This window comes from Streptomyces sp. NPDC013187 (assembly GCF_042899705.1).
GTDB classification, from domain to species: Bacteria; Actinomycetota; Actinomycetes; order Streptomycetales; family Streptomycetaceae; genus Streptomyces; species Streptomyces hawaiiensis_A.
On sequence record NZ_JBIBAF010000023.1, the window covers coordinates 1 to 56,315 of the forward strand.

Annotated in this window: 53 protein-coding genes and 1 pseudogene (1 of these 54 running past the window's edge); 20 read left to right on the plus strand and 34 right to left on the minus strand. The window is 69.2% G+C overall.

Annotated elements, in window-relative coordinates; all coding sequences use genetic code 11:
- The first annotated feature begins 73 nt into the window (after nt 1–73).
- Nucleotides 74–754 (plus strand): hypothetical protein, encoded by a 681-nt coding sequence (locus ACFY5B_RS35750; protein ID WP_389978144.1) that lies wholly within the window; start codon nt 74–76, stop codon nt 752–754.
- A 342-nt stretch (nt 755–1,096) separates the two neighbouring features.
- On the opposite strand, the gene ACFY5B_RS35755 is transcribed toward ACFY5B_RS35750, so the two are convergent.
- Nucleotides 1,097–2,125 carry a hypothetical protein gene (locus ACFY5B_RS35755; RefSeq protein ID WP_389978147.1) on the minus strand — a complete coding sequence of 343 codons (1,029 nt, stop codon included), beginning with the start codon at nt 2,123–2,125 and terminating at the stop codon, nt 1,097–1,099.
- A gap of 41 nt (nt 2,126–2,166) precedes the next feature.
- Nucleotides 2,167–2,829 (minus strand): hypothetical protein, encoded by a 663-nt coding sequence (locus ACFY5B_RS35760; protein ID WP_389978150.1) that lies wholly within the window; start codon nt 2,827–2,829, stop codon nt 2,167–2,169.
- Nucleotides 2,830–3,433: 604 nt separating this feature from the next.
- Here ACFY5B_RS35760 and ACFY5B_RS35765 point away from each other — a divergent pair.
- The 4 genes from ACFY5B_RS35765 to ACFY5B_RS35780 are packed head-to-tail and all read left to right on the plus strand — an operon-like array spanning nt 3,434 to nt 6,579.
- On the plus strand, nt 3,434–3,739 hold the full coding sequence (locus tag ACFY5B_RS35765) for a hypothetical protein (protein ID WP_389978153.1): 306 nt from the start codon (nt 3,434–3,436) through the stop codon (nt 3,737–3,739).
- Nucleotides 3,736–4,998 carry a putative T7SS-secreted protein gene (locus ACFY5B_RS35770; RefSeq protein WP_389978156.1) on the plus strand — a complete coding sequence of 421 codons (1,263 nt, stop codon included), beginning with the start codon at nt 3,736–3,738 and terminating at the stop codon, nt 4,996–4,998. The genes ACFY5B_RS35765 and ACFY5B_RS35770 overlap by 4 nt, the downstream gene beginning before the upstream one ends.
- Nucleotides 4,999–5,014: 16 nt before the next feature.
- The gene (locus tag ACFY5B_RS35775) at nt 5,015–5,893 is read left to right on the plus strand and encodes a hypothetical protein (RefSeq protein WP_389978159.1); all 879 of its coding nucleotides are present in this window, start codon (nt 5,015–5,017) and stop codon (nt 5,891–5,893) included.
- 2 nt (nt 5,894–5,895) lie between these two features.
- Entirely contained in the window at nt 5,896–6,579 is a 684-nt protein-coding gene (locus ACFY5B_RS35780) for a hypothetical protein (RefSeq protein ID WP_389978162.1), read from the plus strand.
- Nucleotides 6,580–7,898: 1,319 nt separating this feature from the next.
- Here ACFY5B_RS35780 and ACFY5B_RS35785 read toward each other — a convergent pair.
- From ACFY5B_RS35785 to ACFY5B_RS35805, 5 genes are all read right to left on the minus strand, one after another.
- Entirely contained in the window at nt 7,899–8,510 is a 612-nt protein-coding gene (locus tag ACFY5B_RS35785; protein WP_389978165.1) for a hypothetical protein, read from the minus strand.
- Nucleotides 8,511–8,521: 11 nt separating this feature from the next.
- Nucleotides 8,522–9,172, minus strand: coding sequence for a hypothetical protein (locus tag ACFY5B_RS35790; RefSeq protein ID WP_386635376.1), 651 nt, complete (start codon nt 9,170–9,172; stop codon nt 8,522–8,524).
- Between the two features lie 12 nt (nt 9,173–9,184).
- Entirely contained in the window at nt 9,185–10,480 is a 1,296-nt protein-coding gene (locus ACFY5B_RS35795) for a hypothetical protein (protein ID WP_389978167.1), read from the minus strand.
- A 113-nt stretch (nt 10,481–10,593) separates the two neighbouring features.
- Nucleotides 10,594–10,869 (minus strand): hypothetical protein, encoded by a 276-nt coding sequence (locus ACFY5B_RS35800; protein WP_389978170.1) that lies wholly within the window; start codon nt 10,867–10,869, stop codon nt 10,594–10,596.
- Nucleotides 10,870–11,020: 151 nt separating this feature from the next.
- On the minus strand, nt 11,021–11,320 hold the full coding sequence (locus ACFY5B_RS35805) for a WXG100 family type VII secretion target (protein WP_389978172.1): 300 nt from the start codon (nt 11,318–11,320) through the stop codon (nt 11,021–11,023).
- Nucleotides 11,321–11,717: 397 nt separating this feature from the next.
- Here ACFY5B_RS35805 and ACFY5B_RS35810 point away from each other — a divergent pair, with 397 nt between their 5' ends.
- On the plus strand, nt 11,718–16,379 hold the full coding sequence (locus tag ACFY5B_RS35810; protein ID WP_389978175.1) for an FtsK/SpoIIIE domain-containing protein: 4,662 nt from the start codon (nt 11,718–11,720) through the stop codon (nt 16,377–16,379).
- Nucleotides 16,380–17,306: 927 nt separating this feature from the next.
- On the opposite strand, the gene ACFY5B_RS35815 is transcribed toward ACFY5B_RS35810, so the two are convergent.
- Both ACFY5B_RS35815 and ACFY5B_RS35820 read right to left on the minus strand, forming a co-directional pair.
- On the minus strand, nt 17,307–17,495 hold the full coding sequence (locus tag ACFY5B_RS35815) for a hypothetical protein (protein WP_389978178.1): 189 nt from the start codon (nt 17,493–17,495) through the stop codon (nt 17,307–17,309).
- A gap of 192 nt (nt 17,496–17,687) precedes the next feature.
- Nucleotides 17,688–18,536: a menaquinone biosynthetic enzyme MqnA/MqnD family protein gene (locus ACFY5B_RS35820; protein WP_389978181.1), complete on the minus strand. Its 849-nt coding sequence runs from the start codon at nt 18,534–18,536 to the stop codon at nt 17,688–17,690.
- Nucleotides 18,537–18,858: 322 nt separating this feature from the next.
- Between ACFY5B_RS35820 and ACFY5B_RS35825 the strand changes: the two genes are divergently transcribed.
- The 3 genes from ACFY5B_RS35825 to ACFY5B_RS35835 all read left to right on the plus strand — a co-directional run bounded on the left by ACFY5B_RS35825 (nt 18,859) and on the right by ACFY5B_RS35835 (nt 20,077).
- The gene (locus ACFY5B_RS35825; protein ID WP_003992177.1) at nt 18,859–19,062 is read left to right on the plus strand and encodes a cold-shock protein; all 204 of its coding nucleotides are present in this window, start codon (nt 18,859–18,861) and stop codon (nt 19,060–19,062) included.
- A 167-nt stretch (nt 19,063–19,229) separates the two neighbouring features.
- Nucleotides 19,230–19,394 (plus strand): hypothetical protein, encoded by a 165-nt coding sequence (locus tag ACFY5B_RS35830; protein WP_389978184.1) that lies wholly within the window; start codon nt 19,230–19,232, stop codon nt 19,392–19,394.
- 29 nt (nt 19,395–19,423) lie between these two features.
- Nucleotides 19,424–20,077 carry a class I SAM-dependent methyltransferase gene (locus ACFY5B_RS35835; RefSeq protein ID WP_389978187.1) on the plus strand — a complete coding sequence of 218 codons (654 nt, stop codon included), beginning with the start codon at nt 19,424–19,426 and terminating at the stop codon, nt 20,075–20,077.
- 201 nt (nt 20,078–20,278) lie between these two features.
- On the opposite strand, the gene kstD is transcribed toward ACFY5B_RS35835, so the two are convergent.
- The 4 genes from kstD to ACFY5B_RS35855 all read right to left on the minus strand — a co-directional run bounded on the left by kstD (nt 20,279) and on the right by ACFY5B_RS35855 (nt 27,280).
- Complete coding sequence (gene kstD / locus ACFY5B_RS35840) at nt 20,279–22,060, minus strand: 3-oxosteroid 1-dehydrogenase (protein ID WP_389978191.1); 1,782 nt, start codon at nt 22,058–22,060, stop codon at nt 20,279–20,281.
- A 544-nt stretch (nt 22,061–22,604) separates the two neighbouring features.
- Entirely contained in the window at nt 22,605–23,723 is a 1,119-nt protein-coding gene (locus tag ACFY5B_RS35845) for a substrate-binding domain-containing protein (protein WP_389978194.1), read from the minus strand.
- Between the two features lie 107 nt (nt 23,724–23,830).
- Nucleotides 23,831–25,750 (minus strand): AMP-dependent synthetase/ligase, encoded by a 1,920-nt coding sequence (locus ACFY5B_RS35850; RefSeq protein ID WP_389978197.1) that lies wholly within the window; start codon nt 25,748–25,750, stop codon nt 23,831–23,833.
- Nucleotides 25,751–25,990: 240 nt separating this feature from the next.
- The gene (locus ACFY5B_RS35855; RefSeq protein ID WP_389978200.1) at nt 25,991–27,280 is read right to left on the minus strand and encodes an acetyl-CoA C-acetyltransferase; all 1,290 of its coding nucleotides are present in this window, start codon (nt 27,278–27,280) and stop codon (nt 25,991–25,993) included.
- Between the two features lie 235 nt (nt 27,281–27,515).
- Here ACFY5B_RS35855 and ACFY5B_RS35860 point away from each other — a divergent pair, with 235 nt between their 5' ends.
- A complete protein-coding gene (locus ACFY5B_RS35860) occupies nt 27,516–28,820 on the plus strand; it encodes a 3-oxoacyl-ACP reductase (protein WP_389978393.1) in 1,305 nt (434 codons plus the stop codon).
- Nucleotides 28,820–29,671 (plus strand): MaoC family dehydratase, encoded by an 852-nt coding sequence (locus tag ACFY5B_RS35865; protein ID WP_389978203.1) that lies wholly within the window; start codon nt 28,820–28,822, stop codon nt 29,669–29,671. Before ACFY5B_RS35860 ends, ACFY5B_RS35865 begins: the two co-directional genes overlap by 1 nt.
- Here ACFY5B_RS35865 and ACFY5B_RS35870 read toward each other — a convergent pair.
- From ACFY5B_RS35870 to ACFY5B_RS35910, 9 genes and pseudogenes are all read right to left on the minus strand, one after another.
- A complete protein-coding gene (locus tag ACFY5B_RS35870) occupies nt 29,659–30,324 on the minus strand; it encodes a TetR/AcrR family transcriptional regulator (RefSeq protein ID WP_389978206.1) in 666 nt (221 codons plus the stop codon). The two genes, ACFY5B_RS35865 and ACFY5B_RS35870, sit on opposite strands and share 13 nt — an antisense overlap.
- A 96-nt stretch (nt 30,325–30,420) precedes the next feature.
- Nucleotides 30,421–31,743 (minus strand): dicarboxylate/amino acid:cation symporter, encoded by a 1,323-nt coding sequence (locus ACFY5B_RS35875; protein WP_389978209.1) that lies wholly within the window; start codon nt 31,741–31,743, stop codon nt 30,421–30,423.
- A 68-nt stretch (nt 31,744–31,811) separates the two neighbouring features.
- Nucleotides 31,812–31,871 (minus strand): annotated as a pseudogene (locus tag ACFY5B_RS35880) (putative leader peptide); the annotation flags it as partial.
- A 183-nt stretch (nt 31,872–32,054) separates the two neighbouring features.
- A complete protein-coding gene (locus ACFY5B_RS35885) occupies nt 32,055–32,354 on the minus strand; it encodes a DUF4229 domain-containing protein (protein ID WP_389978212.1) in 300 nt (99 codons plus the stop codon).
- Nucleotides 32,355–32,445: 91 nt separating this feature from the next.
- Nucleotides 32,446–32,970: a GNAT family N-acetyltransferase gene (locus ACFY5B_RS35890; RefSeq protein ID WP_389978215.1), complete on the minus strand. Its 525-nt coding sequence runs from the start codon at nt 32,968–32,970 to the stop codon at nt 32,446–32,448.
- Nucleotides 32,971–32,986: 16 nt separating this feature from the next.
- Complete coding sequence (locus ACFY5B_RS35895) at nt 32,987–33,637, minus strand: UdgX family uracil-DNA binding protein (RefSeq protein WP_389978218.1); 651 nt, start codon at nt 33,635–33,637, stop codon at nt 32,987–32,989.
- Nucleotides 33,638–33,705: 68 nt separating this feature from the next.
- On the minus strand, nt 33,706–34,869 hold the full coding sequence (gene mqnE / locus ACFY5B_RS35900; protein ID WP_389978221.1) for an aminofutalosine synthase MqnE: 1,164 nt from the start codon (nt 34,867–34,869) through the stop codon (nt 33,706–33,708).
- Nucleotides 34,870–34,914: 45 nt separating this feature from the next.
- Nucleotides 34,915–35,370: an Lrp/AsnC family transcriptional regulator gene (locus tag ACFY5B_RS35905; protein ID WP_033314055.1), complete on the minus strand. Its 456-nt coding sequence runs from the start codon at nt 35,368–35,370 to the stop codon at nt 34,915–34,917.
- A gap of 56 nt (nt 35,371–35,426) precedes the next feature.
- The gene (locus ACFY5B_RS35910; RefSeq protein ID WP_389978396.1) at nt 35,427–36,089 is read right to left on the minus strand and encodes a UbiX family flavin prenyltransferase; all 663 of its coding nucleotides are present in this window, start codon (nt 36,087–36,089) and stop codon (nt 35,427–35,429) included.
- 115 nt (nt 36,090–36,204) lie between these two features.
- Here ACFY5B_RS35910 and ACFY5B_RS35915 point away from each other — a divergent pair, with 115 nt between their 5' ends.
- Complete coding sequence (locus ACFY5B_RS35915; protein ID WP_389978226.1) at nt 36,205–36,810, plus strand: rhomboid family intramembrane serine protease; 606 nt, start codon at nt 36,205–36,207, stop codon at nt 36,808–36,810.
- Here ACFY5B_RS35915 and mqnP read toward each other — a convergent pair.
- Together mqnP and ACFY5B_RS35925 are read right to left on the minus strand one after the other, a co-directional pair.
- Nucleotides 36,800–37,702, minus strand: coding sequence for a menaquinone biosynthesis prenyltransferase MqnP (gene mqnP / locus ACFY5B_RS35920; RefSeq protein ID WP_389978229.1), 903 nt, complete (start codon nt 37,700–37,702; stop codon nt 36,800–36,802). The two genes, ACFY5B_RS35915 and mqnP, sit on opposite strands and share 11 nt — an antisense overlap.
- Complete coding sequence (locus ACFY5B_RS35925) at nt 37,699–39,150, minus strand: menaquinone biosynthesis decarboxylase (protein WP_266455983.1); 1,452 nt, start codon at nt 39,148–39,150, stop codon at nt 37,699–37,701. Before ACFY5B_RS35925 ends, mqnP begins: the two co-directional genes overlap by 4 nt.
- A 66-nt stretch (nt 39,151–39,216) precedes the next feature.
- On the opposite strand from ACFY5B_RS35925, the gene ACFY5B_RS35930 reads away from it, so the two are divergent.
- From ACFY5B_RS35930 to ACFY5B_RS35940, 3 genes are all read left to right on the plus strand, one after another.
- A complete protein-coding gene (locus ACFY5B_RS35930) occupies nt 39,217–39,510 on the plus strand; it encodes a PLD nuclease N-terminal domain-containing protein (protein ID WP_389978233.1) in 294 nt (97 codons plus the stop codon).
- Nucleotides 39,511–39,578: 68 nt separating this feature from the next.
- The gene (locus tag ACFY5B_RS35935) at nt 39,579–40,184 is read left to right on the plus strand and encodes a DUF6232 family protein (protein ID WP_389978236.1); all 606 of its coding nucleotides are present in this window, start codon (nt 39,579–39,581) and stop codon (nt 40,182–40,184) included.
- Nucleotides 40,181–40,525: a hypothetical protein gene (locus ACFY5B_RS35940; protein ID WP_389978239.1), complete on the plus strand. Its 345-nt coding sequence runs from the start codon at nt 40,181–40,183 to the stop codon at nt 40,523–40,525. Before ACFY5B_RS35935 ends, ACFY5B_RS35940 begins: the two co-directional genes overlap by 4 nt.
- 1 nt (nt 40,526) lies before the next feature.
- Here ACFY5B_RS35940 and ACFY5B_RS35945 read toward each other — a convergent pair whose 3' ends face one another.
- Both ACFY5B_RS35945 and ACFY5B_RS35950 read right to left on the minus strand, forming a co-directional pair.
- Nucleotides 40,527–40,640, minus strand: coding sequence for a DUF397 domain-containing protein (locus ACFY5B_RS35945; protein WP_257028075.1), 114 nt, complete (start codon nt 40,638–40,640; stop codon nt 40,527–40,529).
- The gene (locus tag ACFY5B_RS35950; protein ID WP_389978242.1) at nt 40,588–41,502 is read right to left on the minus strand and encodes a Scr1 family TA system antitoxin-like transcriptional regulator; all 915 of its coding nucleotides are present in this window, start codon (nt 41,500–41,502) and stop codon (nt 40,588–40,590) included. Before ACFY5B_RS35950 ends, ACFY5B_RS35945 begins: the two co-directional genes overlap by 53 nt.
- A gap of 152 nt (nt 41,503–41,654) precedes the next feature.
- On the opposite strand from ACFY5B_RS35950, the gene ACFY5B_RS35955 reads away from it, so the two are divergent.
- Nucleotides 41,655–42,260 (plus strand): hypothetical protein, encoded by a 606-nt coding sequence (locus ACFY5B_RS35955; protein WP_389978245.1) that lies wholly within the window; start codon nt 41,655–41,657, stop codon nt 42,258–42,260.
- 373 nt (nt 42,261–42,633) lie between these two features.
- Here the strand turns inward: ACFY5B_RS35955 and uvrA are convergent, their stop codons facing one another.
- Nucleotides 42,634–45,120: an excinuclease ABC subunit UvrA gene (gene uvrA / locus ACFY5B_RS35960; protein ID WP_389978248.1), complete on the minus strand. Its 2,487-nt coding sequence runs from the start codon at nt 45,118–45,120 to the stop codon at nt 42,634–42,636.
- A gap of 81 nt (nt 45,121–45,201) precedes the next feature.
- Between uvrA and ACFY5B_RS35965 the strand changes: the two genes are divergently transcribed.
- From ACFY5B_RS35965 to ACFY5B_RS35975, 3 genes are all read left to right on the plus strand, one after another.
- Nucleotides 45,202–45,954, plus strand: a complete 753-nt coding sequence (locus ACFY5B_RS35965; RefSeq protein ID WP_389978251.1) for a MerR family transcriptional regulator — start codon at nt 45,202–45,204, stop codon at nt 45,952–45,954.
- A 4-nt stretch (nt 45,955–45,958) separates the two neighbouring features.
- Nucleotides 45,959–46,411 (plus strand): nucleoside deaminase, encoded by a 453-nt coding sequence (locus ACFY5B_RS35970; RefSeq protein WP_389978253.1) that lies wholly within the window; start codon nt 45,959–45,961, stop codon nt 46,409–46,411.
- 135 nt (nt 46,412–46,546) lie between these two features.
- Nucleotides 46,547–47,959, plus strand: a complete 1,413-nt coding sequence (locus ACFY5B_RS35975) for a condensation domain-containing protein (RefSeq protein ID WP_389978256.1) — start codon at nt 46,547–46,549, stop codon at nt 47,957–47,959.
- 40 nt (nt 47,960–47,999) lie between these two features.
- Here ACFY5B_RS35975 and ccsB read toward each other — a convergent pair whose 3' ends face one another.
- The 7 genes from ccsB to hemL all read right to left on the minus strand — a co-directional run bounded on the left by ccsB (nt 48,000) and on the right by hemL (nt 55,809).
- The gene (gene ccsB / locus ACFY5B_RS35980) at nt 48,000–49,082 is read right to left on the minus strand and encodes a c-type cytochrome biogenesis protein CcsB (RefSeq protein WP_389978259.1); all 1,083 of its coding nucleotides are present in this window, start codon (nt 49,080–49,082) and stop codon (nt 48,000–48,002) included.
- Nucleotides 49,079–50,824: a cytochrome c biogenesis protein ResB gene (locus ACFY5B_RS35985; protein ID WP_389978262.1), complete on the minus strand. Its 1,746-nt coding sequence runs from the start codon at nt 50,822–50,824 to the stop codon at nt 49,079–49,081. Before ACFY5B_RS35985 ends, ccsB begins: the two co-directional genes overlap by 4 nt.
- 3 nt (nt 50,825–50,827) lie before the next feature.
- Nucleotides 50,828–51,601, minus strand: a complete 774-nt coding sequence (locus ACFY5B_RS35990) for a cytochrome c biogenesis CcdA family protein (protein WP_104787268.1) — start codon at nt 51,599–51,601, stop codon at nt 50,828–50,830.
- Nucleotides 51,602–51,614: 13 nt separating this feature from the next.
- Nucleotides 51,615–52,262 (minus strand): TlpA family protein disulfide reductase, encoded by a 648-nt coding sequence (locus tag ACFY5B_RS35995; RefSeq protein ID WP_389978266.1) that lies wholly within the window; start codon nt 52,260–52,262, stop codon nt 51,615–51,617.
- A gap of 66 nt (nt 52,263–52,328) precedes the next feature.
- Nucleotides 52,329–53,624 carry a polysaccharide deacetylase family protein gene (locus tag ACFY5B_RS36000; protein ID WP_389978269.1) on the minus strand — a complete coding sequence of 432 codons (1,296 nt, stop codon included), beginning with the start codon at nt 53,622–53,624 and terminating at the stop codon, nt 52,329–52,331.
- A gap of 173 nt (nt 53,625–53,797) precedes the next feature.
- Nucleotides 53,798–54,496, minus strand: coding sequence for a histidine phosphatase family protein (locus ACFY5B_RS36005; protein WP_389978272.1), 699 nt, complete (start codon nt 54,494–54,496; stop codon nt 53,798–53,800).
- Nucleotides 54,493–55,809: a glutamate-1-semialdehyde 2,1-aminomutase gene (gene hemL, locus ACFY5B_RS36010; RefSeq protein WP_389978274.1), complete on the minus strand. Its 1,317-nt coding sequence runs from the start codon at nt 55,807–55,809 to the stop codon at nt 54,493–54,495. Before hemL ends, ACFY5B_RS36005 begins: the two co-directional genes overlap by 4 nt.
- 198 nt (nt 55,810–56,007) lie before the next feature.
- Here hemL and ACFY5B_RS36015 point away from each other — a divergent pair, with 198 nt between their 5' ends.
- A protein-coding gene (locus tag ACFY5B_RS36015) for a hypothetical protein (RefSeq protein WP_389978277.1) crosses the window boundary here: on the plus strand, nt 56,008–56,315 show its 5' portion. Its footprint extends 37 nt past the window's final position; only the first 308 of its 345 coding nucleotides appear in the window; its start codon is at nt 56,008–56,010; the stop codon falls past the right edge of the window.

Genomic DNA, 56,315 nt, shown 5'->3' on the forward strand with positions numbered 1-56,315 from the left:
TGACCGACGCTTTCAACTGACTGCCTCCCCGGCAAGTGCTTGCGCCAGAGGCGCCGGAGCTGTCACCTGATAGGTGGTCACGCTGAAAATGCTCACTGTGAAGCGCCGCTCATTGCCCGTTGCTGCCGCGTTGGCGGCGACGGCAGCACTGCTGTTGACGGCCTGCGTTAGCGGGGACGGCAGTTCGAAGAGCAACGACAAGATCGCAGGGGCCGATGCAGGTGACACAGCGACCTCGGCTTCACCAAGCGCCAGCGAAGCCGGCCCTGCCGACCGGCCCGAGATCACGTTTCCCGAAGGCGTGGAGAACAAGTTCGAGGGTTGGAAGACGGGTGATCCGGTCGAAGACGCAGTGCTGTCCGACGTAACGCAGACGGTGAACGCGGTGGACGATGCGATCCTCCGCGGCGACACGAACTCGGCAACACTCGCGTACTACCGCCAGGGCAAAGCACTCGTGAGCGCGCAGAAATGGGTCCGGGCCTGGCTGGACGAGGACCTGACGTGGACAGGCGTCACGCGCTACTTCGACCCCAAGGTCAAGGTCGCGGACGACGACACGGCTGCGGTGGTCTACTGCGCCGACGAGAGCAAGGCCTTCAACAAGAACCGCAAGACCGGAACGGTGGACAAGTCACCGTCAGACGAGAGCCCGTACGTCACGTACAGCACGCAGCTCAAGAAGAACAGCAAGGGGGTCTGGCAAACCACACAGGTGCTGTCGAAGAGAGGGGACAAGACGTGCGTTCCCTGACTCGCGGCATCACCGCAGTGAGTGCTTGCCTCGTGGCATTCGGAATGACCGCCGGCACAGCAACAGCGAAGGGCTACTGGCGCGTCCGAGGCCGAGGTCGACACGAGCGGCAAGAGGTCCGGAAGCGACCTCGTCTCCATGATCAGGTACACCAGCACCACGGCGGGGGGGGTGGCCCCAAGCAGGGCCACCCCGCCCACCGGACTCGGCAACGGCACGACGGGCCCGAGCCAAGCGAGCCCGAACGAACCGCCGGCACACGCGACGCTCAACACCCCCCACCGCACCAAGTCGAAGCGCCATCAGGCCCCTTGACCGCCCGGCGCTCCCCTCACCGCGGTCTCAGACATGGTCTCCGCCGGTCGAACGGATCACTGCCTGAGCTTCCTTGACCGTCACATCCTGCTCGAACGTGGACAGCCCGTCCGGCAGTCCCGGCTGCCGAGCAGGACCGTCCGGGTCGGCCGAGTCTGTCCAGGTCACCTTCCAGGTGATCGACGCCTTGAAGGGGTAGGTGCCGTTGCCGGACGCCCGGAGATACGTGACGTTGCAGCCAGCACCCTCACTGTCGGCCTTGTAGCCGCCCTTGCCCTTGACCAGGTCATACGTACAGCTCTGCGGGTCGGCGTCGGCCGTACCCGCTTCGACCTTGAGCGCCACGGGTGTGGCCACGGTGGTGGCGGCGAGCTGGACGCCCTTGTAGTCGAGGCTGGCTGTCGTCCACACGCGGTCGAGGTCGCCCTTGAACGCGACCCGCGTACCGAGGTTCACGAGCAGCCGGTCCGCGCGGGGCTGCAACTCCACGGGCGGGCTGGGCAACTTGGTCGAGTTGAAGGCGAGCTCGGAGAGGATCTCGGGCGTCACCTTGTTCGGATCCGGCTGCGGATCGGCGGGCGGGACCCAGATCTCCCAGTTGTCCGTGGTGACGGGACAGGCTTTGCTGAAGTTGTCATCGCGGAACTGGACCTGCCACCACAAACCCTTGTCGCCCTTGTGGTACTTCTCCTTGTCCCGCTTCCGCGCGTAACTCGCGGCGGGTTCCCCCGCGCCTCCGTAGGCGTCCTCGATGAACTTCTCGTACTCCTCCGGCGTGTACATGGGCTCGTACCAGCACACGGGCGGTTCCCAGTCGGCGTCCGAGGAGGTGGCGGACGCGGTGGAGCCGCTGGAGGCCGGGGTGCTCTGGTGGATGCGGATGTGGGCACCGATGGAGCCCTTGCCGGACTCGGCGCCGGCATCGGTGCCGGAGCCCGAGTCGGCACCCGGCTGGTCGGTCTCAGTGGTGCCGCCGTCTCCATCGACCTGGCCGTCACCCGCGTACGCCGGGGAACCGAGGCCCAGCGTCACAATGAGCCCCGCGGCCGCGGCCACGCGGAGAACCGGACGACGGGTCTGCCGAACCGCCTGTGCCTCTACCCCTGGACACACGACGCGTCCCCCTTCTTCCAGCTCTGCTTCTGCACCTGCCAGTCGCCCCGCGAGCCCTTCGCGGCCTGAAGCGTGTACAGGATGAAGTCCTTGTCGCTCGGCTGGGTACGCAGCACTTTCTTCGTGCTGATTTCCTTGCTGTACCCCTTGCTCTGGTCCTCGCAGTAACGGACCGCCGCGGTCTTGCCGTTCGTCACGTCCGTGACCTCGAAGCCGAAGTATCGGTAGTCACCACTGACGGTGAGCCCGTTCTCCTTGACCGTCGCGATCCGATTGGTCCAGTAAGTGAGGGCCGAGGCCGCAAAGTAGCGGTTCATGTTCGCCGTCTGACCCTTGCCCTTACCGAAGGCCTCCAGACGCGCCTGAGCCGAGTACGCCACGTCTCGCAGGATCGCGTCCTTCGTAGCGTCTCCGGTCTGCTCGTTCTCGACGGCAGCCTTAACATCCGACGGGAAGTCGAATGTCGGCGCGCCTTTCTCCGGCGCGGCGGATGCGGACGGTGACGGCGATTCCTCCCCTCCCCCACCGGCTCCTGCGATCTCGTCGCTGTTCGTTCCGTCGCCCGAATCGCTGCTGCAACCAGCCACAGAGAAGGTGACAGCAGCAAGGAGGCAGGCCGCAGCCACCCTCCGGCGCGTGGTCAGCATGGCGCTCGTCCTCAGAGGTAGATGGTCGGCGTGACAACGGATGATGGCATGAGGGACAGCCGCCGACCGAAACGCCTATCAGGACCGATGCGGTCGTGTGATCTTTGTGGAGACCTCTTCACATTGGAGATCACCCGCGTCGACGAACCTTCACCAGCTTCACCACTTGGAAATGACGCGTCACTTATGCACACCCCCAACTCCACCCGCAAGCGCAGGAATCACCCCACTTCGCCGACAGGCTCTGCCCGACGGACTGCAGAACCCAGCAGATACCGTCGGCGTACCTGGCACACCGTTCTCGTTCCTCGGGGGAGTCTGACATGAGTGCTGGATGGCCCGGGTCGGGACAGACCCTCATCACCCCTGCCCCTCTGGCTCTCGCCACGGGTGCGGCCACGCAAGTCAGGGGAATGCGGCTTCGCGGCGAAGAGCGCTACAGCATCCCGGACGAGCTCGACGGCCGGCCCACAGCACTGCCACGCCGTGCTAGCCGGTCGGCCGCGGCCGACCGGCTAGTGACGCGTCGGCCGGGAAGGCCAAGCCGTCAATCGCTGAGAGCACGGCTCCAGCCCAGAACCACCAGCCCGGCCGGAGAGTAAGCGTGGCGAACGACTCAGATCTCAGGGTGAACGTCGACCTTCTTGTCGAGTCGGAGTCCCGGCTCCGAAAAATCAAGAAAGAGTTCAAGAACCTAGGCAATCATCGCGACGACATGCGCGAGTACTGGGGCAGCGGTGACGTCACAGGAGCCATGGACGAGTTCGTGGATAACTGGGATGACTACCGTGAAAGCCTGCTCACGCATATCGACACCGTCGGCAAGCTGATCAAGGCCACCATCGACGGGTTCACCGGCTTGGATGCCGACTTGGCCAAGGAACTCCGCAAGAAGGAAAAGAAGAAGTGACAACGGCTCCGAAAGCCCGGCCCCGCGACTGGCACCCTCTGGCGGAATCGGACCCGGTCCCAGGAGACCCGGACGAGATACGCTCCGAAGTAAAGCGTATGAAAAGCGTAGCGAGTTCTCTTCGTGAGCAAGCTCGCCTGCTTCGAGGCATCGGGGACGACAACGAGCTCAAGGGCAAGTACGCGGGCGCTCTGCGGGAGGAGTCCGAGGGCCTGGAGAAGAAGCTTCGCGAAGTCGCGGACCGCTACGGAAACGTACACGGCTACCTGACCAGTTGGGCCGGCGAACTGGAGGACTTCCAGATCCAGGCCGACAAGGTTCTCGCGAACGCGAAGAAGGCCCAGGAAGAGGCAGACGCCGATAAGAAGAAGGCTTCCACCAACAAGCCGGGCCCAGGCGAGCCGAGTCCGTCCCCGAGCGGTACGGACCACGACCCTCTCTCGGAGTATCGGCTCCAGCTCATCCGCATCACCTCCGAGCGGGACGAGCGCGCCTCACACTACGCGGACAAGATCCGCGACGAACTCGATGATGCCATCGAGGACAGCTTCTGGGACGATGCGAAGGGATGGCTCCATGACAACGCCGATCTCTTCAAGACCATCGGCGACCTGGTCGGAGACCTGAGCGGCATCCTGGGCATGCTGGCCATCATCACGATGCCCTTCCCGCCCCTGGGAGCAATCTTCGCCACGGCTGCGGTCGTGACCAGCGGTATCGCACTGCTCAGCCATCTTGCGGCGAAGGCAGGCGGCGCCGACGTCAGTTGGTTCAGTATGGGCCTTGAGGCGCTCGGGGCGATTCCGGGCATCGGCGCATTCGCGAAGGGCGTCAAGGTCGCTGATGGCGCCGTCGCGGCTACGCGTGCGACGCAACTCGGCAGAGGGTTTCGTGGCGTCACAACGATCGAGCGGAACATCGTCGGGGTCGGCGATAATGTCGCGGGAGCTGTGAGCCGCACGATCAAGGGCAAGACCATCGGCCTGTGGGGCCTGAAGCACGGCGGTCTCATCAAGGCCGAGGGCCTCATGGGCAGGATGACGCTGGTGGCCGAGCAGACTGTTCACAACGGCCAATGGCTCGGAACCCGTGGACTCAAATTGGCCAGCGGCAACCGCTGGGCCATCGACCCGATGAGCAACCTGGGTCGCGGAATCGACGCCGGCATCAAGATCGCTCCCAAGCTGGTGTCGATCCCTACACATGTCGGCGATCTCATCAACCCTGGCGACCGCTTCCAGGAATCGGTCGCATCCTGACGAGGACGGAACCCCTGTGAACTGGCACCCGGACCCCGGTGAGAAGGAACTGGCACGCTATCCGGTCTCATTCGCGACCGGAACGGCCGCGTCCGTAGAGGGACGACGCTCCTTCCGTGACCGCCTGCGAAACGACATCGAGGCAGAGTTGCCCGGCTGGCCGGAGGGGAGCACCTTCGCGGTTCGCCGCCTACCCGGCCGAATCGGCGTGTATGTGCGAACTGCGGTAACAGGCGTCTTCGCTGTGGCTGGCGGTATCCTCTCCGACCTCCTAGGCGGAAGCACGACCAATCCCGAGCCGGGACGCGGAAAACTGGAAGAGCGGGAAAACGAGATCGACGATTTCCCTGTCATGTGGGCCGACGCCGGCGATACCGCCCGTGGACTGCCATGGCAGCTTGATCCTTCCAGGCGCCCGCACGGATATGTCACCGAGATCGTGCTGACCACTCGGCGTCTGCTTGTGGTCGGGGACAGCAAGGCGCTGTGGGAGGCTCCGCGGGAGGACATCGCTGAAGCGGCTCCCAAGGCATTCAGCATCAGCCGTAAGGACTTTCGGATCACCTTTCAGGATGGTTCATGGTCACGGCTGACGACGAACGTCTCGGCTCACACCACCGAGCTGGTCGGACTGCTGACAGGAAGCCACCGTCGACTGTCCGAGAGTGACCTCTCAGCAGAGCAACGCGAACGACTCTCCGACTTCGCCGCCTCCCTGTCCTCCGATGACCCGAACACTGTCATCACGCGGTTGCCGAGCGGACTGGTACGGGTGCAATCCACAGGTCCGGGCCAAGGACGGAACGGCGTCTCCGAGTCACGGGGCTTCGTTATGGACGAAGCCGGCCAGGACGCGACACCCGCCCCCGGAGACATCGAACCCAGCAAGGCGTGAACGTGAGCACCAACAACCCGAAGTCCTCCGGGATCCCGACCGTCATCGACGACCCGGCCATTCCTCCCCTGCAGTTCGTCGCCCCGGAGGGCTTCCACGCCCTGCCCGTCGACGCGGACTCGGACACCCGGATATCGGCCGCCACCGAGTTCACTCGTGAACTCTTCCCCGACGGCGATGCCCATCTCTGGGAGTCGGCGGCGCCCTTCTACGCCGGACTCACTGAAGTCTTCGCAGACTCCGGGTTGGCCTACTCGGCCATGGGCGTCTTCGGCGACGGCAACGGCGGCGTCGTGCACTTCTCCTTCACCGTGGGCGCGATCGTGTCGCCGTACGCGACGAGAGACGAGGCCACTGAGGCGATCGGGCGGTCCCTCGGCCGAGACCCGGGGAACGACAGCCGCCGCATCACCCTGCCTTGTGGACCGGCCGTATCGAACATCAGCGTTCGCGAGATCACAGTTGGTGCGGAGCTCACCGCGACGGGCGACGAAGCAAAGCTTCTCACGGGCCAGATCCAGGTGTTCGTGCCCTTCCCGGATGCCCCCTTCATCGCAGTTTTCACGCTGGACACCGCCGCCATGGAGTACTGGGGAGAAATCTGCGACATGACGGCTGCGGTTCTGGAAACCGTGTCCTTCGGGTCATCGCCCGGGAACACGGCTGCAGATATCATGGTGAGTTGAGATTCAGTGCATTCTGCGCGCCGCCCAAGAATGTAGGTCTGGAAGAACGAGGGACAAGTCTGCTCGTCGCGAGCGAACCACAGACCGCCCTGGCCAACCTTGCCCCGCTCCTAGACCGTCCTCCTAGTCAGCGCCCTGCTTAGCAGGTGGCGATCGCGTGGGATGCCCGCCGCGCACCTTGAGGCGCCGGTGCCTCGACCGTCGGCGAGAGCCAACTAACTCGTCGAGGACGTATATGAATTCGGCGGCGGCACGGGCTATGGCATCAAGCAGATCGTCAAGCTCTACGGAAATAGGGCGGCCTCTAGCCAAAAACGTCAGCACCGCATCCCAAACCGTAGCGCTGCTTCCAACGGCCCGCTCTCGGCCAAACCATCCCAAATGCCGCAACGGCTGACCGCGCGCCGTGACATCGATCTGCCTCCTACCGCTGCGCTTCCCACCGCGCAACCTCATCCTCGGGACAGCCCAGCCGTGTGCAGGAGGACCACGGCCAACGAGGGCCGAGGGACAGCCGTGGATAGCCTGTCAGCTTGTCGGCTATCGGCCTGGGGCCAGCACCCTCAGACCTCAGCCGATGTCGTCGGCTGAGCGACCGTACGGAGCGAGGTCGCTGATTCGATCTAAAAAGGGAAATCAAAAGGGAAGGCTTCACGCCATGGGACAATCCGCCAAACCACGACGCCGCCGGGCCTCCGCATCGGCACTGAACTATGACCGGAAGGCGGGAAGAAGGGGCCCGCGCAGGAACAAGTCGAACAGCAGTGAAGTTTCCGCTTCCGGCTGCGCGATCGGCTTGGGGATTGCCGGTCTCATCGTCCTCCTAGCCACCCTTGACATGCTCTGGGGCGACGACACGTGGCAGTGGGCCGCCGAGGGATGGCCGGGCGGTGCCTACGGTTTCGCTGCGCTCGTCGGCACAGGCGGACCATGCCTCGTAGTGCTGTCGGCCCTGTGCCTGAGGCACATGAAATGGAAGTCCTGGAGGGCGCATCCAGTGCGTACCCTGACCAACACTATGGTGGGCGCCTCGGCCATGGCGGCACTCGTGCCGTGGGCGAGCCTGGTCTACAACGCCCAGGACACTGGGAAGTGGGGCCGTGGGGCAGCCTCTTCTCCCAGCTGGGTGTTCAGCAACTACCCATGGCTATGGGCCGTCGGCCTTCTTACCTCTTTGGCCACCACCTGTGTGATCGTCTGGCTGTGCGTTACCTACTATCGCCGCCACAAGCCAGCAGCTGAACCTGAGGCCCGTCGTAGCCTTGACCAGGGGCACACGTCGACATGAACATCAGCACATAGGGCGCCGCCAACCGCTGCTACATCCAGTGCAGAGTGCCGGCCACCGTGTCGAAGAGGTGAACCATCTGATCCGCCAGGGGATCCATGGGGGTCGAAAAGTTCAGCATCAGCCAGCGCCTGGCGGTCGGGATCGGCACGTAGTAAGTAAGTGTCGTGACCGGAAGCGTATTACCCATCTGACTATCAGGATTCGGCGCATCACGGCGGCGCACTCGTACTGCGTCGCCCGCTGCTTCAAGCCTTTTTACGCCTAGTTCGGCATTTTCCCCGGGCCACCGGTCGGCTAGGTGTGCAGCCAACTCATCCGCGTTTGAGCACGCGGACCATTCGGCCGTGGCAGGGACACTGATGAGCAAGGAGGAAGCCAACGGCACAGGCCCAGCAGTGAGCAATGAGAGGTAGAGCTGTGTGCCACCGATTCCGTATGCCCTCTTGGCCCTCTTCTGCAGATCGGTCATCAGCTCTCGCTTGAGGTGCGGCGCATTGTCCACGCCTCGAAACTGCAGGTCGACCAAGGCGAGGATGCTTTGATCACGCTCCTCTGGATCGAGGGAGATCTCAAACCATCCGTCAGGAACGAGCAGATTGTAGTCCGTCGGAGGCGAAGAAAAGTCGTCGGCAGTCTTCACATGCGTCCCAATCAGTCGGTTGAGCCCATCTCGGCCCCCTCGGGGCCCCGTGGCACTTGCCTCATCGTGGAAACCAACTCATCGGTCAGCCGGACGATTTCCTCGGACTCATTCATGCTCCGCCAGGTAACGGTGACCACAACTACGTATCCCACATCCGGGGGAAACACCGCATATTTGATGAACTCGGTCAGCTGAGACCCAAACCCCAAGATGCGTTTGGACTTCAGCATGGCTTGGACCCGAACGGCAGGGCCAGCGTCCAGGTCCAGGTATCGGACATTCGGATCGCCGACCACCTTGGCGTTCGACCAGTCCAGAAGAAGTGGCGTGATCTCTGCCGCAGTCGGCCTGGGAGCATCCTCATCTGCGTACGAGTCAACTCGTAGATCGGCGATTCCGACTCCACCACGAGTGTAGTAGGCAGCCGCCAAATCAGGCTGATCCGTATTGAGAGAAAGTGCTCTATCCACCAGATCCTTCAGCAAGTCACGGTCATTCACTGTCCGCTCAAGGGGATTGAAACGTTCGAGGGCCGCACCGGCCACTCCAAGCGCCTCAGCATGGATCCGATTCTCCAGAAACAGGTCGACCCATCCTGGCTGGAAATCAAACCGGGTTTCGTAGTCGTCGACCGACGAGCCTACTTCGTGAGCGTCCACCACCGCTTCCTCTCAATCCAAGAATGGGTTCAGGTTGCTATCCAATGCCATCCCTACGGACGTGACTCCTGCACCTACCAAGGAGAGTCCGGTGGCATTGCGTGAGATTTTATTGACGGCACCAAGACTGTCCAAGCCTTGGGATGCAAATTTAATATCCTTCAGATCAGAGGCAACGCCCGGATCCGCCATAGAGAGGGACCGTCCGATACCTAGCAGAGCATTGCCGTCACCGCGGATTACCGTCTTGCTCCATGCCGCCTGATAGTTGCCGCCGAAGGGATTCAGCGCTCTAAGATTTTCGCCCCAAGCCTTCGAGAAGGGCTCAGTGAAGGGCTCGATCATAGACTTACGCCACTCTCCAGGCTCCAGTTTGAAGGTGCCCATCTTATTCTCGAACTTTTCCCTGAGGGTCGTCGCCGTAGATCCCGCAACCTTATTTATCGCCTTTACTGCCCGACGTCGCTGGCTCGGGGTATTCGCGGCGCTCGCCTTGTCCATCGACTTAATGGCTCGCTGGACGTATTTCCCGGCAATCTTTGCGAAGGCCTTCCCGACGCCCATCATGGCAAGACCGAGGACAGTGAACGCAAGATCCTTCAACCCCTTGTCGCCGCGAACGACCTGGATTATAGTGGCAACGGTGCTCACCAAGGTCAGGATGGTGGCTACTGCTCCGAGAACGCCGGCCAGCGCTTGCCCGATGACGGGAATCCAACCGACTGCAAGGGCTGCGACACCGAAGTAGGTGGCATATTCTTCCGCCCATGATCCGATGTCGTCGACCCACTTGTCGAACTTATCCCAGAAGCCGTCCTTCAGTGAATCATCACTGATGACAGCCTCGATTGCATCGGATGCCCGCTTGGCCGCTTTATCGCGGATCTCCTTGGCTTGAGAAAGCTTCTCCTGTGCGGCAGCGATCTCGTCTCCGGCAGCACCCCGCTGCTCCTCAAATTTCTTTTTTTCGTCTTTACCTTTATCCGAGGAGCTGTCCAGACTACGCTGGGCCGCATCCTTGCGATCCTCCGCTTCCTTGGCATCTCTGAGAGCAGCGTCCGCGATCCGCTGAGCCCGATTCAGGTCCGTCGCATAATTCGACGGCTTTGCATGAAGCTGATCCTGATATCCGCCGCTAACCTCCGCCACTCGGGTGCCGAGCGCATCCGCCGCAGTTTCGTATCGTTTCAATGCCGCTTCGAGCTTACCGACATTACCTTTTGCCTTCTGCCGGAACTCCTTACCTGCTTCGCTGTCCCAGGAGTCGACTCGAGAGACAGCTTTGAGGCTACGGATCTGCCGCTCCAACTCATCGGCTGTTTTCCGGAGTTGTCGTCCCAGCGCTGCTACCCGATCAGGATCACCGGGGACCGGGTCGCCGTCTGCGATGGGATGCCAATCGCGAGGTCTCCCTGCCATACCTACCTCCCCCTCGGCGACTTCTTGGATCCCTTGGAACCGCGGATAGCCTCTGCCAACTGGTGATCGATGTCCTCGTAGGCTTTGGCCGCCCCTTTGGCGATCTTGGCCAATGCCTTGACTTCCTCAGTCAATTTCTCGCGACTGATTTCCCAGTTTTCGGCGAATTCCTCAAATTTATCGGCTAGACCGCCATGCCCGAAGTCCTCCCCGTATGTTCCACTGAGGTTCTCCAGGCCTTCAAAAGCCTTCCTCACATTGCTGAGTCCGGTTCCCATCTCTCTGATCACATCGAGATCAGCACGAGTGTGCCCACCCTGACCAGACACGGCTCCCCCACTATGCAGCATTCTCCGGAGCATCAAATTTGGACGGTTGCGGTGGGGCGCGGAGCCTCACTGCAACCGTCCAAGGACCTCTAGCGGAAGGTCACTTCCGAGCCTGCTTGGCCAGCTCCTCGTCGATCTGCTCGAACTTGTCCGCAGCCATGGTCAGGTAGTCACCCATGCCGTCCAGACCGTCCAGCGTGTCCTTCATGCCGCGCACGAACTCGTCGAAGTTCTCGTCGAACGCCTTCGACGAGCTCTTCGTGACGTAGCCGCCCTGCACAAGGTTGTTGATGTACTTCTTCAGGCCCTCGAGCTTCTCCTGAAGCTTTTCCTTCTCCTTCACGACATGCTTGGCTGCATCCCGCATGTCCTGATATGTGACATCAAGGTCCTTGGCCATGAAGCCGCTCCCTCTCGCAACGCCGCAGGGCCAACCCCCGTGGCTTCCCTGTTTGCGGACTCGTCGGCCCTGAAGCCGAGTTGCCGGTCGCGCGTGGCACCCGGTGTGATCGTCCGCTCTTGCGTCAGCAGCTTACGGGGGAGGCCTGTGGTGCCCCATACCCGCCTTGTGAACGAGCCGTCATGAAAGCGTGTACGGCGTTGCCATCGGGAACATCACGGCCTCCCCATTGCCCCGCCGTCACACCGAACGGATATCGTCCCTGTACCACTGGGACCCGCGTGACTGAAGCGAGCGAGCAGGACGGCGAGCAGCACAGCAAGCGATCAGCACCGCGGCGACCAGCGACAGACACCACAGCGGCCACAACGGCCCAGTGGCACGGGGAGGACAAGTCGTGCGCCTGACTCTGACCGTCGTCGACCCGTACGGCGGTGGCACCGCCGACGTCGTGCTCGATGCCGATCCTGAGTCCACCGTGGGGGACATCGCGCAGGAGCTGGCCAAGCAGGTGGGGCACAGCGGGGCGCAGGTCATCCCGCTCGGGCAGCACCGGCACGCGCCGGCCAACAACGCGCCCCTCGTGTACGTGGACGGGTACGCCGTCGATCCCGGCGCCACTGTCGTGGGGTCGCCGCTGCGCGAAGGCGCCGTCGTCAGTTTGCAGGATCCGTCCGGGTGTCTGCCGGGTGAGCCCACCGGGCTCGTCGAGTTGCGGGTCGTCGGCGGGCCCGCCGCCGGGTTCGTGCACCGGCTCGGGGTCGGGCGGTACGACATCGGCAGCGGGGCGGCGTCGTACGTCCGTATCGACGATCCCGAGGTCGACGCCCGGGCCCTCACCCTCTCCGTCGCCACCGACGGCACCTGCCAGGTCGCCGTGCACATGGACAAGGAGCACGTCACCCTCGACGGCGCCTCCCTCGCGGAGGACAAGGACAAGGACAAGGACAAGGACAAGGGCGAGCCCGGCGGCAAGAAGCGCGGCAGGAAGAAGAGCCCGGAGAAGAAGGAAGAGAAGAAGGACGGCCCCGTCGAGTGGCCCCTCGGCGCTCAGATCGGCGTCGGCAACACCCTTCTCGAACTGACCCGTTACACACCCCCGAACGCCGCCCTCAAGTGGTCCGACGACGGCGTGGGCCTCGACTACAACCGGCCCCCGCGGCTGCGTCCGCCCGAGCGGCAGACCAACTTCCGGCTTCCCTCGTCGCCACGCGAGTACGAGGCCAGACCGCTGCCCTGGCTGATGGCGCTGACGCCGCTCGTCGGTGCCGTCGTGTCGGTGATGATCTTCCAGCGCTGGTACTACCTGATCATGGCGGCCCTCAGCCCGGTCCTGCTCTTCGCCAACTACTACAACGACAAGAAGCACGGGCGTAAGTCGCACGCCAAGCAGGTCCAGGAGTACGAGGAGCAGAAGGAGCGGATCGAGAAGGACGCCCAGGACGCGCTCGTCGCCGAGCGGAACGACCGGCGGCAGGCCATCCCCGACCCGGCGACCGTGCTCGCCCTCGGGACCGGGCCCCGTACCCGCCTGTGGGAGCGGCGGCGGACCGACCGCGATCACCTCCTGATCCGTTTCGGGACCGGGCAGTTGCCCTCCGAGGTGGTGCTCGACGACCCCGAGCAGGACGACCACCGCCGCCAGGTGACCTGGAAGATCGAGGACGCCCCGGTCGCGCTGCACCTGCGCACCCTCGGTGTCGTCGGTATGGCCGGGCCCGGGGACTCCGCCCGGGCCCTCGGGCGCTGGGCCGTCGCGCAGACCGCGGCGCTGCACAGCCCGATGGACGTGCAGTTCTACGTGCTGAGCGACAACGCCGCGCGGGAGTCCTGGGACTGGGTGCGCTGGCTGCCGCACGCCCGGCCGTCCGGCGGGCAGGACGTCAACGCGCTCATCGGGACCGACGCCGAGACCGTCGGCGCCCGCATCGGCGAACTGACGCAGATCCTCGACGCGCGCAAGAAGGCCGCCGAGGAGAACAAGTCGCAGGGCAATTCGAGCTTCAGCGATCCCGACATCGTGGTGGTGTGGGACGGGTCGCGGCGGCTGCGGTCCCTTCCCGGCGTCGTACGGCTGCTGCGCGAGGGGCCGTCCGTGTCCATGTTCGCGATCTGCCTGGACGCCGAGGAGCGGTTCCTGCCCGGTGAGTGCCAGGCGTACGTCGTGGCCGAGCCGAAGGCCGAGGAGTACCAGCCGGCCGCCCAGCAGGTGCAGCAGCAGTCCCAGCAGGCCGCCGGCGCCTTCCCCTCTTTCCAGGCCTGGCACACCGCCGCGCAGCAGCCCGAACAGGCCGAGCGCAGCGAGAAGTTGAGGCTGCGCGTGGAGGAGGCCGGGGCGGAGCGCCTGAAGGACGTGCGGCCCGACTTCGTCTCCGCCGCCTGGTGTCTGCGGCTGGCCCGGTCGCTGTCGCCGCTGCGGGACATCAGCGGCGAGACCGAGGACTCGGCGCTGCCCGGGTCGAGCCGGCTGCTGGACGTGCTCCAGCTGGAGCCGCCGACCAGTGACGCGATCGTGGCCCGGTGGCGGATGGGCGGGCAGTCGACGCTGGCCGTCATCGGTGAGTCGTACGACGGGCCGTTCGGCATCGACATCCGCAAGGACGGGCCGCACGGTCTGATCGCCGGTACGACCGGTTCGGGCAAGTCGGAGCTGCTGCAGACCATCGTGGCGGCGCTGGCGGTGGCGAACACGCCCGAGAACATGACGTTCGTGCTGGTCGACTACAAGGGCGGCGCCGCGTTCAAGGACTGTGTGCATCTGCCGCACACGGTCGGCATGGTGACCGACCTCGACGCCCATCTGGTGGAGCGCGCGCTGGAGTCGCTGGGCGCGGAGCTGCACCGGCGCGAACACATCCTGGCCGCCGCCGACGCCAAGGACATCGAGGACTACCAGGACCTGGTGCGCCGCGACCCGTCGTCGCACCGGCCGGTGCCCCGGCTGCTCATCGTGATCGACGAGTTCGCCTCGATGGTGCGTGACCTGCCGGACTTCGTCACCGGTCTCGTGAACATCGCCCAGCGTGGTCGTTCCCTCGGCATCCACCTGCTGCTGGCGACGCAGCGGCCGTCCGGTGTCGTGTCGCCCGAGATCCGCGCCAACACCAACCTCCGTATCGCGCTGCGGGTGACGGACGGCGGCGAGTCGTCGGACGTCATCGACTCGCCCGAGGCCGGGCACATCTCCAAGAACACCCCGGGTCGCGCGTACGCCCGGCTCGGGCACGCCTCCCTGGTGCCGTTCCAGTCCGGCCGCGTCGGCGGCCGTCGGCCGGGCGCCGCCGACCCTGCCGTGCTGATGCCCTGGGTGGGCCCGCTGACCTGGGAGGACCTGGGCCGGGCGGCCCTGGTCAAGCCCAAGGCGGAGTCCCGTGAGGACGAGGAGATCACCGACCTGAAGGTCCTCGTCGACACCATCCGCGACGCCAACAGTTCCCTCGGCATCCCGCCGCAGCACAGCCCGTGGCTGCCCGCCCTGGACGAGACGCTGCTGCTGGACGAGATCGAGCTGCCGGTGTTCGCCGGGGGCCCGGGCAAGCTGCCGCCGGCGCCGTACGGCATCGAGGACCTGCCCGCGAGCCAGTCGCGCCGCCCGGTCGCCGTGGACTTCTCCTCCTTCGGCCACCTGATGATCGGCGGCGCCCCGCGCAGCGGCCGCTCCCAGGTGCTGCGCACCCTCGCGGGCTCCATCGCCCGTACGCACTCGGTCGCCGACGTGCACCTCTACGGCATCGACTGCGGCAACGGCGCGCTCAACGCGCTGACGCGGCTGCCGCACTGCGGCGCGGTCGTGAGCCGTAACCAGACCGAGCGGGTCGTGCGGCTGGTCAACCGGCTCAAGAACGAGATGAGCCGCCGCCAGGACGTGCTCGCGGACAAGGGCTTCGCGGACATCGGCGAGCAGCGGGCCTCGGTCGCCGAGGACGAGCGGCTGCCGCACATCGTGGTGCTGCTGGACCGCTGGGAGGGCTGGGTGCCCACCCTCGGCGAGGTCGACCACGGGTCGCTGACCGACGAGTTGCAGACGATGATGCGCGAGGGCGCGAGCGTCGGCATCCACCTGGTCCTGACGGGTGACCGCACCCTGCTGGTGGGCCGGATCGCGACGCTCACCGAGGACAAGTACGGTCTGCGGCTCGCCGACCGCAGCGACTTCTCGGTGCTGGGCATCCCGGCGCGGAAGGTGCCGGAGGAGATTCCGCCGGGGCGTGCGTTCCGCAACGAGTTCGGTACGGAGACGCAGTTCGCGCTGCTCGCGCCTGACACGACCGGTCAGGGGCAGGCCGCGGCGCTGGCGGCGATCGGTGAGGCGGCCACGGCCCGGGACGCCTCCGTCCCGCGCTCACGCCGTCCCTTCCGGGTGGACAGCCTGCCCAGCCGCATCTCCTTCCCGGAGGCGTGGGAGATGCGCGACCCGGACGCGTCCCGCTCGCGGCTGTTCGGTCTTGCGGGTATCGGCGGCGACGAGATCGTCGGCTTCGGCCCCGATCTGGCAGAGGGCGTACCGGCGTTCGTCATCGCGGGTCCGGCCAAGTCGGGCCGCTCGACGGTCCTGCTGAACTTCGCCCACTCGTTCCTGTCCCAGGGCACGCGCCTGGTCATCGCGGCCCCGCGCCAGTCCCCGCTCCGCGGGCTCGACGGCACGGACGGCGTGCTGAAGGTCTTCACCGGTGACGACATCGACGAGGACGAGTTCGAGGAGCTGATCGACCAGGCGTCCCTGGAGGAGCCGATCGCGGTCCTGGTCGACGACGGCGAGATCCTGGAGGACTGCGACGCCGAGAGCCAGATGAAGAAGCTGGTCTCGCGCGGCGCCGAACGCGGGCTCGCGCTCGTCATCGCCGGTGACGAGGAGGACGTGTGCAGCGGCTTCTCGGGCTGGCAGGTCGACGCGAAGAAGGCCCGCCGCGGCATCCTGCTCTCCCCCCAGGAGTCCTCCAGCGGCGACCTCATCGGCGTCCGCCTCAACCGCGGCATGGTCGGCGGCCAGGTCGCCCCCGGCAAGGGCATGCTCCACCTCGGCGACGGGGAGCTGCGCACGGTCGTCATCCCGGGGTGAGACGGCGAGCAGGGGCAGCCGTCCGAGGAGGGGCGGCTGCCCGGGCTGCCCCACCCTCGACATCCGAGCCTGCGGCCGCCCCGACTCCACGCTCTCCGACCGGTACTGAAGGTCATCTCCCACCGGCTTGAGCTGCACGGTCGTCTTCGCGGGGTTGCAGCCGCTGTGGTTGGTCTTCGCGCCGACCGACGTCGCGACGAGCTCCTTCTTCGTCACCTGCTTCAGGGTGAGTACGTCGACGCAGACCCCGCCGCTCTGCTCCGTCTGGCGGAGCTTGCCCGACTCCCGTCCGACGGCGGCCTCTTCGACGGTGACCCGGAACGTGCCGAGGGGGAGTCTGCCGTCGAGGGCGACGCCCTGGCCCTCCCAGGTACCGAGGTACGCGGCGGGCACCGAACCGAACGGGGCGGAGCCCGCGCCTTGCCCGGGCGGCGCCCGGAGGTCGGGGCGGTGTCCTGCGGCTGATCGCCGTCCCGGGCGGAGCTCGAGTACGGCGGCGCCATGGGGTGCCGGTGTCCCGGGGCGGAGCTCGGGTACGGCTGCGCCATGAGGTGCCAGGGCGTGCCGGGCTACGGCGGCCTCGATCGCGTCCTGGTTGCGGTCGCCCAGCTCCGCCCGCAGCGCCCCCTGCGCCCCTGCCGTCGCAGACGTAGCAGGAGGTACAGGAGGTACATGAGGTGCTGGGGGCGCAGTGGGTGCAGTGGGCGCAGTGGGTGCAGTGGGTACCGGGGATGCAGGCGCGGTGGGCGACTGCACCAGAGGCGGTGGTCCGAACGTCCCGAGCGCCTCTCCCCCGACCGCTTGCGACTCCCCCACCGAAGGGCTTGCTGAAGCCGACGGGCCCCGAGGAATCCCCGGTTCCCGGCCCCAGCCCCAGCCCCAGCCCCGGCCCCAGTCCCGGCCCCGACCCCGGCCCCGGCCGAAGCCTCAGCCCCGGGCCCAGCCCCGGCCCCGCCCCGTCACCTCCAGATTCAGCAGCTGCACAGCGCTGCGGCTCACCTGCTCCACCAGCACCCCGGGCAGCCATCCGCCCGCTCGTACGGTGTGGGCCGGCAGGGGTCCGGTGTCGGCGAGCGCGGCCGACAGCGACGGGCCGACCGCGTACGCCGTCGCCACCCACGGCACCCGTGCCCCCGGTTCGGCGTCCAGGAGGGTGTCGGCCAGGCGCCGCCCACCCGGCGCGCGGCCTCGACCTCGACCCCGCGGCGATGGGGGCCCCTGCTCGAGCGCAGCCGAGAGCTTGGGGGAGGGCCCCGGTCTCGGTGCGCCTGCGCTCTCCAGCGGAGCAGTGCGGGAGCACCGCCCGGCTCACGGCTGGAGCAGGTCCACCTTCACGTCCGCCGGGAAACCGGTCGTCGGGCCGACCCGCCGTGCGAACTCGGCGACCGCGGCCAGCTGCGGGTCGCCGAAGCGGAAGTCGAGGGTCGTGAAGTAGCGGGCCAGGGTCTCCTCGTCGAAGGCCTCCCAGCGGGCGGCCTGCTCGGCGACCTTGCCGACCTCCTCCAGGGAGAGGTTGCGGGAGTCGAGGAAGGCCTCGTGCACCCGGCGGGTGATGACCGGCTCGCGCTCCAGGTAGTCGCGGCGGGCCGCCCAGACCGCGAAGACGAACGGCAGGCCCGTCCACTCCTTCCACAGCGCGCCCAGGTCGTGCACCTCCAGGCCGAAGCGCGGCCCGTCGAGCATGTTCGCGCGCAGTGCCGCGTCGCCGATGAGGACGGCGGCGTCGGCCTCCTGCATCATCAGGCTGAGGTCGGGCGGGCAGGTGTAGTAGTCCGGCTGGACGCCGTAGCGCTCGGCGAGGAGCAGCTGGGCGAGGCGGACGGAGGTGCGGGAGGTCGACCCGAGGGCGACGCGGGCGCCGTCCAGCCGGTCCAGCGGGACCTGCGAGACGATCACGCAGGACATGACCGGGCCGTCGCAGCCGACGGCGATGTCGGGGAAGGCGACCAGGTCGTCGGCGTGCCGGAGGAACTCGACGAGGGTGATCGGACCGATGTCGAGTTCGCCCTGCACCAGCTTCTCGCTGAGCTTCTCGGGGGTGTCCTTGGAGAGCTCGAAGTCGAGGAGCGTGCCCGTTCTCGCGAGCCCCCAGTACAGGGGCAGGCAGTTCAGGAACTGGATGTGGCCGACGCGCGGCCGGGTGCGAGGATTGTCCACATCGTGAGGCTAGCCCTCATGGCGTACGGACCGGCGCGCGACCCCGCCGTCGGGGTGCGAGCCCGTAGCGGGCGCCCCCTCCGCCAGTCGGCGGGGGGTTGTTCAAACATTCGGGTGACGTGATCTTGACCCCTATTGCATTCCGGAGCCTGCGTGCTAGGCTCGTCGCAAGTTGCAGTTTGGTTTCCCTTGCAGTACAGAGCCTGCGGAGCATGTGACCGCGGGCTCTCGTCATTCTCAGACATATGCACTTGTGCGGAATTCATCTTCACACTTGCTGGTTCTGGAGCAGGGCAACCCTTTTGAAGCCCAAGGAGGGCTTATGGCTACCGGAACCGTGAAGTGGTTCAACGCCGAAAAGGGCTTTGGTTTCATCGCCCAGGAGGGCGGCGGCCCCGACGTCTTCGTCCACTACTCCGCGATCAACGCGAGCGGCTTCCGCTCGCTCGAGGAGAACCAGCAGGTGTCTTTCGACGTCACGCAGGGTCCGAAGGGCCCGCAGGCTGAGAACGTCACGCCGGTCTGATTTGTAGTACCCAAGGAGCCCCGCGCCGCAAGGCGACGGGGCTCCTGCCCTTTCGGGGCCCTTCCGCCCGATGAATTCCAGGTGAATTCCGGCCGTGGGACGATGGGCGGACGCAGAATGATCAGGAGAACAGCGGGGAGGACGGCGGCACACCCGCCGACAAGGCCATGGCCACAGGCCTGTCGGTCGGCCTGTCCCTCGGCACGGCCATAGGGATCGTGCTCGGCATGACCGTCTTGGACAACCTCGCCCTGGGCCTGGCCCTGGGCCTCGGGTTCGGCACGGCGATCGGAGCGGGTGTGGGTATCGGCGCCCGGAGGAACCGCCTCTGAGAGACGGCGCCGCGCTAGGGTCTCCGACCATGACCGACACGGCTGACTTCGTGACCGAGACCCGCGTGTTCTACGACACCGTGGCCGAGGAGTACGCCGCGCACTTCGCTGACCTGCGGCCCGGGTCGCCACTCGACCGGGGCGTGCTCCACGGTTTCGCGGAGCTCGTGGGTGAGGGCGGCGAGGTCGCGGACCTGGGGTGCGGGCCCGGGCGGGTGACGGCGTACCTGGCGTCCCAGGGGCTGTCGGTGTTCGGGCTCGACCTGTCGGAGTCGATGCTCACGATCGCCCGCCGCGAGCACCCGGGTCTGCGGTTCGTGAAGGGCTCGATGCTGGAGCTGGACCTGCCGGACGGCTCGCTCGACGGTGTCGTGGCCTGGTACTCGATCATCCACACGCCCGACGAGCACCTCCCCACCCTCCTGGCCGGTTTCCACCGCGTCCTGCGCCCCGGCGGCCATCTGCTCCTCGGCTTCCAGTGCGGTGACGAGCCCCGCCGCTACGAGGAGGCCTTCGGGCACCAGGCGTCCCTGACCTTCCGACGGCGCCGGCCGGAGCGCATCGCCGCCCTGCTGAGCGGCGCCGGCTTCACCGTCCGCGCCACGACGGTACGGGAGCCCGACGAGGCACAGGGCGAGCCCGTCGCCCAGGCGAGCCTCGTGGCCCGCAAGCCGGTGGAGTAAGCCGGTGGAGTAAGCCGCCCGGCGCATCGCCGCAGCCCCACGCGCGACGCCCCGGGCGGCTCCGTGACCGGCCATGGATGCCCCCAGGCGCACCGCGGCCGGTTCACGCTCAGCCTCACAACGCCCTCCGACCGAGGGACACACGGGCTGGAGCACCCCCGCGGCATCCCCCACCACGCCCTTTGACCAAGGGACACACGGCTAGAGCACCCCCGCGGCATGCCTCGCCGCGATGTACCCGAACGTCATCGCCGGGCCGATCGTCGACCCCGCGCCCGCGTAGCTGCGGCCCATCACCGCCGCGCTGGCGTTCCCCGCCGCGTACAGGCCCGGGATCACCGAGCCGTCCTCCCGCAGCACCCGGGCCCGGGCGTCCGTGCGGAGGCCGCCCTTGGTGCCGAGGTCGCCGGGGACGATGCGGAAGGCGTGGTACGGGGGGAGCCAGAGGGGCGCCAGACAGGAGTTGGGGAGGACCGACGGGTCCGTGTAGTAGTGGTCGTAGGCGCTGTCGCCCCGGTGGAAGTCGGGGTCCTCGCCCTGGAGCGCCTGGGCGTTGAAGCGGTTCACGCTGGTGCGCAGGGCCGCCGCCGGGACGCCGATGGAGGCCGCCAGCGCGTCCAGGGTCCACTCCTTGTGCGCGGCCCCGGAGTCGTACCAGGAGTCGGGGAAGGGCAGGGTCGGCAGCACGTCCTTGAAGAGGTACCGGTTGCGGTAGTTCTGGTCGGTGATCAGCCAGCACGGGATGGCCGGGTCGGTGTCGTGGACGTCGTACATGGTGTGCACGACGTCGCTGTAGGGCGCGGCCTCGTTGACGAAGCGCCGGCCCAAGCCGTTCACCAGCAGCCCGCCGGGCAGGGTGCGTTCGGCGAGGCAGAAGTACGGCTGTCCGGGGATCGGGATCGCCGGGCCCCACCAGGCGTCGTCCATCAGGTCGAGCGCCGCGCCCAGCCGCTCTCCCGCCCGGATGCCGTCGCCGGTGTTCTCCTTCGCCCCGACGGTCCACTCCGTGCCGATGGGCTGCCGCTGGAAGCGCTGCCGCATCGCCGTGTCGTGCTCGAAGCCGCCCGAGCCGACGATCACGCCCCGGCGGGCGCGGAGCAGCCCGGGGGTGCCGTCGCGGGTGACGACGGCTCCCGTCACCCTGCCGTTCTCGACGTGCAGGTCCGTCAGCGGCGTGTTCAGCCAGACCGGGACCCCGGCCGAACGCAGGCCCGCCCGTAGGCCCGCGGCCAGCGCCTGGCCCATCGTCAGGGGTTTCTGGCCGAGCGTCGCCGCCTTCGCGCCGCGGGCGAGGCACTGGGCGGCGACCGCCGCGCCCCGGGCGTTCACCGCGGCCAGGGCGACCCACTTGTAGTCGGCGCTGAAGACGACCATGCCGGCGGGGACGTCCATGTAGGGCGGGTTGAGGTGCGCCAGTTCGGCTCCCAGGAGGTTGCCGTCGAGCTGGTCCGGCTCGATGGAGCGGCCGTTCGGCAGGCCGCCGGGCAGTTCGGGGTAGTAGTCGCTGTAGCCCTCCATCCAGCGGAACCGGAGGGGGCTGTTCGCCATGACGAAGGAGATCGTCGCCGGGCCGTGGGTGAGGAAGGCCCGCTGCCGGTCCGCGGGGACGTCCGGGCCGACGACGGCGGCGAGGTAGGCGGCGGCCTTCGCGGGGGTGTCAGGGACTCCGGCCGCAAGGATCACGGAGTTGTTGGGGATCCAGATTCCGGCACCGGAGCGGGCGGCCGAGCCGCCGAAGGTCGGGGCCTTCTCCACAACGACGCAGCTCAGGCCCTGGCGCGCGGCCGTCAGCGCCGCGGTCATGCCGGCGGCGCCGGAGCCGATGACGACGACGTCGTACGTGCCGAGCGGGGGTAAGTCGGCCGCCCGGGCGCCTTGTTGCACTCCGGTGGCGACCGCGAGCCCGGCACCGGCCGCCCCGGCCAGCAGTCGTCTTCGGGACGGGGCTCCGGCGGTGCCCGGGGTGTCCGTGCGTGTGGTCATGGCCGCTCCAGCCCGACGAGAACGCGAAAGGGGTGGGGAATGTCGCGCGGGGCTCTCGCGAAGTCAAGACCCGTGCGGCACCCACCGCGCGCCCGAGCCGGCCCGCGCGCACCGGCCGCTCCGGGCCGGCACCCGCGCAACCCACCACGCGTCCGTGCCCTGAGGCCGCGCGGCCCGCCGCTGGAGCCCACGCAGCCCGGCCCCGCGAACGCCCCACGAGCCCGCGAACCGAGCCCACGGCAGCCCGGCCCCGCGCCGCCTCCTCCACCCGAGCCCGAAGCGCACGTCAGCCACCTGCCCCGCGCAGCCCGCCCCACGAGCCCGCGAGCCGAGCCCACACAGCCCGGCCGCGTGCAGCCCGGCCCCGCGCCTCCTCCACCCGAGCCCGAAGCGCACGTGTCAGCCACCTGCCCCGCGCAGCCCGCCCCACGAGCCCGCGAACCGAGCCCGCGAACCGAGCCCACGAGCCGAGCGCACGGCAGCCCGGCCCCGCGCCTCCTCCACCCGAGCCCGGAGCGCACACCAGCCGCGCCGCGCTTGGCCGCTACTCCAGGCCGATGGCCGCGCAGTCCGCCTTGTACTTCGCGGTGCAGATGTCCTTGACGGTGTACACGCCGTCGGTGATCACGGTGTCCTTGATGTTGTCCTTGGTGAGGGCGACCACCGGCACCAGCATCGCCGGAATGTTCTTCTGCGTCGGGCTGTCGACCGTCTCCCGGGTCAGCGCGGCGAACTCGATGTCCCGGCCCTGGACCTTGGCCACCGCGATCTTCGCGGCGTTGGTCGCCTCCAGCAGGAAGGACTTGTACACGGTCATGTACTGCTCGCCGGAGACGACCCGCTGCACCGCGTCGAGGTTGGCGTCCTGCCCGGTGACCGGCGGCATCTTGGTGGCTCCGGCCTCCTTCAGTGCCTCTATGACGGCGCCCGCCATGCCGTCGTTGGCCGAGTAGACGGCGGCGATGTTGTTCAGCCCGACCTTCTGGATCGCCTTCTTCATGTTGGCCTTGGCGATCGCGGGCTTCCACTCCTTGGTGTCGTACTGCGCGACGATGTCGACCTGGCCCTGGAGTTCGCTGAGCGCGCCCTCCTTGAAGCGTGCGGTGTTGGGGTCCGCGGGGTCGCCGTTCATCATGACGACCTTGCTCTTCTTGGCCTTGTCGCCGAGTTCCCCCATGATGGCGCGGCCCTGCACCTGGCCGACGAGTTCGTTGTCGTGGGAGACATAGGCGTCGATGGGGCCCTCGGCGAGCCGGTCGTAGGCGATGACCGGGATGCCGGCGTCCTTGGCCTTCTGCACGTCGCCTGCGATGCTCTTGGAGTTCAGCGCGTCGACGAGGATGACGTCCACCCTGTCGGCGATCATCTTCTGGAACTGCTCGCTCTGTCTGGCCACGCTGGCCTCGGCGTTGGCGTAGCGGACCGTGCCCTTGCCCTCCGTGAGGGACGCGACCTCCTGCTTGATCAGCGGGTAGTCGAACTTCTCGAAGCGTGCCGTGTCCCGGTCGGGCAGCAGCAGGCCCACCGTGATGTCGTTGCCCTTCTTCGCGGCGGCGTCGTCACTCCCGCCGCCGCAGGCGGCGAGGGACAGGGCCGACACGGAGACCGCCAGGGCGATGGAGATGCGCCGCACGGCGGCCTGACGGGTGTTACGCGGTATCACTGGTGGTGCCTTCCGATGGGGGGAGCATCGTGACGAGGTGGTCGAAAGCCAACGGGCAGACGCCGTGCGTCGTCAAGAACCACGTGTGAAGACATCGCAAAGGTGAATCACGGGGCGTACAGACCCTCTACTTCCGTGGCGAACGCGCGCAGCACGGCCTCCCGGCGGAGCTTCATCGACGGGGTGAGATGGCCCGCCTCCTCCGTGAAGTCCTCGGGGAGGATGACGAAGCGGCGGATCGACTCCGGGCGGGAGACCAGCTTGTTGGCCTCGTCGACGGCACGTTGCAGGACGGCGCGCAGTTCCTCGTCGTCGACGAGCAGCGTGGCCGGTACGGGGTGTTTGCCGTTCATCTGGCGCCAGTGGGTGATGCCCTCCGGGTCGAGGGTGATCAGGGCCGAGACGAAGGGGCGGCCGTCGCCCAGGACCAGGCACTGGGAGATCAGCGGGTGCGAGCGCAGCCAGTTCTCCAGCGGGGCCGGGGCGACGGACTTGCCGCCCGCGGTGATCAGCAGTTCCTTCTTGCGGCCGGTGATCGTCAGGTAGCCCTCGTCGTCCAGTTCGCCGAGGTCACCGGTGGCGAGCCAGCCGTCGGGGGCGGCGGGGACGACGCCGCCGGCCTGCGGGTCCCAGTAGCCGCGCAGCACGTGGTCGCCGCCGACCAGGATCTCCCCGTCGGCGGCGATGCGGACGCGGGTGCCGGGCAGCGGCCAGCCGACGGTGCCGAGCCGGGGTTTCAGGGGCGGGGTGACGGTGCTCGCGCCGGTGGTCTCCGTCAGGCCGTAGCCCTCGAAGATCTCGATGCCGGCACCGGCGTAGAACGCGGCGAGGCGGCGGCCGAGCGGGGAGCCGCCGCAGATGGCGTAGCGGACTCTGCCGCCCATGGCGTTGCGGAGGCGGCGGTAGACCAGGGGGTCGTAGAAGGCCCGAGCGGTCTTGAGGGCGCGGGAGGGGCCGGGTCCGGTGCCCGTCTGCTGGGCCTCCAGGGCCTCTCCATAGCGCTGCGCCACGGCCACCGCGCGGTCGAACGACGAGGCCCTGCCGCCTGCCTCGGCCTTGGCACGGGCCGAGTTGAAGACCTTCTCCAGCATGTACGGGATGGCCAGCAGACAGGTCGGCCGGAAGCTGGCCAGGTCCGGCAGCAAATGGTCGGCCTTGATGCTCGGCGCGTGACCGAGCCGGACGCGGGCGCGGATGCAGGCGATGGCCACCATGCGGCCGAAGACGTGGGACATCGGCAGGAACAGCAGGACCGAGGCCTCTTCGCTGGTCTTGGCCCGGAAGACGGGGTAGAGCAGCTCGATGGCGTTGTCGACCTCGGCGAAGAAGTTGCCGTGGGTGAGCGCGCAGCCCTTGGGGCGGCCCGTGGTGCCCGAGGTGTAGACGAGGGTGGCGAGGGTGTCGGGGCCGAGCATGCCGCGCCGCACCTCGACCTCCTGGTCGGGCAGGTGCGCCCCGGCTTCCGCGAGCCGGTTCACGTGCCCCTTCTCCACGACCCACATGTGCTGGAGGTCGGGCAGCCGCTCCCGCTCGGGGCCGAGGGCGGCGGCCTGCGCTGCGGTCTCGGTGACCAGGGCGACCGCGCCGGAGTCCTGGAGGATCCAGCGGGCCTGGAAGACGGAGGAGGTGGGGTAGACGGGGACGGTGACCAGTCCGGCCGCCCAGGCGGCGAAGTCCAGGACGGTCCACTCGTAGATGGTGCGGGCCATCACGGCGATCCGGTCGCCCGGCATCAGGCCCTCGGCGATCAGGCCCTTCGCCACGGCCCGCACCTGGTCGGCGAACCGTGCGGCGGTGACGTCGCTCCAGTTGCCGTCGGCGTCCTTGCGGCTGAGTGCCACGGCATCGGGGTGCGCGGTCGCGTTGTCGAAGGGCAGGTCGGCGAGCGACCCGTGGGTCCACGGCGGGGCCAGCGGCGGGACGGAGGCCTCCCGCACCGCCCCGTCCAGCCGCCGTACCTCGGGCTCGACGAGCCTCGGCCCCTCGTACGCGTCGCCGTAGGCGGAGGAGGGATACGCAGTGGACACGGGCGGCTCCTGGGGCGTGCAGCGAAGGACTGCTTGCTGCATGACGTACGTGCCTCGCACGCCGAGGCGCTCAACCGGCTCAATCCCCCCTGAGAGGTCTCTAAGGGGTTACTGACGGTAGGAACGGGATCGTACGGCGCTGACGTGGCGGGTTTGTGCGGGTTCGGGGATGGTCCGGAGCCAGGCCTGTGCAATCTCGGGGATTACGTGAGGGGATTTCAGGTTCTGCACACGATGCCCTCAGGCACGCTCCAGGATGGCCGTCACCCCCTGCCCGCCCGCCGCGCAGACGGAGATCAGCCCGCGGGCGGGGGCGTCCCGTTCGGTGAGGAGCTTGGCCAGGGTGGCGACGATCCGGGCGCCGGTGGCGGCGAAGGGGTGGCCGGTGGCGAGGGAGGAGCCGGCGACGTTCAGCCGGGCCCGGTCCACCGTCCCGAGGCCTCGCTTCTCCCAGGCGGCGAGGGTCGCCAGCACCTGGGAGGCGAACGCCTCGTGGATCTCGACGAGGTCGAAGTCGTCCAGGCCCAGCCCGGCCCGCTCCAGCATGCGCGGGACGGCGTACGCGGGTGCCATGAGCAGTCCGTCCTCGCCGCCGGCCACGTCACCGCCGACGAAGTCGACGGCCGCCGTCTCGTACGCGGTGAGGTACGCCAGCGGTTCCAGCCCGCGCTCGCGGGCCCACTCCTCGCTCGCCAGCAGCACGGTCGCGGCGCCGTCCGTCAGCGGTGTGGAGTTCCCGGCGGTCATGGTCGGGTCGGGGTGATCGAGCCCGAACACCGGCTTCAGGGCGGCCAGTTTCTCCACCGTCGAGCCGGGGCGCAGGTTCTGGTCGCGGGCCAGGCCGCGGAAGGGGACCACCAGGTCGTGGAAGAAGCCACGTTCGTACGCCGCCGCCAGCCGCCGGTGGCTCGTGGCCGCGAGTTCGTCCTGCGCCTCGCGGGGGATGCCCCGGGTGCGGGCGGTGACGGCCGCGTGCTCGCCCATGGACAGGCCCGTGCGCGGCTCGGCGTTGCGCGGGATGTCGGGGACGAGGTGGCCCGGGCGCAGCTTCGCCAGGGCTTTCAGACGGGCGCCGGGCGACTTCGCGCGGCGGGCCTCCAGCAGGATGCGGCGCAGGGTGTCGTTGACGCCGAGGGGTGCGTCGCTGGCCGTGTCGGCGCCGCCCGCGACGGCCGACTCGGTCTGACCGAGGGCGATCTTGTTGGCGGCGGCGATGACGGCCTGGAGTCCGGTGCCGCAGGCCTGCTGGATGTCGTAGGCGGGGGTGGTCGGGTGGAGTCGCGAGCCGAGAACGGTCTCGCGGGCGAGGTTGAAGTCGCGGGCGTGCTTGAGCACGGCCCCGGCGACGAACTCGCCGACCACGCCCGGCCCCTGGAGTCCGTACCGGTCGACCAGGCCGTCGAGGGCGGCGGTGAGCATCTGCTGGTTGGAGGCGGTGGCGTAGGGGCCGTCGGAACGGGCGAAGGGGATGCGCGCTCCGCCGACGACGGCCACGCGCCGCACCGACGGCGACAGCAGCTGACGGCTCATCTCGACCAGCTCACTTTCGACCGGCTCATCTCGACCAACTCATCTCGACCAGCTCACTTTCAACCGGCTCATCTCGACCAACTCATCTCGACCAGCTCACTTTCGACCAGTCATCCCGACCGGCTCATCTCGACCAGGCCCTCGTCCGTGACGTAGCCTTACCCCCGGTAACCTTACTCCAGAGTAAGCAGGAGTGGGGCGTCAGCGAACCGTCCTCGGGAACTGGGAGTCGTCCATGGCCGACCGCTATCTGCGCTTCACCGGTACCGCGCCCGGCCGCTTCCTCACCCATCGGCTGGGACTGCCCCAGCCCGCGGCGCTGACCCGCTGGTCCCCCGAGCGGCCCGGCCTGGACGGCGGGCTGCTGCACCTCACCGCCGGCCGGTCCGCCCTCGACCTGGCGCCGGTCCTGGCCCGTACGGGACTCGGCCCGGCCGGCTCCGACCGCGCGGCCGCCGCCGTCCTGGACGCCACCGGGGTGCGGGACGTCGAGGCCCTGGCGGAGGTGCACTCCGCCCTGCACCCCGTCGTACGGTCGGTCGCCTCGAGCGGACGCGTGGTCGTGCTCGGCGCGCCGCTCGACCCCGCCGACCACCACCAGGCCGCGGCCCAGCAGGCCCTGGAGGGCTTCACGCGCTCGCTCGGCAAGGAGATCGGCCGGGGCAGGACGGTGAACCTGGTCCGGCTCACGGAAGCGGCCGCCGCGGAGTCCACCCTGCGCTTCCTGCTGTCACCCAAGTCGGCCTACGTGAGCGGGCAGGTCATCGAGGTGGGAGCCGCCCGGGAGACGACCGCCGCCGACCCGGAGCGCCCCCTGGCCGGCCGCACCGCCCTCGTCACCGGCGCCGCCCGGGGCATCGGTGAGGCGGTCGCCGAGACCCTCGCGCGGGACGGTGCCCGGGTCGTGGTGCTCGACGTGCCGCAGGCCGAGCAGGACGCCCGGCGGGTCGCCGAGCGGCTCGGCGGCACCGCGCTGCTGCTCGACATGACGGCCGCTGACGCGGGCACGCGGATCGCCGAGGCCCTGCCCGACGGCCTGGATGTGCTGATCCACAACGCGGGCATCACCCGCGACCGGCGCCTGGTGAACATGCCGTCCGAACGCTGGATCTCCGTCCTCGAAGTGAACCTGGCGAGCGTGCTGCGCACCACGGACGCCCTGCTCAAGGACGGGACGCTGAAGCGCGGCGGCCGGATCGTCGCCACCGCCTCGATCGCGGGGCTCGCGGGCAACGCCGGTCAGACCAACTACGGGGCGAGCAAGGCGGGCGTCGTCGGCCTGGTCCGCTCCCTCGCGCCGCGCGCGCTGGCGGAGCACGGCGTGGCGGTCAACGCGGTCGCGCCGGGCTTCATCGAGACGAAGATGACGGCCGCCGTCCCGCTGTTCATCCGCGAGGCGGGCCGCCGGATGAACTCCCTCGCCCAGGGCGGTCTCCCGGTCGATGTCGCCGAGACCACCGCCTGGCTGGCCCACCCGGCCTCGGGCGCGGTCAACGGCCAGGTCGTCCGCGTCTGCGGCCAGAGCCTGCTGGGGGCGTGATGACCGGCCCCGACGCCCTCGTCCTCACCGGGCCACCCGCCCTCGCCCCGCTCCTGGCCCGCGGCGCCCTGCTCTCCCCCTTCAGAAGCCCCCGTTCCGACGCGGAGTTCCCCCGCACCCGGCTCGTCCTGCCCGGCGTGCGCGTCGACCTCGCGCGGCTCGCGGCGTACGAGCGGGTCTGCGGGTTCCCCGTCGGGGAGGACGCGCTGCCGGTGACGTATCCGCATGTGCTCGGGTTCCCCCTGGCCATGCGGCTGATGAGCGGCCGGGACTTCCCGCTGCCGCTGCTCGGCCTGGTCCACACGTCGATCACCGTCACCCGGCACGAGCGGATGTCGCCCGGCGGCAGCTACGAACTCTCCGTGCACGTCGAGGGCTTGGCCCCGCACCGGCGCGGCACGGAGGCCACGGTCGTCACCGAGGTGCGCCGCGGCGGTGCCGTCGTATGGGAGTCGAGGAGCACGTACCTGGCCCGGCACCGCACGAACCGGCTGACCGCGGTCCCCCGGGAGCCGGAGGCGCGGGGGCCGCTGCCCCCGGTCGAGGAGTGGCGGCTCGCCGGGGATGTCGGGCGCCGCTACGGGGCCGCCTCCGGGGACCGCAACCCGATCCATCTGTACCCGCTCACGGCCCGGCTGTTCGGCTTCCCCCGGGCCATCGCGCACGGCATGTGGACCGTGGCCCGCTGCCTCGCCGCGCACGGCGTCCCCCAGCACTGCCATGTGCGCGCGGAGTTCCGGGCACCGGTCCTGCTGCCCGCGACGGTGACGTACGCGGCGCGGGACGGCCGGTTCGAGCTGCGTGGCCGTGAGGACCGGATCCACGTGACGGGGGACGTCTATCCGACGTGAGGGCCCGGCGGCTCCTCCGGGGGCGCCCAGGGCCGCCCCTCCATCAGGTCGCCGAGCCCCGCCCAGGCGAAGTTCATCAGCGTGGCCGCGGCCTGGCGGGCCGTGACACCCGGAGTGGCGTTGGCCCAGGCCGCGAGCGACTCGGCGGCGCCGACCAGCGCTTCGGCGAGCCCGGCGACCTCGCGCTCGGGCAGGTCGGGGTTGCGGTGGGCTTCCCGGGCACCGGCGAGGATCAGCTGGGTCACGAACGCGACGATCTCCTCGCGCATCCCTGTGACCTCGGCGGCGAACGGCTCGCCGTGCGTACGGGCCTGGAGGTGCAGGACCGACCACGCGTCCGGGTTCTCGCCGGTGTGCGCGAAGAAGGCACCGAGGCCTTCCCAGAGTTGCCGGTCGGCCGGCAGGTCGCGGCGGACCCCGGCCCGCACCGCCTCGACGAGGGCCCCCGCCTCGCGTCGGATGCAGGCGGTGAAGAGGTCTTCCTTCGAGTTGAGGTACAGGTACACCAACGGCTTGGACACGCCCGCGAGTTCGGCGATCTCGTCCATCGACGCGGCCATGTACCCCCGTTGGCCGAAGATCTGCACGGCGGCGTCCAGCATCTGCTGTTCACGGACCGCGCGCGGCATCCGCTTGGTCTTCACGGCACCCATACCGCTTAGCGTACGGGCCCCTTGGTCGGCCCTCTCCCGGGAAACCGGGGAAGGACCGCTCAGGGGGCCCGTCGACGCGTGCGGCTGGTCCAGCCGTCAGGCGGTCGCGGTGACCGGCTCGGTCCGGTCGCGCGGCTCGTCACGCGGCTCGTCGAGCGGCTCGTCCAGGGAGGAGCCGTCGGCCGTGGCGTAGGCGTCGCGGTCGAGCAGGTTCTCGCGGGCCGAGACCAGGACCGGGATCAGTGCCTGCCCGGCGACGTTGGTCGCGGTGCGGATCATGTCCAGGATCGGGTCGATCGCCAGGAGCAGACCGACGCCCTCCATCGGCAGGCCGAGGGTGGAGAGGGTGAGGGTCAGCATGACCGTCGCGCCGGTGAGACCGGCGGTGGCGGCGGAGCCGACCACCGAGACGAACGCGATCAGCAGGTAGTCGCCGACGCCCAGCTGGATGTCGAAGATCTGGGCGACGAAGATCGCGGCGATGGCCGGGTAGATCGCGGCGCAGCCGTCCATCTTGGTCGTCGCGCCGAACGGCACGGCGAAGGAGGCGTACTCCTTCGGCACGCCGAGCCGCTCGGTGACCTTCTGCGTCAGCGGCATGGTCCCGACGGAGGAGCGGGAGACGAAGGCCAGCTGGATCGCGGGCCAGGCACCCTTGAAGAACTGCACCGGGTTGACCTTGGCGACGGTCGCGAGCAGCGTCGGGTAGACGCCGAACAGCACGATGAGGCAGCCGACGTAGATGTCGGCGGTGAACGTCGCGTACTTGCCGATCAGGTCCCAGCCGTAGGTGGCGATGGCGTGGCCGATGAGGCCGATCGTGCCGATCGGGGCGAGCCGGATGACCCACCACAGCGCCTTCTGGAGGAGGCTGAGGACGGACTCGCTCAGGGTGAGGATCGGCTGGGCCTTCTCGCCGAGCTGGAGTGCGGCGATACCGGCGACGGCCGCCATGAAGACGATCTGCAGCACGTTCAGCTCGGTGAACGGCGTGATGACGTCGGTCGGGACGATGCCCGTCAGGAAGTCGATCCAGGAGCCGGTGTCCTCGGGCTTCCCGCCGTCCTTGGGCGTGAGGCCGGTACCGGCGCCGGGGTTGGTCAGCAGGCCGATGACCAGGCCGATGCTGACCGCGATCAGCGACGTGATCATGAACCAGAGGAGGGTGCGCGAGGCCAGGCGGGCCGCGTTGTTGACCTTCCGCAGGTTGGTGATCGAGACCAGGATCGCGAAGAAGACGAGCGGGGCGACCGCGAGCTTCAGCAGCCCGATGAACGTGTCGCCGACCTTTTCCAGTGTCGTGACCAACCAGGACACGTCCTGGTCGCGGGCGAGCCAGCCGAGCAGCACACCCAGGACGAGACCGGCGATTATCTGGGCCCAGAAGGGCACCTTGAAGGACTTCGTGTGTGAGGACACGGACTACTCCGTTGGGGGGGACGCGTAGGAAAGCTGACGTGGGCGGGACGGCGGGGGGTTGCGTTACGTCAGGAACGACAGAAAGCGGACGCGCACCGACAGAGATCCACGTGCAGCCGCGCCACGAGCGGAGCGCTCAGGGGCGAATGGGGCGCGACTGCTGACTTCATACCACGACCTTAACACCTGAACTTTGAGGACCCCAAAGCCTTTCTTTGACAGGTGACGACGCACACACGCCCATACAACGCAATGCGCCCCGTTTCCGAGCATGTACGGAAACGGGGCGCTGTGAACGCGCGAGGGGGTCCCTACGAGGTCTGCCCCTGGGTGCGGGCGGTGTCGTCGGCGGCGTCCTCCTGGCTGCGGTTGGCGTCCAGGTTGGCCTTCATCCGGTCGACGCGCTGCGCGACCCGCACGGACGCCCGGTCCCGCTCCTTGCGCAGCACGACGAAGCTGATCGGCGCGGAGATCAGCAGGGCGAGGAGGACGACCCACAGCCCGTTGCTGTTGCCCAGCCCGCGCGGGGCGATGCCGGAGTAGACGGCGCCCCAGACGACCACGAGGCAGCCCACGAAGACTCCGAGGCGCATCAGTGTGTAGCGGAGCATCTCAATCCACTCTTCCGTTTCGAACGGCCGGAACGCACCCAAAGGGGCACCGTCCAGTGAAGCACGCCGAGCGGTCGATCTTGCACGGGGGTCAGACCAGCGGCAGCAGCATGATGACGTCCTCGCGGTCGTCCCCCGGTGCCACCCGGATCGCCCCGGGGACCCGCCCGACCTCCTTGTAGCCGCAGGCCTCGTAGAACCGCTCGAGACCGAGTCCGCCCCGGCAGGTCAGCCGGATCGCCTCGATCCCGTCCATCCCCCGGGCCGCGTCCGCGGCGGCGCGCAGCAGGTCCCGCCCCCAGCCCTTGCCCTGGTGCCTCGGGTGCACCATCACCGTGTACAGCCACAGCCAGTGCGTCATCAGGTGATGCGTGTTGAAGGTCAGGAAGGCGGTCGCCGCGACCCGTCCCTCCTCGTCGTGCCCGACGAGGAGCTTGACCCGGCCGTCCGCCATCGCCGCGAAGTGCTGCACGAGCGCCGGGCGGATCTCCTCCCGCGTCACCGGCGGCACGTACCCGACGGCCCCTCCGGCGTTGGAGACGTCGGTCCACAGATCGAGCAGACCGTCACGCAGCGCGGGGGTGACGGCGGGTTCGAGCGTGAGGGTAAGGGGCATGTCGGAATTGTAGCTATTACGACAGGGCGTCGGCCGCCACCTTCAGGTCCGACACCAGCCCCCGGTACGCCGCTTCCCGGTCGTCGGACCGCAGCACCGACGACGGATGCACGGTCGGCACCAGCCGCTCCGGCCGCCCGTGGATCTCCTCCTCCAGCACCGTCCCGCGCACCTGCGTGACCCGGAAGGAGGACCCGAGCAGGGCCTTCCCGGCGGTGGCCCCCAGCACGACGATCAGCTCCGGCTCCACGACCGCGAGCTCCGCGGCCAGCCAGGGCCCGCAGGCGGTCATCTCCCGCAGGTTCGGAGCCTTGTGGATCCGCCGCTTGCGGGGCTCGGCCTGCGTGAACTTGAAGTGCTTCACGGCGTTGGTGACATAGGCATCGGAGGGATCGATGCCGGCCTCCTCCAGGGCCCGGTCCAGCAGCTTCCCGGCAGGCCCCACGAACGGCTTCCCCTGCCGGTCCTCCTGATCCCCGGGCTGCTCCCCCACGAGCATGACCCGGGCATCCGCGTCACCGTCCCCGAACACGGTCTGCGTGGCGTCCCGGTGCAGGGGACACCCCCGACAGTCGGCGGCGGCCCGCCGCAGAGCGGTGAGCCCACCGCGACCAGGAAGAAAGGGCTCAGCGGTATAGGCATCCTCAGACGCCGAGGTCCCGACCATGCCGACCGAGTACCCCCTTCAGGGGCGCGGGGAACTGCGCGAACAACCCCACACACCGAGCGCCGCAATCACACCCGCATAGGCTGCGGCGACTCGCGACGCTCCGGGTCAGGCCCCTCGTACTCACGGATGATCTCGTACCTGGTGTTCCGCTCCACAGGCCGGAACCCGGCATCACGGATCAGATCGAGCAGATCCTCACGCGTCAGCTTGTTCGGCGTCCCGTAATTGTCCGCGTCATGCGTGATCTTGTACTCGACGACAGACCCGTCCATGTCGTCCGCCCCGTGCTGCAGCGCCAGCTGCGCCGTCTGCACCCCGTGCATCACCCAGAACACCTTCACATGCGGCACGTTGTCGAACAGCAGCCGCGACACAGCGAAGGTCTTCAACGCCTCCGCCCCCGTCGCCATCTGCGTCCGCGCCTGAAGGCGATTGCGCACCTTGCCGTCCTGCATGTCGACGAAGTCGTGCTGGTACCGCAGCGGAATGAAGACCTGGAACCCACCGGTCTCGTCCTGCAGCTCACGCAGCCGCAGCACGTGGTCCACGCGGTGACGGGGCTCCTCGATGTGCCCGTACAGCATCGTGCACGGGGTCTTCAGACCCTTCTCGTGCGCGAGGCGGTGGATCCGAGACCAGTCCTCCCAGTGGGTCCGGTGGTCCACGATGTGCCGGCGGACCTCCCAGTCGAAGATCTCGGCGCCACCACCGGTGAGGGACTCAAGACCGGCGTCGATCAGCTCGTCGAGGATCTCCGACGCGCTCATCCCCGAGATCGTCTCGAAGTGGTGGATCTCCGTGGCCGTGAACGCCTTCAGCGAGACGTCCGGCAGCGCCGCCTTCAGCTCCCGCAGCGACCGCGGGTAGTACCGCCACGGCAGGTTCGGGTGCAGCCCGTTGACGATGTGCAGCTCGGTGAGGTTCTCCGACTCCATCGCCTTCGCGAGCTTCACGGCCTCCTCGATGCGCATCGTGTACGCGTCCTTCTCCCCCGGCTTGCGCTGGAAGGAGCAGTACGCGCAGGAGGCCGTACACACGTTGGTCATGTTGAGGTGCCGGTTGACGTTGAAGTGCACGACGTCGCCGTTCTTGCGGGTGCGCACCTCGTGCGCGAGGCCGCCGAGCCAGGCCAGGTCGTCCGACTCGTACAGCGCGATGCCGTCCTCACGGGTCAGGCGCTCACCCGCCCTGACCTTCTCCTCCAGCTCGCGCTTGAGCCCGAGATCCATGCCCACACCTTTCTACGACGACGTCCCAACCGTACGGCTACCGCTCTACTCCTCTTCGGGCAGCTCCCCGACCCGGTTCTCCCACTTCGTGGAGAGCACGATGGTCGTCCGCGTGCGGGAGACGCCCTCGATCCCGCTGAGCCGCCGGATCATCTTCTCCAGGCCGTCGACGTCCGCCGCCCGCACCTTGAGCATGTACGAGTCGTCGCCCGCGATGAACCAGCAGTCCTCGATCTCCGAGAGGTCCTTCAGCCGCTGCGCCACGTCCTCGTGGTCGGTGGCGTCGGAGAGCGAGATGCCGATCAGGGCGGTGACGCCGAGGCCGAGCGAGGCCGCGTCGACGGTGGCCCGGTAGCCGGTGATGACCCCGGCCGCCTCCAGCCGGTTGATGCGGTCGGTGACACTGGGTCCCGACAGTCCGACGAGGCGTCCCAGCTCCGCGTAGGAGGCCCGGCCGTTCTCCCTCAGGGCCTGGATGAGCTGCCTGTCCACCGCGTCCATTGCGATCGAAGCCTTCCGCTGAAGTTGTCGTTGAGTCCGATGAGTTCGGGTGCTGCTCAGCCGTCGCGGTGCGCACCGCCGCCGAGCTCACCCTGCCAACGGCGGTAGAGCCGGTGCGGCACGCCCGCCGCGTCGAGTACGCGTCCGGCGACGAAGTCCACCAGGTCCTGAATGTGCGTCGCGCCCGCGTAGAAGGCGGGTGAGGCGGGCACGACCGTCGCGCCCGCGTCATCGAGGGTGACCAGATGGCGCAAGGTCTGGCCGTTCAGCGGAGTCTCCCGCACGGCCACGATCAGCTTGCGGCCCTCCTTGAGGGTCACGCTCGCCGCCCGTTGCAGCAGGTCCTTCGACAGCCCGAGTGCGACCCCGGCCACGCTCGCCGTCGAGGCGGGCACGATGAGCATGCCCTTGGTGGGGTACGACCCCGAGGAGGGCCCGGCGGCCAGGTCGCCGGCGCTCCAGTGCCGTACGGCGTCGATGTCGACGGAGAAGGTGTCCGGCTTGCCGTCGGCGCCCCGGGACAGCCATTCCCGCAGGTCGGCCTGCCAGTGGGCGTCCCGGAAGGAGATGCCGGTCTCGTCCAGCAGGGTCAGCCGGGACGCCCGGGACACCACGAGATCGACGCTCTCGCCGGCCTCCAGAAGAGCCCGCAGCACGGCAGCGGCATACGGGGTGCCGGAAGCCCCGGACACCCCTACGATCCAAGGCGTACGCGGCATCTCGCCTGGCTTGACTGGGTTCACAACACCGAGCCTATCCGGAGCCGCAGGGTGGGAACCGGCCAAGGGGTGCGGGCCGTTGCACGGAGGGGACGAGCGAGCACTGGGGGTCGCCATGTCGGATACGCGCGCCGGGTGGTCGAACAGCGATCGTGCGCTGGCCGCGGGCAAGCTGATGCTCGCCTGGGTCGCGCTGCTGTGGCTGCTGGAAGTGGTCGACGTGGCCACGGGCCACGCGCTGGACGGCTTGGGCGTCACCCCGCGCGACCCGTCCGAGCTGGTCGATGTCGTCCCCTCGTCCTTCATCCACTTCGGTTTCGCCCATCTGGTGGCGAACTCCGTGCCGCTGCTGGTCCTCGGCTTCCTCGCCGCGCTCGCGGGCCTGCGCCGGTTCCTGCTCGTCTGTGCGCTGATCATCGTCGTCGACGGCCTGGGCGTCTGGCTCATAGCCCCGGACGGCACCAACACCGCGGGCGCGTCCGGCGTGATCTTCGGCCTCTTCGGCTTCCTCCTGGTCAGCGGCTTCGTCGAGCGCCGCCCCTGGGGCGTCCTGGCGGGCGTCCTGGTCGCCGCGATCTGGGGCGGCTCGATCCTGGCGGGCCTGGCTCCGACCCAGACGGGCGTCAGCTGGCAGGGCCATCTGCTGGGCCTGCTGGCGGGGGTGGCGGCGGCGTTCGTGTTCCGCCGCGACCGGGCGGCACCGCCCGCGCTCACACGGTGAGGCCGCGCACCAGCAGGTCAAGCAGCGCGCACACGAACAGGGCGATGCCGATGAAGCCGTTGACGCTGAAGAAGGCGCGGTTCACCCGGGAGAGGTCGTGGGGGCGCACGATCGAGTGCTCGTAGAGGAACGCGGCGGCGATGATCAGCAGGCCCAGCCAGAAGAAGGCGCCGGCGCCGGTGGCGAGGGCGTACCAGACGAAGAGGGCCGTGGTGAGGGTGTGGCAGACCCGGGCGCCCCAGATCGCGGCCGGGATGCCGAACCGCGCCGGGACGGACATGACGCCGATCTCCCGGTCGGTCTCCACGTCCTGGCAGGCGTAGATCAGGTCGAAGCCGCCGATCCAGATGCCTACGGCGAGACCGAGTATCACCGCGTCCCAGGACCACTCCCCCGAGATCGCCAGCCAGCCGCCGACCGGGCCCATGGCCTGGGCGAGGCCGAGGATGGCCTGCGGGAAGTTCGTGAACCGCTTGCCGTACGGGTAGACCACCATCGGGATCACCGCGATCGGGGCCAGCGCCAGGCACAGGGGGTTCAGCAGGGCGGCGGCACCCAGGAAGACGGCCAGGGCGATCAGCGCACCCGTCCAGGCGTGCTTCACCGACATGGCGCCGGTCACCAGCTCGCGCTGCGCCGTGCGCGGGTTCCGCGCGTCGATCTCCCGGTCGATGATCCGGTTGACCGCCATCGCGAAGGTGCGCAGCCCCACCATGCAGACGGTGACCAGCAGCAGCCTGCCCCAGTGGATGTTCTTGTCCCACTGGAACATCGCGGTGAGCGCGGCGATGTAGGCGAAGGGCAGCGCGAAGACCGAGTGCTCGATCATCACCAGCCGGAGGAACGCCTTGGTGCGTCCCGGCTGGGGGATCGCGGCGGAAGCGGAGGTCACAGTCCGTACTCCTTCCAGCGGCGGTCCACCTTCGCCGCCGTCTCCGGGTCCGACTCGACCATGTCGGGCCAGCCGCCGTCGCGCGTGTAGCCCTCCTCGGGCCACTTCTTCGTCGCGTCGATACCGGCCTTGCCGCCCCAGAACTGCTGGTAGGAGGCGTGGTCCAGATGGTCGACCGGGCCCTCGACGATGCTCAGGTCCCGGGCGTAGTCCGTGTTGCCCAGCGCCCGCCAGGCGACCTCGTGCAGATCGTGCACGTCACAGTCGGAGTCGACGACCACGATCAGCTTGGTCAGCGACATCATGTGCGCGCCCCAGATCGCGTGCATGACCTTCTGCGCGTGCTTGGGGTACTTCTTGTCGATCGAGACGATCGCGCAGTTGTGGAAGCCGCCCGCCTCCGGCAGGTGGTAGTCCACGATGTCCGGCACGATGATCTTCAGCAGCGGCAGGAAGAAGCGTTCCGTCGCCCGGCCCAGCGGCCCGTCCTCCGTCGGCGGGCGGCCCACGACGATGGACTGGAGCAGCGGCCGCTTCCGCATCGTGATGCAGTCGATCTTCAGCGCCGGGAAGGGCTCCTGCGGCGTGTAGAAGCCGGTGTGGTCGCCGAACGGCCCCTCGGGCAGCATCTCGCCCGGCTCCAGCCAGCCCTCGATCACGACCTCGGCCTGCGCCGGCACCTGGAGCGGCACGGTCTTGCAGTCGACCATCTCGATCCGCTTGCCCGCGAGGAACCCGGCGAACAGATACTCGTCGATGTCCCCGGGCAGCGGGGCGGTCGAGGCGTAGGTCACGGCGGGCGGACACCCAAAGGCGATCGCGACGGGCAGCCGCTCGCCCCGGCGCGCGGCCACCTGGTAGTGGTTCCGGCTGTCCTTGTGGATCTGCCAGTGCATGCCGATGGTGCGCTTGTCGTGCCGCTGGAGCCGGTACAGCCCGAGGTTGCGGACGCCGCTCTCCGGGTCCTTGGTGTGGGTCAGCCCCAGGTTGAAGAACGACCCGCCGTCCTTCGGCCAGGTGAAGAGGGCGGGCAGCTGGTCGAGGTCGACGTCGTCCCCGGTCAGGACGACCTCCTGCACGGGCCCGTCCTTCACCTTCTTCGGCGGTACGTGTGTCATCGCGCCGAGCTTGCCGAAGGCCTCCCGGACGCCGACGAAGCCGTGCGGCAGCTCGGGCTTGAGCAGCCCGCCGATCCGTTCGGTGATCTCGGCGTACGACTTCAGACCCAGGGCCTTCAGCAGCCGCCGGTCCGTGCCGAACACGTTCATCGCGAGGGGCATGCTCGACCCGCGCACGTTCTCGAAGAGCAGGGCGGGACCGCCGGACTTCTGCACCCGGTCGACGATCTCCCCGACCTCCAGATACGGGTCGACCTCGGCCTTGATGCGCTTGAGGTCACCCTCGCGCTCCAGCGCCCTGAGCAGGGAGCGAAGATCGTCGTAAGCCATGGGGTCCAGTATCCCCGAGCCGCTACCCTGGCCTGGAACCACCCACCGTTTTCGCTGAGAGGCCCCATGCTTCGGGTACTGATGTTCCTCGTGCCGCTGGCGCTCAGCGTGTACGCGTTCATCGACTGCATCAGCACGAGGGACGACGAGATCCGCCACATGCCCAAGCCGCTGTGGGCGCTCCTGGTGCTGGTGTTCCCGCTCGTCGGGTCGATCTCCTGGCTGATCGCCGGCAAGAAGCGGGTGCCCGCGGCGGAGCGCCCCCGGCAGTGGGTGGCCCCGGACGACAATCCCGACTTCCTGAAGTCGCTCGACGAGGACAAGAACAAGGACGACGACCCGAGGCGCGACGAGTCCTGAAGACACCGGCCTCACCGGCCGCGTGAAACCACTTGCCCTCGGTAAGCGCATGGTCGCCAATGGTGTCCATGGAGACACAGCAGCCACCGGGGCAGTGGGACGTACCGCCCCCGCCCTCCACTCCGCCGCGCGCCATGACGGACGTCGAACTGCGCGTCCACAAACGTCTGTTATGGGTCGGCACGGCCGCGTACCCCCTCCGCAACATCGCCCGGGTGTACACGTTCACCCTGCACCCCAAGCGCAAGGAGGCGGTCTTCCGCTTCCTGACCCGCGCTTTGATCACCCTGGCCGTGGGGGTCGGTCTGTCGATCATCGGCAGTCTGACGTTCCTCGACGGCCAGTCCACGGGCACCGGAGTCCTCACTTTCGTGTGGCTCGGCACGGGCGCGGCGCTGATCTACTTCTTCGTGGACATGCTCTCCGTCGTCACGGCCCAGTCGCACTACGTCCTCGCCGTCGAGACGGCCGGCCCGTCCACCGCGATGGTCACCAGCCGGAACCCGCAGCACCTCGACCAGCTCGTGGGCTACGTCGCGGGCGCGCTGGAGAACCCCGACACCGAGTTCCAGGTGACGGTGGAGCGCCTGACGATCAACTCGCCCACGAACTACCACTTCGGCGACAGCGTGAACATGTACGGCGGCAACGGGAACACGGGGATCGCGGCATGAGCGGCAACAACTATTACTACGGCGACAACGTCAACATGCACGGCGGCAGCGGCAACACGGGCATCGTGAAGCACGGCGCCACGGGCGACACGGACCCCGCCCTGCGGCTGGCCCTCGCCGAGCTGATCCGCGAGGTGCGGCAGTTGCGCGACCAGCTGCCGCAGCCGAGCGCGCAGCTCATCGACGAGTCCCTGCCGGTGCTGGCCGCGGACGCGGCGCCCGCGCAGGAGCGGCACCGGGCGCTGCTTGCCGTCGCCGCGATCGCCGCGGCCGTCGGGGCGGTGGGCCAGCCGGTGGCCGAGGCGGCCAACCGGATCCTGCAGATGGTGAGCGGGCAGTAGGTCAGCGCAGGGATCCGACGAACGCGGACCAGGCGGACCGGGTCACGACCAGGACCGGTCCGTCAGGGTTCTTGCTGTCGCGGACGGGGACGGTTTCGGGGTAAGCGGGGGCTATTTCGATGCAGTCCCCGCCGTTTGTGCCGCTGTAACTGCTCTTGATCCAGGTCGCCGCGCTGAGTTGATGGCTGCTCATCGTGCTCATACCCCTTCATCAAGTCGCTGATCAGAGCGGCTGATTGGCGGGCGGACAGCGCGTCAGCCCTGAGCACATCATAGGTGTGGCGATGCCTCGCGAAGAGGGCCGGATTGTCGTTGAAATGGCCCTGATCCAGCGACTCGGAGTACACCCACTGGTGGCCGTCCGGCAGCGTGATCAGCGACATGGATGTGTTGGGGCGGTCGACGCCGGGGTCGTCGGCCGGCACTACCTGGATGCGGATGTTGGGACGTCGCCCCGCCTCCAGCAAGTGGGCGAACTGATCGCGCATGATCGCCGGGCTACCCACCCTGGTGCGTAGGCAGCTCTCGTCAAGTACGACCACGAACAGGGGACCGGCCGGGGCGAGGAAGCGTTGCTGTCGACTCATCCGCGCCTTCACACGCTCTTCCACCTCGTCTTGGTCGGCGATGTGACGGGCGAACAGCGCCCACGCATAGTCCTGCGTCTGCAACAACCCGGGAATGACGTTGGTCTGGTACGCCAGCAGCGAGACTGCCTCCGCGTCCATCCGCACGCGCCGCTCGAACCAATCCGGATGCTCCACCTGCGGATACCAGTCGATCCGGCCCCACAGGCGAAGCAACACCCCACCCGTGCCCAGAAGGTCGTCACAAGTCTTGGCGAACGTGTCCTGCGGAACCCTCGTACCGGCCTCCACCCGCGCCACATGCGAACGGTCGCACGGGATCTGCCTCGCCAACGCCTCCTGCGTGAGCAGCGCCGCCTCACGGAAATGCCGCAGCACCTCTCCGAACACGGCGGCCGTACTCGCCCCCGACTCCGCTCCGCCGTTCCGTCGGCCCACGGCTCCCCCTCCGTGACAGTGCACCGGTGTCACACGCCAAGCATTGAACCGGACTGTTCCCGTGCGCAACGCTCGATACACCCAGAGTGACGGAGGTGCACGGAATGGAACCGGGAACGCTCGTCTACGACCCCCAGACGCGCAAGGTCGGCGAGTACCAGGACAGAACCGGCCCGTACGTGATGCTGCGCCCGGTCGGTGGCGGCCGGGAATGGCAGGCGGACCCGGCGAGGATCCGGGAGGCGACCCCGGACGAGCGGCTCAGTGCCGGCGTACGCGCGCTCAACGAGCGTTCCAGGGAGGGCTTGTCGGCCGATCCGACCCGGCCGCCCTCCCCGGTGCCCGGGTGCGCGGGCTGTGAGGAGCTGGCGCTGCGGCGGGACAGGGCGCGGGCGGCGTTCGACGGCAGTGCGGTGACGGACGCGAACGTGCTGCTGCGCCAGCACCAACGCGACGAGCACGGCGGGGAGTCGACCGGCCGCAGGCTCTTCCGGTACGTGCCGTACACGATCGTGCAGGACGTGTCGGCGCAGCCCGAGTACGAGGCGCGGTGCGTCTCGGGTGAGGAGGAGGACTGCGGGGCGGGTTCGGGCCCGTGCCAGGCGCCCGGCGAGGTGGAGGAGTGGCAGCGCAGGCACACCCAGGAGACGAGGCACCTGCGCTACCGCCGCAGCTTCGCGGACTACGCGGTGCTGGAGCGGCAGGGCTGACGGGGCAACCGTCGGGGCCGCCGCCCTGCGCACGCGCCACCGCCACCGCCACCGCCACCGCCACCGCCACACCGAACGAACCGGTCCACCGGTCCACCGGTCCACCGGTCGCCGCTGAGCCTGCCCGGCGTGCAGGCGAGGCGCGGGTGCGTCCGCCCGATGCCGATCGGCGATGCGACGGGCCGATGACCGCACACGGGGTTCGGCCACCCGCCTTTCCGGGCCGTCCGCTCGCTTCTCTCCCGTGCTGGAGCGGGCTGGGTCAAGGGTCGGCCGCAGGCCGATCGGCGGAGCCGACCCGGAGCGCCCTTGAGGCAGGCCGTGGAAGCACGACACTGGCAAGAAGCGGGCGGCCCCGACAGCACGTCTCGAGTCACCCTGTCGGCAACCCGCCCGTCCGGGGCGCCCGTACCTCCGCGACCTCCCCCGGGGCGCCCTCGGCCATGACCCGGCCCCCTCCCGCCCCGCCTACCGGCCCGAGGTCGATCAGCCAGTCCGACGCCTGCATCACCTCCGCGTTGTGTTCGATGGTGACGACGGAGTGGCCCGCGTCCACCAGCCGTTGCAGCACCCCGAGGAGCCGGGCCGTGTCCGCCGCGTGCAGTCCGGTCGTCGGCTCGTCGAGGACGTACAGCGTGCGGTCGCTCGCCCTGCGGCCCAGCTCCTTCGCCAGCTTGAGGCGTTGCGCCTCGCCGCCGGACAAGGTGGTCGCGGGCTGGCCCAGCGGCAGGTAACCGAGGCCCACGTCCGCCAGGCGGCGCAGGCGGCCGGCCACGGCGGGCACGTCCCGGAAGACGCCCAGCGCCTCGTCCACCGTCGCCTCCAGCACCTCCGCGATGTCGTTGCCCTCGTACCGGACGGCGAGCACCTCGGGCCGGAAGCGCCGCCCGTGGCAGGCCGGGCAGCGCACCTGGACCGCCGGGAGGAAGTGCATCCGTACGGTCAGCACACCGGCGCCCTCGCAGCGTTCGCAGCGCCCGCCCGGCACGTTGAAGGAGAAGCGGCCCGCGGGCAGACGTCCGGCCGCCGCGAAGGCCTCGCGGATCGGGGTGAAGACGTCCGAGTACGTCGCCGCGTTGGAACGGGGCACGCGGCCGACCGGCTCCTGGTCGATGAGGACGGCCTTGGACAGGTGCTCCCAGCCGTCGATGCCGTCGTGCTCGGCGGGCAGCTCGCCGGCCCCGTCGAAGCGCCGGCGGGCCGCCCGGCCGAGGATGTCCAGCAGCAGTGTCGACTTGCCCGAGCCGGACGGGCCGGTGACCGTCACCAGTCGCCCCAGCGGGATCCGTACGGTGACGTCCTTGAGGTTGTGCGCCCGCGCTCCCCTGATCAGCAGCGCCGTACCGGCGTCGCCGCGGCCGCGTGACCGGGGGGCCGGGAGCCTGCCCGAGAGGTATGCGCCGGTGACCGAGCCCGCCGTTCGCGCCACTTCCTGCGGGGTGCCCGCCGCGACGATCCGGCCGCCGTCCCGGCCCGCCCCCGGGCCGACGTCCACCACGTGGTCCGCCGCCCGCAGCACCTCCAGGTCGTGCTCGACGACGAGGACGGTGTTGCCCAGGTCGCGCAGGCGGCGCAGGACGCCGATCAGGCGGGCGGTGTCCGAGGGGTGCAGGCCGATGGTCGGCTCGTCCAGGACGTAGAGGACACCGGTCAGGCCGGAGCCGAGCAGGGCGGCCAGTCGCAGCCGCTGGGTCTCGCCGGCGGAGAGGCTGGGCGTGGCCTGGCCCAGGGTGAGGTAGCCGACTCCGACGTCCAGCAGGCGCCGTACCCGCTCCTCCAGGTCGGCGACGACCGGCTCCACGAGCAGCCACTCGTCCCCGCCCGACCGCTCGCGCAGGCCGCTCAGCCAGGTGCCGAGGTCGGTCAGCGGAAGCCGGGCGGCCTCGACGATGCCGAGGCCGTGCACGGTCACCGCCCGTGCCCGCACGCCCAGCCGGGTCCCGTCGCAGTCGGCGCAGGGCTGCTTCACCAGGCCCTGGCGCTCGGCCCGTTCGCGGTACTCGGGGTTGTCGGCGCGCTCGCTGTAGCGGCGCAGCAGCGCCGTCGCGACCCCTTCGAAGCGGCCCGCCGCGACGGTCGCCGGTGGGGCGGTCTCGGGGAAGTGCCGCCGGAAGTGGGGGCTTTCGACGCCGTGCAGCAGCAGGTCTCGTGCCCTGTCGTCCAGTTCGCCGACCGGTGTGTCCGGGTCGAAGGTGAAGCCGTAGTGGCCGGCGGCGGCCCGCAGCACGGGGAGGCTCCAGGCGGTGAACTTGGCGTTCCAGCCCTTCACCGCCCCGTGCGCGACCGGCTTCGCGTCGTCGAGCAGGCGCCGTACGTCGGGCCGGATCACCTCGCCCAGGCCGGTGCAGGCCGGGCAGGCTCCGGCGGGCTTGTTGAAGGAGAAGGAGCCCATGACCAGTTCGGGCACGGGCGTGCCGCAGTGCGGGCAGGGCCGCTGCTCCGCCTCGGCGTCCTCGTCGGCCTCGGTGCCGTCGGTGTGGGACGGCGGGATGTCCTCGCCGCAGCCGGGGCAGGGGCGGATGCCGATGCGGGACCACAGCAGACGCAGGTAGGTGAAGACCTCGGTGACCGTGCCGACCGTGGAGCGGGGGCTGCGGTTGGTGAGGTGCTGGTCGACGCTGATGGACGGGGACAGGCCGGTGATCGAGTCGACGGCGGGCTTGCCGGCGAAGCCGGTGACCATGCCCAGCGACTCCAGGTACTGCCGCTGGCCCTCCTGGTGGAGGGTGTCGAAGGCGAGGGTGGACTTGCCGGAGCCGGAGAGGCCGGTCAGGACGACCAGCTTGTTCTTCGGCAGGGAGAGGGAGACGTTCTTGAGGTTGTGGAGGCGTGCGCCGGTGACGCGGATGCAGTCGTCCATTCCTTCAAGTCTTCCATTGAAGTGTGGTGTTGAGACTTTCAAGGGTCCCTGAGCTTGACGTCTGCCGTAACCTTCAAATCGATGACGAACGACCGCCGCCTCCGTCCCGTCGACCTGGCCCGGCTCGCCGGTGTCTCGACGCAGCAGATCCGCAACTACGAGGACGCCGGTGTGCTCCCGCCGGCCGCGCGGACCGCGTCCGGCTACCGCGTCTTCGGCGAGGTGCACCGCGGCGCGCTGCTGGCGTACCGGACGCTGATGCGCGGGTACGGGCCGGTGACGGCGACGCACATCATGCGGACCGTGCACGAGGGGGACGTGCCGGGCGCGCTCGCGCTGCTCGACGCCGCGCATGCGGCGCTGCACGAGGAGCGGGTGTCCCTGCGGGCGGCGAGCGAGGCCCTGGAACTGCTCGCGGCCGGGCCGCCCGCCCCGCTGCCGCGTTCGGGCGGGCTGCGCATCGGGGAGGTGGCCGCGCTGCTGGGCGTGCGGACGTCGGCGCTGCGGGTGTGGGAGGGGGCCGGGCTGCTCACACCGGGACGCGAGCGCGGGACGGGGTACCGGGTGTACGAGCCGGCCGATGTGCGCGACGCCCGGCTCGTGCACACCCTGCGCCGCAGCCACTACCTGTTCGACCAGATCAGACCGGTGCTGGAGGGGCTGCGGCGGGAGGGCGGCAGTGCGGCGCTGCGGGCGGCCGTCGCGGCGCGCGGCGAGGCGCTCACGGCGCGCACCAGAGTCATGATCGAGGGCGCGGGCGCCCTGCACGCTCATCTCGACCGGCTCGCCGCAGCGGGGCCGGGTTATGAGGGGGCGGGGCGGGGTCATGGATGAGGTCATGGACCGGGCACAGGCACGCACATGGCTCACGACCGCCGTCGAGGAGGCCCGCACCGGGCTCGCCGAGGGCGGCATCCCGATCGGTGCCGCGCTGTACGGCGCCGACGGCACCCTGCTGGGCCGCGGCCGCAACCGCCGCGTCCAGGACGGTGATCCGTCCCTGCACGCGGAGACGGCGGCCTTCCGCGCGGCCGGGCGGCAACGCTCCTACCGGGGCACGACGATGGTGACGACCCTGTCGCCGTGCTGGTACTGCTCCGGGCTGGTGCGGCAGTTCGGCATCTCCCGCGTCGTGATCGGGGAGGACGTGACCTTCCACGGCGGCCACGACTGGCTGGCCGAGCACGGTGTGAAGATCGTGCTGCTGGACGACGACGAGTGCATCGGCCTGATGCGGGGCTTCATCGCGAGCAGCCCGGATCTGTGGAACGAGGACATCGGCGTCAACTGAGCGCACCGCCCGGGGTTCGCATCACCGTTCGGGATGCCATCCGATCCCCTGAAATGTAGCGACACCCGGTGTCGCCGGTGGCGGGTTCGCCATTCGTTTGGTCGGGTCTATCCCACCTGCGAACGGAGACGCCCTGTGCGAATGACTGACATCCAGCGCTGCGACGTACGACCTGGGCGACTCGTCGAATGGACGCTGAGCCCTGCCACCGTCGCGACGGCGAAGGCCCTGCCGGAGGACTCCAGGCCGCCCGCCTACATCCAGGAGTCGCATCTGCGGACGGCGCGGTCCGTGCGCGAGGACGGTCTGTTCGTACCCACCTGGCTCGGCGCGGCGTTCGACATCCCGGGGCGGGTCGACCTGGACGCGCTGGGCGAGGCGCTGCGCGGCTGGACCCTGCGGCACGAGACCCTGCGCAGCGGCTTTCGCTGGGCGGGCGGGCCGGGCGACTCGATCCGCCGCTTCACCCTCGATGAGGCCTCCGTCTCCCTGCACCGCGAGGACGCCGGCGAGTTCACCGATCCCGAGGCCCTGGCCCAGCACCTCCAGGACCGCTTCGACACCACCGCCGACGCGCTGCGCTGGCCGAACCTCATCTACACGGCCGTCGTCCGGGACGACAGCACCAGCGTGTACATGGCCTTCGACCACAGCAACGTCGACGCGTTCTCCATCTACCGCATCCCGGCGGAGATCCAGGAGCTGTACGCCGCTCATCTCACCGGCCGCGCCCCGGAGCAGTCGCCGGTCTCCAGCTACGTCGACTTCTGCGAGGCCGAGCGGGCCGACGCGGACCGGCTCGACGCGGACCACGAGATCGTCGCCCGCTGGCGGGAGTTCATCCGGCGCTGCGACGGGCGGCTGCCGAGCTTCCCCGTGGACCTCGGGCTGGATCCCGGGGCCGGGCTGCCGACGCAGAAGCTCATGCGCGAGATGCTCGTCGACGCGGACGCCGCCGCCGCGTTCGAGGCGTACTGCCGCCCCTATGGCGGTTCGCTCGTCGGGGTGCTGGCGGCGACCGCCCTGATCGTCCACGAGATCGGCGGTGAACCCGTCTACCGGACGGTGGTGCCCTTCCACACGCGGGCGAAGTCCGCGTACTCGGACTCGGTGGGCTGGTACGTCGGCGGCGCGCCGATCGAGGTGCCCGTCTCCCAGGCGCCCGACTTCCCCGCCGCGCTGAAGACCGTACGCGCCGCGCTGCATGCCACCCGGTCGCTGGCCCGCATGCCACTGGCCCGGGTGCTGCGCCTGCTCGGCGCGGACTTCCGGCCGACCTCCCCCGACATGTACTCGATCGTGTCGTTCGCCGACGCCCGCGGCATTCCCGAGTCCACGAGCTGGACCGAACGCAACGCCTACGGCCTGATCCGGGTGTCGTACGGCGACCAGGTCTGCGCCTGGGTCACCCGCCTCCACGAGGGCCTGTGGTTCGCGGCCCGCTACCCGGACACGGATGTCGCGCACAAGAACATGCGGCTGTACGCCGACCGGCTGCGCGACATCATCGCGTCGGTCGCGGACCACGCCCCCGCCCCCCGGCGGTGAGACACGCCGGCGGGGTCGGGGCGGGACACACCGGCGGGAGCTACACGCCCGCGTAGGAGTGCTTGCCGGAGACGAAGATGTTCACGCCGTAGTAGTTGAACAGCCAGCAGCCGAAGGCGATGAGGGCCAGGTAGGCGGCCTTGCGGCCCTTCCAGCCGGCGGTGGCGCGGGCGTGCAGGTAGCCGGCGTAGGCGACCCAGGTGATGAACGACCAGGTCTCCTTGGGGTCCCAGCCCCAGTAGCGGCCCCAGGCGTCACCGGCCCAGATGGCGCCCGCGATGATCGTGAACGTCCACAGCGGGAAGACGGCCGCGTTGACGCGGTAGGAGAACTTGTCGAGGGAGGCGGAGGAGGGCAGCCGCTCCAGGACGGAGGTCGCGAAGGTGCCGGGCGTGCCGCCGCTCGCGAGCTTGCTCTCGTAGGAGTCCTTGAACAGGTACAGGATCGTGCCGACCGCGCCGACGTAGAAGACCGCCCCGCAGAAGATCGCCGTCGAGACGTGGATGTACAGCCAGTACGAGTGCAGGGCCGGGACCAGCTGGTCGCTGGCGGTGTAGAGGACCGTGACCGCGAGGCCCAGGTCGAGCAGGACCGAGGTGATCAGGAACAGGCCGAGCCAGCGCACGTTCTTCTTCAGCGCCAGCAGTCCGAGGTACACGCCGACCGCGACCGTGGAGAACGTGATGTTGAACTCGTACATGTTGCCCCACGGGGCGCGCTCCACCGACAGGGCGCGGGTGAGGACACCGGCGAACTCGACCAGGAAGGCGAGCACCGTCAGGGAGATGGCGATCCGGCCGTACAGGTCGCCCTGCTCGTCACCGCCGTGCGCCCCGGGGCCGTCGGGCACGTCACGCTGACCGGACGCGGCCCGCACGGTGACCTTCGGCCGCTCCAGCACGGCGGTGCCGCCGGCCTGGTTCACGGTGACGGCCGGGGCCGCCTTCTGGGCGTCCGCCTTGCTGGTGAGCGCGGCGGCGGTCCTGGCGACCTTGCTGCGGCTGCCGAAGAGCCATTCGGCGATGTACGCGAAGAAGGCCAGGGTGTAGACGGCCATCGCGGAGTAGATCAGCACATTGCTGATGTTCGCGAGATTTTCGTTCGTGGCGGCGGCGAGAGTCACTGCTTCTCAGCCCCTTCGGCAGGTACGGGGGGTTCGGTACCCGGCTCCTGAGCGGGGTCGGGGGAATCTGCGGGGCCGTCGGGGCCGGGGGCACCCGGCGCCTGCTCGTAGAGGTCGCCGGCGAGGTGGCCCAGCTCCTCGGGGACCTTGGCGGACTCGCTGCGGCCGAGGCCGGCCATCTCGACGACGGTGACGCCGTCGGCGCCCTTGACCGCGCGCACCCAGACGCGGCGGCGCTGGATGAACAGGGAGGCGGCGAGGCCGCCGATCGCGGCGAGGGCACCGGCGAGGGCCCAGCCGCTGCCGGGCTGCTGGACGACCTGGAAGCCGGCCCACTCCTTGATGTCCTTGCCGAAGGTGACCGAACCGGCACCGTTCGGGAGCTTCATGGTCTCCCCGGGCTTCAGCAGCTTCTTGAAGAGCTTGCCCTGGGAGTCCTTGAACTCCTTCATGTTGGTGCGGTCCATCTGGTACACGCTCTGCGGGATGCCCGAGTCGGCCCCGAGGTCGCCGTGGTAGGCGGACAGCGCGAGCAGCGGGTTGTCCAGCGCCGGGAACTGCGACAGCATCGTGCCGCTGGCGGAGCCGCCGAAGGTCGGCACGAAGAAGGCGTTGAAGCCGAGCTGCTCCTTCTTGCCCTGGGCGTTGCGGTAGCCGTCGAGGACCTTGACGACACCGGAGGACGTGACGTTGGCGTCCAGCGGCAGCAGCGGTACGGCGTCGTCGAAGACGACCTTGCCGTTGGCGTCGCGGACGGTGATGACCGGCGCGTAGCCGTGGCTGACGAGGTAGACCTTGGAGTCGCCGATCTCCAGCGGGTGGTTCACCTCGACGGTGTCGTTCTCGTCCTTGCCGTAGGCGCCGGAGCTGTAGGTGATGTCCGCCTTGTAGACGCGCGGGGTGCCCTTGTTGGGGCCGGTGCGCTCGTAGGTGCCGGTGAACTTCTTCAGGTTGAAGCTGAACGGCACCAGGTCGTCCGACGTGAAGAGGTTGCCGGACTTGAAGTCGTCGTACTGGGTGAGGGTGTTGGAGAAGCCGTCACCCTCGACGACCAGCTTGTTGCCCTCGGACTTGTACAGCTGGCCCCAGGCGAAGGCGGTCAGCATCACGATGAGGGCGATGTGGAAGACGAGGTTGCCCACCTCGCGCAGGTAGCCCTTCTCGGCGGCGACGGCGTCCCCGGTGAGGTGGGTGCGGAAGCGGCGCTTCTTCAGCAGGGCCAGGGCGGCCTCGCGGACCTGCTCGGGTTCGGCCGTGGTGCGCCAGGTGGTGTGGGCGGGCAGCCGGGTCAGCCGCCGGGGCGCGCCGGGCGGCAGGCCGCGCAGCTGGCCGACGAACTGCCAGGTGCGGGGCACGATGCAGCCGATGAGGGAGACGAACAGCAGGATGTAGATCGCGGAGAACCACACCGAGCTGTAGACGTGGAACATGCCGATCTTGTCGTAGACGTCCCCGAGGGTCGGGTGGGCCCTGCGGAAGTCGGCGACCTTCGTCTCGTCCTGGCCGGACTGCGGGATGAGGGAACCGGGGATCGCGCCGAGGGAGAGCAGCAGGAGCAGCAGCAGGGCGACCCGCATGGAGGTGAGCTGCCGCCAGAACCAGCGGACCCAGCCGATGACGCCCAGGGACGGCAGGCTGGGCGCCTCCTCCTTGGGGGCGGTGGACAGCTGGGAGCCGGCTTCGCCCAGCTCCTGGTCCTCGGCGGCGGACGGGGCCGGGTCGGAGGCGGTGGTCTTGCTCATCGATCAGATCCCCACAGTGAAGCCGTCGGACCAGACCTGCATCTCCTGCACGATGCGGTCCCACGCGCCGGTCAGCAGCAGCAGACCGGTCACGATCATCATGGTGCCGCCGATCCGCATCACCCAGACGTAGTGGCGCTTGATCCAGCCGAAGGCTCCGAGGGCCTTGCGGAAGGCGACCGCGGCGAGCACGAACGGCACGCCCAGGCCCAGACAGTACGCGACGGTGAGGACGGCACCGCGTCCGGCGCTCCCCTGGTCGGAGGAGAGGGCCAGCACGGAGGCGAGGGTGGGCCCGATGCAGGGCGTCCAGCCGATGCCGAACAGCGCGCCGAGCAGGGGCGCGCCGACCAGCCCGGCCACGGGCCGCCGGTGGAAGCGGAACTCCCGCTGGGTGAGCCAGGGCATCAGGCCCATGAAGAAGACGCCCATGAGGATCATGAGGACGCCGAGCACCTTCGACAGGACGCCCTGCTGTTCCTGGAGCGTCTGTCCGAAGTAGCCGAACAGCGCCCCGGTGGAGACGAACACGGCGGTGAAGCCGAGCACGAACAGGGAGGCGCCCGCGACCATCCGGCCGCGCCGGGCCTCGGCGAGGTCGGTGCCCGCGACACCCGTCACGTAGGACAGGTAACCGGGCACCAGCGGCAGGACGCAGGGCGAGAAGAAGGAGACGAGTCCGCCGAGCAGCGCGATCGGCAGGGCCACGAGCAGGGCGCCGTTGAGCACCGTGCCGTTGGGGTCCGCCACCGCGGCGAGCGTGGTGACTGCGCTCACGTCGCTGCTCCGCTCACTTCTCGGCGACGACGGGCTTGAGCATCTTCAGCAGCCGTTCCTCGCTGAGCGCGGACAGGGAGCGGGCCGCGATCTTGCCGTCCCGGTCGAGGATGAGCGTGGAGGGGATCGCCTGCGGGTTGAGCGTGCCCTTCTTGAAGCGCAGCAGCAGCTTGCCGGTCGGGTCGTAGAGGCTGGGGTAGGTGATGCCCCAGTCCTTCTCGAAGGCGAGGGCGGCGCCGGTGGAGGTGTCGCGGGTGTTGATGCCGACGAACTGCACGCCCTTGTCCGCGTAGTCCTTGGAGACCTTCGCGAAGTACTTGGCCTCGGCGCGGCAGGGGTTGCACCAGGAACCCCAGACGTTGAGGACGACGACCTTGCCCTTGTAGTCGGCGACGTCGAGGGTCTTGCCCGCGATGGTCTTGCCGGACAGGTCGGGTGCCTGAGTGCGCTTGCCCTCGGCGACCGTGGCGACGCCGTCGGTGCCGGTGACGAAGTTGGTGTTGCCGCCCCCGCCGGAGGTGCCGCCGGAGCCGCACGCGGAGACGAGCAGCGCGGTCGCGGCGAGACCCGCGGTCAGGGCGGCGCTGCGGCGGACACGGCGGGTGCGCTCGGTGGCACGGGTCGTGCGGTTCGAACGCTGGGGGGCGCTGTCGGCACTCATGTGAAAAGTTTCGCATGCCCGTTCTGGGGGTCTCGCCCACCCCCCTTGCGGGCGGAAAACCGCATTTCAGGCGGCGTTCTTCGAGGCGTCTCCGCCGGACGTGGAGGCCTTGCCGGTGAACTCCCGCCAGCCACCGGCCGGCTGCTGCCCGACCCCGAGGGTACGGAGCTTGTCGAGCACCTCGGGCTTCTGCACGTCGAGCCAGTCGGTGAACTGCCGGAACGAGACGAGACGCACATCCGCGCCCTTCTCCTTCTCGCGGGCGATGTGCTTGAAGGCCTCTTCGACGGCGTCCATGTAGATGCCGCCGTTCCACTGCTCGAAGTGGTTGCCTATGAAGAGGGGTGCCCGGTTTGTCTCGTATGCCCGCTTGAATCCCTGGATGTACGCCTGCGCCGACTGCTTGCGCCAGCCCGGGTAGTTGTGGGCGGGTGCCTTCGTGGTCGCGAGGGACTGGTTGGCGAGCATGTTGTAGTCCATCGACAGGACCTCGAAGCCGCGGCCGGGGAAAGGTATCTGCTGGAGGGGCAGGTCCCAGATCCCCTGCTTCTTCGCCGGCCAGACCTGGAGGCCGCCGGGCGAGGAGGCGTCGTAGCGCCAGCCGAGTTCGCGGGCGGTGGGCAGCAGGTTGTCCTGGCCGAGCAGGCAGGGCGTACGGCCGCCGACGAGTTCCTTGTCGTAGTCGAACGGCAGCGACGGCAGGTCGGTCCACCCGGTGTTGGTGCGCCACTCCTTCACGAAGGACTTCGCCTGGTCGATCTCGCTGCGCCACTGCCGGGGCGTCCAGTTCTTGACCGAGCCGTGGGACTCGCCGCAGAAGTGCCCGTTGAAGTGGGTGCCGATCTCGTGGCCCTCCAGCCAGGCCCGGCGGACGTTCTTCAGGGTCGCCTTGACGTGGTCGTCGGTGAGGTAGCCGATGTCGGAGGCACCGCGCGGGTTGTTCGGCGGGTTGTACAGGCGCTTCTTCGACTCGGGCAGCAGGTACAGCCCGGACAGGAAGAAGGTCATACTCGCGCCGTGCTCCTTGGCGAGGTCCAGGAAGCGCGGGAAGAGGCCGTTGCCGACCTCGCCGGCGCCGTCCCAGGAGAACACCACGAACTGGGGCGGGGTCTGCCCCGGCTCCAGCGGCTCGGGCCTGGCGGGCTGGTGGGGCTGCTTGCCGGTGTGGCTGGTGGATCCGTCGCCGATGGGGCGGGCGGTGGGCTTCGGCTTCGGCTTCGATCCGCCCTGGACGGAGTCGCCGCCGGAACCGTCGGCGTGGCCGGAGTCGTCCGAGCCCGTGAGCCCGCCGCATCCGGCGAGTGAGACGGCGGCGGCTCCCGCGCCGAGTCCGAGCATTCCCCTGCGGGAGAGAGCGCGCATGGCATCCCCGATTCGTCACGTCGTGCTGGTCACCCAGTCAGAGGCCGTGACGAAGAACGGGGTTCCGCTCAAATGCGCAGATTCCGTAACGAAGCAGTCGTAAGCGCTCATAAGGGGGCGAACGAAAGGCTTTGCGTGCCTGCCGAACGCCCCCTGTAGGCGGGTCCGGGAAATTACGCCCCGAAGGCCTTGGCCTGCCCCTTCACCGGCCTGGCACCGGCGAGGAGATGGGCCGGGACGAGATCGCGGGCCGGCTCGCTGTAGCCGACGGAGACGATCCGGTCGCCGCGATACGTGAACGTCGTCAGCGACGCCAGCGTGCACTGGCGCTTGCGCGGGTCGTGCCAGAGGCGGCGGCGCTCGACGTAGGACCGGACGATCCAGATGGGCAGCTGGTGGCTGACCACGACCGCCTCGTGCCCGCGGGCCTTGTCCTTCGCCGCGCTCAGCGCGCTCATCATGCGGACGACCTGGTCGACGTACGGCTCGCCCCAGGACGGCCGGAACGGGTTGACCAGGTGCTTCCAGTTGCCGGGGTTGCGCAGCGCCCCGTCCCCGACACCGAAGGTCTTGCCCTGGAAGATGTTGTCGGCCTCGATCAGCCGCTCGTCGGTCGCCAGGTCCAGCCCATGCGCCTTGGCGATCGGCTCGGCCGTCTCCTGCGCACGCTCCAGCGGCGAGGCGACGACGTGCGTCACATCGCGGCCGGACAGGTGCTCGGCGACCCGGTCGGCCATGCGGCGCCCCAGGTCGGAGAGGTGGTAGCCGGGGAGGCGGCCGTAGAGGATGCCGTCCGGGTTGGCGACCTCGCCGTGCCGCATGACGTGGACGACGGTGATGTCCTCGGCGCTGTTGTTCCGCTGGTCGCTCATGCCGTGGCCTCCGCAGCCGCCCGGGCCGCCGCCGGAAGGGCGTCGGCGATCCGCTGCACGGCCCGCTCGTCGTGCGCGGTGGACACGAACCAGGACTCGAAGGAGGACGGCGGCAGGTAGACGCCGTCGGCGAGCAGCGAGTGGAAGAACGCGGTGAAGCGGAAGGACTCCTGCGTCTTGGCGTCCTCGTAGTTGCGCACCGGCCGGTCCGTGAAGAACACCGAGAACATGTTGGAGGCGTTCTGGAGCGTGTGCGCCACGCCCTCCTTGGTCAGGGCGTCGGTGACCAGGCCCTGGATCTGCTTCGACACCGCGTCGACCTTGGCGTAGGCGGCGTCGTCGAGGAGCCTCAGCTGGGCGAGCCCGGCGGCGGTGGCGACGGGGTTACCGGAGAGGGTGCCGGCCTGGTAGACGGGCCCGGCCGGGGCGAGGTGGGCCATGACGTCCGCGCGCCCGCCGAAGGCCGCCGCGGGGAAGCCGCCGCCCATGACCTTGCCGAAGGTCATCAGGTCCGGGACGACGCCGTCGACCCCGAACCACCCGGCCCGGCTGGTCCGGAAGCCGGTCATGACCTCGTCGGAGATGTAGAGCGCGCCGTTCTCGGCGCAGAGGTCCTTCAGGCCCTGGTTGAACCCGTCGGCGGGCGGTACGACGCCCATGTTGCCCGGGGAGGCCTCGGTGATCACGCAGGCGACCTCGCCGGGGTGGGCCAGGAAGGCCTCGCGTACGGCGTCGAGGTCGTTGTACGGCAGCACGATCGTGTCGCCGGCCTGGGCGCTGGTGACACCCGGGGTGTCGGGCAGCGCGAAGGTGGCGACGCCGCTGCCGGCCGCGGCGAGCAGCGAGTCGACGTGCCCGTGGTAGCACCCGGCGAACTTGATCACCTTGGTGCGCCGGGTGAAGCCGCGGGCGAGCCGGATCGCGGACATGGTCGCCTCGGTGCCGCTGGATACGAGCCGCACCTGCTCCAGCGGCGCGACACGGGCGACCATCTCCTCGGCGAGCGCGACCTCGCCCTCACCGGGCGTACCGAAGGACGTGCCGCGGGAGACGGCGTCCTGCACGGCGGCGATCACCTCGGGGTGGGAGTGCCCGAGGATCATGGGCCCCCAGGAGCACACGAGGTCGACGTATTCCCTGCCGTCGGCGTCGGTCAGATAGGGGCCGGTGCCGGACACCATGAACCGCGGCGTGCCGCCGACGGCTCGGAAGGCCCGCACCGGTGAGTTCACGCCGCCGGGCGTGACGGCCGCCGCGCGGTCGAACAGAGCCTGCGAGGCCGGTGCTTCATACGGATATGCCAGTTCACTCATGACCTGCGACTTCTCCGACCTTCTCCGACGCTGTCGGGCTCCGGGTGCCAGTGACCTGTTCAGGGTAGGCCAGGGGCGCGGGCGGGCGGGGCGCGGGACAACCGACCCCGGGGTCGCCGTCGTCTGCGAGACTGGACCCTGATACACACAGCTCGCACGGCCCGGCGTGGTCGGAGGCTGCGGACATCCTGCGGACAGTTGTTTCAGCGCACGTTTCGGCGGGCGGCCGTGGGGGAGGTCACTGACACGATGATCGGGTTGCGCGGCGGGGGCGACGCGTTCTGGGAAAGCAGTCGGGTGGAGATATGCATCGCGGTGGCGGACTGGGCGAGGGGACCGATGACCTGGGTCCTCGACGTGCCCGGCGGGGACGACACCGGCGCGAGGCGGAGGACGCTCAGGAACCGCGTCGGACACAGGGTTCAGCGAGTGAACCGGAGCGGGCCGCCGGACGTACTGAACGTCAGGTGGACGATCTTCCTGAACGTCAGGTCGATGATCTTCGG

What these genes read in the sequence shown, in the direction of transcription:
- ACFY5B_RS35895 (WP_389978218.1), bottom strand. Translation starts at nt 33,637, where the DNA reads ATGGTCGGGACCTCGGCGTCTGAGGATGCCTATACCGCTGAGCCCTTT.
- kstD (WP_389978191.1), bottom strand. Translation starts at nt 22,060, where the DNA reads ATGACCACACGCACGGACACCCCGGGCACCGCCGGAGCCCCGTCCCGA.
- ACFY5B_RS35925 (WP_266455983.1), bottom strand. Translation starts at nt 39,150, where the DNA reads ATGGCTTACGACGATCTTCGCTCCCTGCTCAGGGCGCTGGAGCGCGAG.
- ACFY5B_RS35910 (WP_389978396.1), bottom strand. Translation starts at nt 36,089, where the DNA reads ATGCCGCGTACGCCTTGGATCGTAGGGGTGTCCGGGGCTTCCGGCACC.
- ACFY5B_RS35915 (WP_389978226.1), top strand. Translation starts at nt 36,205, where the DNA reads ATGTCGGATACGCGCGCCGGGTGGTCGAACAGCGATCGTGCGCTGGCC.
- ACFY5B_RS35890 (WP_389978215.1), bottom strand. Translation starts at nt 32,970, where the DNA reads ATGCCCCTTACCCTCACGCTCGAACCCGCCGTCACCCCCGCGCTGCGT.
- uvrA (WP_389978248.1), bottom strand. Translation starts at nt 45,120, where the DNA reads ATGGACGACTGCATCCGCGTCACCGGCGCACGCCTCCACAACCTCAAG.
- ACFY5B_RS35940 (WP_389978239.1), top strand. Translation starts at nt 40,181, where the DNA reads ATGAGCGGCAACAACTATTACTACGGCGACAACGTCAACATGCACGGC.
- ACFY5B_RS35935 (WP_389978236.1), top strand. Translation starts at nt 39,579, where the DNA reads ATGGAGACACAGCAGCCACCGGGGCAGTGGGACGTACCGCCCCCGCCC.
- ACFY5B_RS35800 (WP_389978170.1), bottom strand. Translation starts at nt 10,869, where the DNA reads ATGGGAACCGGACTCAGCAATGTGAGGAAGGCTTTTGAAGGCCTGGAG.
- ACFY5B_RS35835 (WP_389978187.1), top strand. Translation starts at nt 19,424, where the DNA reads ATGACCGACACGGCTGACTTCGTGACCGAGACCCGCGTGTTCTACGAC.
- ACFY5B_RS35865 (WP_389978203.1), top strand. Translation starts at nt 28,820, where the DNA reads ATGACCGGCCCCGACGCCCTCGTCCTCACCGGGCCACCCGCCCTCGCC.
- ACFY5B_RS35830 (WP_389978184.1), top strand. Translation starts at nt 19,230, where the DNA reads ATGGCCACAGGCCTGTCGGTCGGCCTGTCCCTCGGCACGGCCATAGGG.
- ACFY5B_RS35985 (WP_389978262.1), bottom strand. Translation starts at nt 50,824, where the DNA reads ATGAGCAAGACCACCGCCTCCGACCCGGCCCCGTCCGCCGCCGAGGAC.
- ACFY5B_RS36000 (WP_389978269.1), bottom strand. Translation starts at nt 53,624, where the DNA reads ATGCGCGCTCTCTCCCGCAGGGGAATGCTCGGACTCGGCGCGGGAGCC.
- ACFY5B_RS35995 (WP_389978266.1), bottom strand. Translation starts at nt 52,262, where the DNA reads ATGAGTGCCGACAGCGCCCCCCAGCGTTCGAACCGCACGACCCGTGCC.
- ACFY5B_RS35905 (WP_033314055.1), bottom strand. Translation starts at nt 35,370, where the DNA reads ATGGACGCGGTGGACAGGCAGCTCATCCAGGCCCTGAGGGAGAACGGC.
- ACFY5B_RS36005 (WP_389978272.1), bottom strand. Translation starts at nt 54,496, where the DNA reads ATGAGCGACCAGCGGAACAACAGCGCCGAGGACATCACCGTCGTCCAC.
- ACFY5B_RS35855 (WP_389978200.1), bottom strand. Translation starts at nt 27,280, where the DNA reads ATGAGCCGTCAGCTGCTGTCGCCGTCGGTGCGGCGCGTGGCCGTCGTC.
- mqnE (WP_389978221.1), bottom strand. Translation starts at nt 34,869, where the DNA reads ATGGATCTCGGGCTCAAGCGCGAGCTGGAGGAGAAGGTCAGGGCGGGT.
- ACFY5B_RS35860 (WP_389978393.1), top strand. Translation starts at nt 27,516, where the DNA reads ATGGCCGACCGCTATCTGCGCTTCACCGGTACCGCGCCCGGCCGCTTC.
- ACFY5B_RS35805 (WP_389978172.1), bottom strand. Translation starts at nt 11,320, where the DNA reads ATGGCCAAGGACCTTGATGTCACATATCAGGACATGCGGGATGCAGCC.
- ACFY5B_RS35825 (WP_003992177.1), top strand. Translation starts at nt 18,859, where the DNA reads ATGGCTACCGGAACCGTGAAGTGGTTCAACGCCGAAAAGGGCTTTGGT.
- ACFY5B_RS35970 (WP_389978253.1), top strand. Translation starts at nt 45,959, where the DNA reads ATGGACCGGGCACAGGCACGCACATGGCTCACGACCGCCGTCGAGGAG.
- ACFY5B_RS35930 (WP_389978233.1), top strand. Translation starts at nt 39,217, where the DNA reads ATGCTTCGGGTACTGATGTTCCTCGTGCCGCTGGCGCTCAGCGTGTAC.
- ACFY5B_RS35885 (WP_389978212.1), bottom strand. Translation starts at nt 32,354, where the DNA reads ATGCTCCGCTACACACTGATGCGCCTCGGAGTCTTCGTGGGCTGCCTC.
- ACFY5B_RS35870 (WP_389978206.1), bottom strand. Translation starts at nt 30,324, where the DNA reads ATGGGTGCCGTGAAGACCAAGCGGATGCCGCGCGCGGTCCGTGAACAG.
- ACFY5B_RS35760 (WP_389978150.1), bottom strand. Translation starts at nt 2,829, where the DNA reads ATGCTGACCACGCGCCGGAGGGTGGCTGCGGCCTGCCTCCTTGCTGCT.
- ACFY5B_RS35965 (WP_389978251.1), top strand. Translation starts at nt 45,202, where the DNA reads ATGACGAACGACCGCCGCCTCCGTCCCGTCGACCTGGCCCGGCTCGCC.
- ACFY5B_RS35955 (WP_389978245.1), top strand. Translation starts at nt 41,655, where the DNA reads ATGGAACCGGGAACGCTCGTCTACGACCCCCAGACGCGCAAGGTCGGC.
- hemL (WP_389978274.1), bottom strand. Translation starts at nt 55,809, where the DNA reads ATGAGTGAACTGGCATATCCGTATGAAGCACCGGCCTCGCAGGCTCTG.